The organism is Variovorax trehalosi (assembly GCF_051216415.1).
In the GTDB taxonomy this organism is placed as follows: Bacteria; Pseudomonadota; Gammaproteobacteria; order Burkholderiales; family Burkholderiaceae_C; genus Variovorax.
This window is the reverse complement of the sequence record NZ_JBPJZG010000004.1, coordinates 279467-336442: the sequence shown is the minus strand read 5'-3', so window position 1 is coordinate 336442 and position 56976 is coordinate 279467. Positions and strand designations below refer to the sequence as shown.

Below are 56976 nucleotides of genomic sequence, written 5' to 3'. Positions count from 1 at the left end.
CCACCGGCAAGCCCTTCAAGCTCGGCTACAACCAGGTGTTCGTCGACCCGGTCACGGCCGAGGTGCGCGGCCGCCGCGACTCGACCGCCGTCTCGCTCAAGCCCGAGACGCTGATGCCGTTCCTTCGCAAGCTCCACTACATGCTGCACGTGCCCGCGATGTGGGGCACCGACCGCATCGGCTGGTGGATCATGGGCACGGTGGCGCTGGTGTGGCTGCTCGACAGCTTCGTCGCGCTCTACCTCACGATGCCGCGGCGGCTGCGCAAGGCCGTGCACCCGGCGCACCGGCCGGCCACCGCCTGGTGGCAACGCTGGAAGCCGGCGTGGACCGTGCGCTGGGAGGCCGGCGGCTACAAGCTCAACTTCGACCTGCACCGCGCGGGCGGGCTGTGGATCTGGGGGCTGATCATCGTCGTCGCCTTCACCTCGTTCTCGCTGAACCTCTACAAGGAGGTGTTCCATCCGATGCTCTCGCTGGTCTCCAAGACCACGCCGGGCCCGTCGGCGCTGGTGCCGCTCGCGCCGCTGGGCACGCGCATCGAGCCCACCATCGGCTTCCGCGAGATCGTGGCCCAGGCCGAGGCCGAAGCCCGGCGCCGCGGCTGGACCACGCCGCTGGGCGGCGCGTTCTACAACGCGCGCGGCGGCTTCTACAACATCTCTTTCTTCGACCACGCCACGCACGACGACAGCGACGGCATGGGCTTGTCGAACCTCTACCTGGACGGGCGCGACGGCCACATCATCAGCAGCAACCGGCCGTGGCACGGCACGGCGGCCGATGTCTTCGCGCAGCTGCAACTGCCGCTGCACGGCGGGCGCATCCTGGGCATGCCGGGACGCATCATGATGTCGGCACTCGGGCTGGTGGTGGCGATGCTGTCGATTACCGGCATCGTCATCTGGGCGCGCAAGCTGCGCTCACGGCGCCTGCAGGCCCGGCGCGAGCGCGAAGCCCGCACCGCGGCTCCCGGGTTCACACAGGACGCAGGGTTTTCTCCAGCGCGTCGATGAACATCTTCGGCACGTCGAAGCCAGTCTGTTCCGTGATTTCCTGAAAGCAGGTCGGGCTCGTCACGTTGATCTCGGTGACCGAGTCGCCGATCACGTCGAGCCCGATCAGGAGCAGCCCGCGCGGCGCGAGCACCTTGCCGATGGCCTCGGCGATCTCCCGGTTGCGCGCGGTCAGCGGCTGCGCCACGCCCTTGCCGCCCGCGGCCAGGTTGCCGCGCACCTCGGTGCCCTGCGGAATGCGCGCCAGCACGAAGGGCGCCGGCTCGCCCGCGATGATCAGGATGCGCTTGTCGCCCTGCACGACCTCGGGCACGAAGCGCTGCACCATGATCGTCTCGGCGCCGTCCTTGTTGAGCGTCTCGACGATGGAGCCGAGATTCAGCGCGTCCTGCTTCACCCGGAAGATGCCCATACCGCCCATGCCGTCGAGCGGCTTCAGGATGATGTCGCCGTGCTCCGCATGGAAGTCGCGTACGGCCTGCGCACTGCGCGTGACCAGCGTCGGCGTCACGAACTGCGGAAACTCCATGATCGCGAGCTTCTCGGGATGGTCGCGCAGCGCGCGCGGCGAGTTGACCACCTGCGCGCCTTCGCGCTCGGCCTGCTGCAGCAGGTGCGTCGAATAGATGTATTCGGCGTCGAAGGGCGGGTCCTTGCGCATCAGCACCGCGTCGAAGTCCTTGAGCGCCTTCGACTCGGTGATGTCGACGGTGTACCAGTCCTTGGCGTCGCCGGTCAGCGTGATCTGCTGCACCGTGGCCGTGACCAGCCCGCCCGACTTCCACTGGATGTCCTGCGGCAGGCATGCCGCGATGCGGTGGCCGCGCCGCTGGGCCTCGCGCATCATCGAGAAGGTGGTGTCCTTGTAGATCTTGAAGTGATCGAGCGGGTCGGCGACGAAGAGGATGTTTTTCACGGGACGTTCTTTCCGGCGCCGGGTGCGGCGGCCACGTTGGTTTCGGGGGCGATGTTGCCGGAAGCGGCCATCTCCTTGCCGACAGGGGCTTTTTGCCTTCGCCCCACCTGCTGCACGGCCAGCGCCACCGCCCCGGCCACCACGCCCCAGAAGGCCGAGCCGATGCCCGCCAGCGTCACGCCCGAAAGCGTGACCAGGAAAGTGATCAACGCCGCCTCGCGGTGCGATTCGTCGCGCACCGCGGCCGCGAGCCCGCCGCCGATGGTGCCGAGCAGCGCGAGGCCCGCGATGGCCGCGACCAGCTCCTTCGGAAATGCGGTGAGCAGCCCCGTGACGGCAGCGCCGAAAAGCCCGATCACCACGTAGATCGCGCCGCAGCTCACGGTCGCGGTGTAGCGCCGCGCCGGGTCTTCGTGGGCTTCGCGGCCCATGCACATGGCGGCCGTGATCGCGCTCAGGTTCAGCGCGAAGGCGCCGAAGGGCGCGAGCACCAGCGTCGCGAGGCCGCTGATGGTGATGAGCTTGCTGACCGGCAGGTCGCTGTAGCCGCTCGCGCGGATCGCCGCCACGCCGGGCAGGTTCTGCGAGGCCATGGTCACGACGAAGAGCGGCAGCGCCAGGCTCACCACGGCCTGCCAGCTGAAGACCGGCATCGTGAACACGGGCCATGTGAGCGAGAAATGCACCGACGACCACGCGAGCTCGCCCCGCGCCGCGACGAAGACGATGGCCAAGAGCAGCGTGAGCGGCACCGCGTAGCGCGGCAGCATCCGTTTGGCGACGAGGTAGGTGACCAGCATCAGCAGCACCAGCGGCAAGGCGGTCTGCGCCGCGACGAAGGCCGAGATGCCGAAACGCGCCAGCACGCCCGCCAGGAGCGCCGAGGCGATGGCCATCGGAATTTTGTTCATCACGCGCTCGAACCAGCCGGTGGCGCCGGCCAGCACGATCAGCACCGCGCAGACGATGAACGCGCCCACCGCCTCGCCCATGCTGTGGCCGACGCCCGCGACCGCCAGCACCGCGGCGCCAGGCGTGCTCCAGGCAATCATCACGGGCTTCTTCCACCAGAGCGAAGGCAGCACCGAGGCCAGCCCCATGCCGATGCCCAGCGCCCACATCCACGAGGCCGCCATCTCCGGCGTGGCGCCGAAAGCCTGCGCGGCCTGGAACACGATGGCCACCGAACTCGTGAAACCCACGAGCACGGCAACGAAACCCGCGGTGAAAGCCGAAAGGCTCAGGTCCTTGAAAAATGACATCGCGCGATTGTGCCGGGAGCCCGAGCGCCCGGACGGGGCCCGATCGGCACAGGAATTGCGGAGGTTTAGGGCTACGCACCGCCGTGGCCCAACGATGGAGACCCCCATGAACACTTCAGCCCCCCTCGACCCCGCCGCGGTGGTCGACGAATTCCTCCGGCTCGTGATGATTCCCGACCCGCAATCGGCCTCGCGCTTCACCGCGCCCGACATCCGCATCCGCTTCACCGGCAACCGCGCGATGCATGCGCCCGGCGACACCTCGGCCTTCAATGCCAAGCGCTACGCGTGGGTGAAGAAGAAGATCGAGCGCACCGAAACGGTGGCCGGCGGCACGCCCGAAGCCACCGTGGTCTACAGCCTGGGCACGCTCTACGGCGCCTGGCCCGACGGCACCGCATTCGAAGGCAACCGGTACGTCGACCGCTACGTGGTGAGCCACGGGCTCATCGTGCAGATGGACGTGTGGAACGACAGCGCCGAGTGGCTGCTGGTGCGCGCCGGCCTCGCGGTGCTGTGAGACGACGCACATGACGACACGCTGGCCCGACCTGCTGCCCTCGCACGACCGCTTCGACTACCGGCCGATCACTAGGCGACCCGACTACGTCTGGCCGAACGGCGCGCGGCTGGCCGTGTATCTCGGCTTCAACATCGAGCACTTCGCCTTCGGCGACGGCCTGGGCGCCTGCATCGGCCCGGCCTCGCCGCAGCCCGATGTGCTGAACCACGGCTGGCGCGAGTACGGCAACCGCGTGGGCGCGTGGCGCTGCCTCGAACTGTTCGATGCGCTCGCGCTGCCGACCGGCGCGCTCATCAACACTGCGCTGTACGACCACTGTCCGGAGCTGGTTCGGGCCTGCGTGGCGCGCGGCGACGAACTCATCGGGCACGGCCACAGCAACGCGGAGCGCCAGGGCGCGCTGGACGAAGAACACGAACGCGCGCTGCTCCTGCGCTGCCGCGAACGCATGCTGCGCGAAAGCGGGCAAGCGCCCGCGGGCTGGCTGTCGCCGTGGATCTCGGAGAGCGCCGTCACGCCCGACCTGCTCGGCGAAACTGGCTACGGCTACACGCTCAACTGGTGCCACGACGACCAGCCGGTGCGCATGCGCACGCGCGGCGGCGGCTCGATCTGGGCGGTGCCGTATCCACAGGAGCTCAACGACATCCCGATGATCGTGGGCCGGCTGATGGATGCGAAGGATTTCAGTGCGATGGTGGTCGACAACTTCGACGAGATGCTGCTGCAGTCGCGCGCGCAGCCGCTGGTGATGGGGCTGGCGCTGCATCCGTACATCGTGGGCCAGCCGTACCGGCTGCGGCACCTGCGCACGGCGCTCGCGCACCTGGCGCGTGCGCGGGACCGCGGGGAGATCTGGTTCACGACGCCGGGGGCGATTGCGGCGCACATGACACAGCTTGCGGCGGAGCGGCCCGAAGACTTCGGCTGAAGAGGCCACGGCCTCTTCAACAGCCTCAGATCTCGATCTTCGACCCCAGCTCCACCACCGCATTGTTCGGCAGCCCCAGGAACGCCGCCGCCCCGCTCGCGTTGTGGTGCATCTGCGCGAACAGCTTCTCGCGCCACGGCGCCATGCCGCTGCCCAGCGTCGGGATCACGACGTCGCGCGAGAGGAAGTAGCTCGTCGCCATCGGCTCCAGCTGGCAGCCGCGCAAGCGCGCATGCTCCAGCGCACGCGGCAGGTCGATGTCGTTCTTGAAGCCGTAGTGCACGATCACCTGCCAGCAGTGATGGCCCAGCGCCTCGATCTCGATGCGCTTGTCCATCGGGATCCAGGGCACCTCGTGGTTGCGCACGGTGACGAACATGTTCTGCTCGTGCAGCACCTTGTTGTGCTTCAGGTTGTGCAGCAGCGCATTGGGCACGACGCCCGGCTCCGCGGTGAGGAACACGGCCGTGCCGTCGACGCGCGCCGGCGGGCTCACGAACACGGAATCGAGAAACGATTTGAGATCGATCGCGTCGGCATGCTGCGCCTCGCCCATGAGGCGCCGGCCTTCCTTCCAGGTGATCATCAGCGTGAACACGAAGCCACCGATCAACAGCGGGAACCAGCCGCCTTCGAACAGCTTGAGCAGGTTCGAGGCGAAGAACAGGAAGTCGACCACGAAGAAGACCGCGGTCGATGCGATGCACAGTGCCAGCGGCAGCTTCCACGCATAGCGGATCACGAAGAAGGTCAGGATCGTGGTGATCAGCATGTCGGTCGTCACCGCGATGCCGTAGGCCGCGGCCAGGCTGCTCGAGGTGCGGAACATCACCACCGCCAGCACGATGGCCACGAACAGGCCCCAGTTGACCAGCGGAATGTAGATCTGCCCCGCAGTGCGCACGCTGGTGTGCTCGATGTTCAGGCGCGGCAGGTAGCCCAGCTGGATGACCTGGCGCGTCACGCTGAACGCGCCGGTGATGAGCGCCTGCGAGGCGATCACCGTCGACAGCGTGGCCAGCAGCACCAGCGGAATCAGCGCCCACTCGGGCGCCATCATGAAGAACGGGTTCTTCACCGCCTCGGGGTTCTCCAGCAGCAGCGCGCCCTGGCCGAGGTAGTTGAGCGTGAGCGCCGGCATGACGACCGAGAACCACGCGATGCGGATCGGCTTCTTGCCGAAATGCCCCAGGTCGGCGTACAGCGCCTCGGCGCCGGTCACGCACAGCACCATCGCGCCCAGCAGGATGAAGCTGGTGCCCGGGTTGTCCCAGATGAACTTCAGCGCATACCAGGGGTTCAGCGCCTTGACGATTTCGGGGTGGTGCAGGATCTGCCACACGCCCAGCACCGCGATGGCCGCGAACCACGCCAGCGTGACCGGCCCGAAGAACTTGCCGATGCCCGCGGTGCCGCGCTTCTGCACGGCGAAGAGGCAGAACAGCACGACCAGGGTGATCGGGATCACGTAGTGCTTGAAGTGCGGCGACACCACCTCCAGGCCCTCGACCGCCGACAGCACCGAGATGGCCGGCGTGATGACGCCGTCGCCATAGAAAAGCGAGGTGCCGAAGATGCCGATCACCAGCAACACATGCCGAAGGCGCGGCCTGTCGGCCACCGCCCTTGAAGCCAGCGCGAGCATGGCAACGAGGCCGCCCTCGCCTTCGTTGTCGGCGCGCAGCACCAGCACCACGTATTTGATGGAGACGATGACGGTGAGCGTCCAGAAGAACATCGACAGGATGCCGTAGACGTTCTGGACGGTGAACGGCACGTGGCCGTGGCCGAACACTTCCTTGACGGCATACAGCACGCTGGTGCCGATGTCGCCATAGACGACGCCGATGGCGCCGACGATCAGGCCGGCAGAGATTGTTTTGGGGGCTGACACGAAGTCGATGGGAAAAAGGGCTGGCCGTTGTGGATCGACGCGTCAGACACGCGGAGGCGTCGTGGCGGCGGAACATTCATTCGTTCCACCACGCGTCACCCCTCCCGCCCTTTTGTTTCCGTTGCTGTGGGGCTGCTATTTTGCCGTTGCCCGGTGACCCCGCAACCCGACAACCCCAATCATTCGTAGATTTCGGCGTCCGGGTCGGTCGCTTCCATCTCGTAGCTGGCCGCGACCATCGCCAGGCGGCCGACCACGCCATACATATAGAAGCGGTTCGGCGCGCTCGCGCCGGGCTTGGCACCAGGCTGGGGCATGTGCGTGCTTTCCGAGAAGGCCAGCGGCACGTAGCTCGCGCCTGGAAGCTTCAGGTTCTCGTCGGCCGCCTGTTCGGCATGCACCCGGTAGAAGCCGCCGACCACGTAGCGGTCCATCATGTAGACGACCGGCTCGGCCACGCCGTTGTGAACGCGCTCGTTGGTCAGCACGCCCTCCTGGACGATCAGTTCGGTGGGTTCGCGCAGGTCGCGCCCGGCGGAAGTCTTGGCTGCCGACGAGGTGCTGGTGCGCGACTTGCCGATCAGCGCCTCGACTTCCTTGGCATCGCGCACCGTCACCACGCCCGGGCTGCCGCTGCCGCTGTGGCCGCCCTTGACGACCACGAACGGCTTTTCGTTGATGCCGTATTCCTTGTACTTGCGGCGCACCTTTGTGAGCACCGCATCGACGTGGCTGGTCAGCACGTCGATCCCGCGGCCCTCGGCGATGTCGACGCCTTCGGCGCGCGCGTAGATCGGGTTGATGAGCCACGGGTCGATGCCCAAGAGCTTGCCGAGGCGCTTGGACAGCTCTTCATAGCTGTGCAGATGGTTGCTCTTGCGGCGCACCGACCAGCCCGCGTGCAACGGCGGCAGCAAGTATTGCTCGTGAAGGTCCTCGAGGATGCCCGGCGTTCCAGCAGAAAGCTCGTTGTTGAGCAGAATTGTGCAGGGATCGAAGTTCTTCAGGCCCAGCCGGCGCTTGCCGCGCACCACCGGCTCCAGGGTCACGGTCTCGCCGTTGGGCAGTTCGATCTTCTTGGGCGACTTGATGGCCGGGTCGACGGAGCCGATCCGCACGTTGAGCCCCGCCATGTGGAAGATGCGCACAAGTTGCGCGATGTTGGCGAGATAAAAGGTGTTTTTGGAGTGGTTTTCCGGAATGACGAGCAGGTTGCGCGCCTCCGGACAGATCTTCTCGATGGCCGCCTGGGCCGCCTGCACCGCCAGCGGCAGCATCTCTTTGGTGAGGTTGTTCCAGCCACCCGGGAACAGGTTGGTATCGACCGGCGCAAGCTTGAAGCCCGCATTGCGGATGTCCACCGAGCTGTAGAACGGCGGCGTGTGCTCCATCCATTCGAGGCGGAACCAGCGCTCGATGGCGGGCATCGAGTCGAGCACCCGCTGTTCCAGTTCGTTGATCGGGCCGGTCAGGGCGGTGACGAGATGCGGAACCATGCGGCGGCCTTCTTCGATTTTTACTTAGAGGTGGAGCGGAATTGTAGGAATTGGGGGTACATGCCCCAATGACAAGACCGCGGGAGCAGCACGCATCAGCTTCGCACTTCGCCCTGGCCGAGCACCACGTACTTGAGCGAGGTCAGCCCTTCGATGCCGACCGGTCCGCGGGCGTGGAATTTGTCGGTGCTGATACCGATCTCGGCGCCAAGGCCGAACTCGAAACCATCGGCGAAGCGGGTGCTCGCATTGACCATGACGCTGGCGGAATCGACCTCGCGCAGGAATCGCTGCGCATGCACATGGTCGCGCGTGACGATGGCATCGGTGTGGTGGCTCGAGTAGCGATTGATGTGCGCAATGGCTTCGTCGACGCCCGCCACGACCTTGATGCTGATCACGGCAGCCAGGTATTCCTCGGACCAGTCGGACTCGACCGCGTCGATCACCTTGGCGGCCGGATCGGCGGCTTCGGCCGCCCTCAAGATCCGGGCGGCGGCCGGGTCGCAGCGCATTTCCACGCCCTTGGCGGCAAAGATGGCAGCAATCTGCGGCAGGAAATCTTCGGCCACCACTTCGGACACCAGCAGGCCTTCGGCGGCATTGCAGGGGCTGTATTTCTGGGTCTTGGCGTTGTCGACGATGCGCAACGCCATGCCGAACTCGGCCGTGTCGTCCACGTAGACGTGGCAGTTGCCATCCAGGTGCTTGATGACCGGCACCTTGGCATCGCGACTGATGCGCTCGATCAGACCCTTGCCGCCGCGCGGAATGATCACGTCGACGAATTCGGGCATGGCGATCAGCTGGCCCACGGCCTCGCGGTCGGTGGTCTGCACCAGCTGCACCGCCTCGACCGGCAGGCCCGCCTCGGCCAGCGCCTCGGACACCAGCAGCGCCAACGCCTTGTTCGATTCGATGGCTTCCGAGCCGCCGCGCAGGATGGCGGCGTTGCCGCTCTTGATGGCGAGGCTCGCAGCCTCGATGGTCACGTTGGGGCGGCTCTCGTAGATCATGCCGAACACGCCGATCGGCACCCGCATCTGGCCCACGCGGATGCCGCTGGGCTGCTGCTTCATGCCGATGATTTCGCCGATCACGTCGGCCATGCCGGCGAGCTGTTCGCAGCCCAGGGCCACGGTCTCGATGACCTTCGGGGTGAGCTTGAGGCGGTCGACCATCGGGGCCGAAAGGCCGGCGGCGGTGGCGCGTTCCAGGTCTTTCTGATTGGCGACCGCCAGCACCGGGCCGGCTTCGCGCAAGCGCCGTGCGAGCGCCTTCAATGCTATGTTTTTAGTAGCTGCATCCGCACGGGCCATGAGGAAAGCAGCGGTCTTTGCCTGCAGCCCGAGGGCCTGCATGTGCTCGCTGACGTTGAACGCATTCATGTCGGCATTTTCCCACGCGGACCTTCGGCCCGGCTGACGCGGGCCTTTTGATGCCTCAAGCCACCAAAGAAAGAAAAGAGATCAGGCGCGGCGCGTGGCAGCCGAGGCGCTGCTGCAGGCGCGGCACAGCATCAGCGCCAGCCGCTGCAGCGCCTGCCAGCCGCTGGCGGGCCAGTCGGGCTGCTTCAGGCCCTTGCAGATGCCGTCGACCAGGTGGGCCGCGCGCAGCAGGCGCGCCAGCATGCGGTCGTCCAGCCGCGGCAGCACGCGCTCGAAGGCGCGCTCGCGCGGGCCCCAGATGCGGTTCTCGCGCAGCGCCATCGGTAGCGGGCGGCCGGCCGCCATGGCGTCCTTCACGCGTTTCAACGCGCGGATGTCCTCGGCGATCGTGTAGTGCACCAGCACCTCGGCCTCGCCCTCGGCCTGCAGGCCGTCGAGCATGCGCGCCACGCGCTGCGGATTGCCGGCCAGCACGGCTTCGGAGAGCTTGAACACGTCGTAGCGCGCCACGTTGTTGACCGCGCCTTCGACCTGCTCCCAACTCAGTTCGCCCGCCGGGTGCAGCAGCGCGAGCTTCTGGATTTCCTGATGCGCGGCAAGCAGGTTGCCTTCGACACGATCGGCAAAGAACTGCAGCGTGCGCTGGCCTTCGTCGCCCGGCATCACGCGCTGGCCCTGCAGTCCGAGGCGCTGGGCGATCCACTGCGGCAGCGCAGCGCGCTCGATAGGGTCGACCTGCAGGCTCACGCCGTTGTTCTCCAGCGCCGAGAACCAGGCGCCGGTGCGCGTGGCCTTGTCCAGGCGCGGCAGCATCACCAGCGTGAGCGTGCTGTCGTTGCCCGGTGCGGCCTCGGCCAATTGCTGCAGGGCGGTGCTGCCGTCCTTGCCGGGCTTGCCCGAGGGGATGCGGATCTCGACGATCTGCTTGTCGGCGAAGAGCGAAAGCGAGCCGCCCGCCGCCAGCACCGCGCTCCAGTCGAAGTGCGCGCCGGCCACGGTGTACGAACTGCGCTCGGTGTAGCCCTGTTCGCGCGCGGCGGCGCGGATGGCATCGGCCGCTTCCTGCGCGAGCAGCGGCTCGTCGCCGTGGATCGTGTAGAGCGGCTTGAGCCCCTTCTGCAGATGGGGCCCGAGTTGGGCGCTGGCAAGTTGCATGGAATCGCTGCGGCGCGGGGCGCCTAGAGTTCCTTGACGGCTGCGAGGCGGCGCATCAGCTGCTGCGCGATGTCGGACTGCATGTCGCGGAACAGCAGCTCGGCCTCGCCTTCCTTGGCGAGCGCATTGGTCTCGTTGAAGCTCAGGTCGCGCGTCTGCGACACCTCGGAGGCCGAAAGCAGTTCCTTGCCGCCGGGCGTCTTCAGGCTGAAGCGCACGCGCAGGCGCAGTTGCAGTTCGCGCAGCGCGCCGGCCGAATTGGTCGAGATCACGAAGCGGTCGCGGTCTTCGCCAAGGACCACCAGCACCGCATCGGCGGTGCTGGCCTGGTCCTTGGGCACCAGCGTCACCGTGCCGGCCGCGCGCAGATCGCGCCGGATCTGGTTGATCAGCGCGGAATTGCCCTCGACCGACAGCGTCTTGAACGCGAAGACCGGCGCCTTGCGCAGCTCGAAGCCGCAGCCGGCCAGGCCCACGCTGGCGCCTACGGCCGTCAAACCGAGAAGAAAGCCGCGGCGCGGCAACGAGGCATTGCGTTTGTTCATGCTTCTGTCGTTCAAAGGACCACGTTGACCAGACGGCCGGGAACCACGATCACGCGCTTGGGCGGCGCGCCCTCGGCGAAGGCGACGAAGTCGTCGCAGGCGAGCGCGAGCTTCTCGATCTCGTCCTTGGAAGCGCCGGCCGGCACCAGCAGCTTGCCGCGCAGCTTGCCGTTGACCTGCAGCATGAGCTCGATCTCGTCCTGTACCAGCGCCTCGACGTCGACCGTCGGCCAGGCCGCGTCGAGCAGGCCGCCCAGGTCCTTGTCGTAGCCGAGCTCGCTCCAGAGCTGCTGGGCGATGTGCGGGGTGGCGGGGTACAGGCAGCGCAGCAGGATGCCGAAGCCCTCGCGCACCGCGGCTGCGTCGCCCGCGCTGCCGTCGGGCTTGAAGCCTTCGAGCGCGTTGAGCAGCTTCATCGCGCCCGACACCACCGTGTTGTATTGCATGCGCTGGTAGTCGTAGTCGACCTGGCGCAGCACCGTGTGCACCTCGCGGCGCAGCGCCTGGGCGGCCTTGCCGAACGTCTGTCCGCCGGCCTTGGCCGGTGCCACGTCCGCCTGCGCCACGCCGAAGTTCCACACCCGGCGCAGGAACCGGTAGCTGCCTTCGACGGCCGCGTCGTTCCACTCGAGCGTGGCTTCGGGCGGCGCGGTGAACATGGTGTACAGGCGCGCGGTGTCGGCGCCGTACTTCTCGATCAGGTCCTGCGGGTCGACGCCGTTGCGCTCGCTCTTGCCCATCTTGCCGACGCCGCCGTACTCGACCTTCGTGCCGTCGGCCATGGTGCCGCCGGTGATGCGGCCTTGCGCATCGAGCACCGGCGTGACTTCGGTCGGCGGGAAGTAGTCCTTGCCGCCCTTCTCGTTGCGCTTGTAGAAGATGTGGTTGAGCACCATCCCCTGCGTCAGCAGCTTGCCGAAGGGCTCGTCGGCCTTCACCAGGCCGAGGTCGCGCATCACCTTGGTCCAGAAGCGCGCGTACAGCAAATGCAGGATCGCGTGTTCGATGCCGCCGATGTACTGATCCATCGGCATCCAGTAGTCCGCGCCCTCGGCGACCATGGCCTGATCGTTCTTCGGGTCGCAGTAGCGCATGAAGTACCACGACGAATCCACGAAGGTGTCCATCGTGTCGGTCTCGCGCCGCGCGGCCTTGCCGCAGACCGGGCAGACCACGCCGGCATGGAAGCCTTCGTGCTTGTTCAGCGGGTTGCCCGAACCGTCGGGCACGCAGTCGGTCGGCAGCACCACGGGCAGGTCCTTCTCGGGGACCGGCACCGCGCCGTGCTCGTCGCAATGAATGATCGGGATCGGCGTGCCCCAGTAGCGCTGGCGGCTCACGCCCCAGTCGCGCAGGCGCCAGGTGGTCTGCAGTTCGCCCAGGCCCTTCTGGCCCAGCGCATGCGCGACGGCGGCCACGGCCTCCTTGTACGACATGCCGCTGAAGTTGTCGGAGTTGATGGTCACGCCGCGCTGCTTGTCGCCGTACCAGTCCTGCCACTTGTGATAGTCGAAGTGCGGCTCGTCGTCGACCAGCACCACCTGGATGATCTCGATGCCGTACTTGTTGGCGAAGGCGAAGTCGCGCTCGTCGTGGGCGGGCACGCCCATCACGGCGCCGTCGCCGTAGCCGATGAGCACGTAGTTGCCGACCCACACCGGCACCTGCTCCTCGGTGATCGGGTGCTTCACGGTCAGGCCCGTGGGCACGCCCTTCTTCTCCTGCGTGGCGAGCTCGGCCTCGGTGGTGCCGCCGTTCTTGCATTCTTCGATGAAGGCCGCGACCTTGGGGTCGAGCGTAGCGGCGTGCGCGGCCAGCGGATGCTCGGGCGCCACGGCGCAGAAGGTCACGCCCATGATGGTGTCGGCACGCGTGGTGAACACGTACATGCGGCCGTCCTGGATCAGCTTGCCGCTGGCGTCCTGGATGTCATGGGTGAAGGCGAAGCGCAGGCCCTCGCTCTTGCCGATCCAGTTCTCCTGCATCAGCTTCACGCGCTCGGGCCAGCCCGGCAGCTTGTGCTGGGTGTGCTCGAGCAGTTCCTCGGCGTAGTCGCTGATCTTCAGGTAGTAGCCCGGGATCTCGCGGCGCTCGACCGTCGCGCCGGTGCGCCAGCCCTTGCCGTCGATCACCTGCTCGTTGGCCAGCACGGTCTGGTCGACCGGGTCCCAGTTCACGACCTGGGTCTTGCGGTAGGCGATGCCCTTCTCGAGCATCTTCAGGAACAGCCACTGGTTCCACTTGTAGTAGCTCGGATCGCAGGTGGCGATCTCGCGGCTCCAGTCGATCGCCAGGCCCATGGCCTGGAGCTGGCCGCGCATGTAGTCGATGTTCTCGTAGGTCCACTTGGCCGGCGGAACCCCGTTTTTCAGCGCTGCGTTCTCGGCCGGCAGGCCGAAGGCGTCCCAGCCCATGGGCATCAGTACGTTGTAGCCGCTCATGCGCAGGTAGCGCGTGAGCATGTCGTTGATCGTGTAGTTGCGCACATGGCCCATGTGCAGCTTGCCGCTGGGGTACGGCAGCATGGAGCAGGCGTAGTACTTCTTGCGGCTCGCGTCCTCGGTGACGCGGTAGGCATCGGCGGCGGTCCATTGCGCCTGGGCAGCGGACTCGACGTCGCTGGGTTTGTAGCTGGGGTTCATAGCGTTTCGGCAAGGCCCGGCGCGGGCTGGCCGGGGAAGGCGGATTATCGCGCCCGGCCGATGCCCTCCGCGCGGCAGACCCTAGACTTGGGGCACGCAACCTGCATGTTGCCTGGGTAACGTCTGCTTTCGTACTGCCTGAACGCCATGAAACTGCTCTGGAAACCCCTGGCCCTGGGCCTCGCCGCCGCCCTTGTCACCGCCACGCCCCTGTGGGCACAGCAGAACGACAAGCCCCTGCGCATCGTCGTGCCCTTCGCCCCCGGCGGCGCGCAGGACGTCATTGCCCGCTACCTGAGCGCCAAGCTCACCGACAGGCTGGGCACCTCGGTGATCATCGACAACAAGGCAGGCGCCGGCGGCATCGTCGCCGCCGACGCGGTGGCCAAGGCGACCGACGGGGCCACCGTGCTGCTGGCCACGGGCGGCGCCGTCACCATCGCGCCCCACCTGCAGGCCAAGCTCCCCTACGACCCGGTGCACGAACTGGTGCCCGTCGCCCTGGTCGCCGACACGCCGATGACGCTGTCCGTGCGCACCGAAAGCCCCTACAAGACCATCGCCGACGTGCTGCGCGACGCCAAGGCCCGGCCGGGCCAGGTCACCTACGCCTCGACCGGCAACGGCACGGTGTCGCACCTCACCGGCGCGCTGCTGGCGCAGGCGAGCGGCGTGAACCTGCTGCACGTGCCCTACCGCGGCGCCGCGCCGGCGCTGACCGACCTCTTGGGCGGGCAGGTGGCGACGATCGTCACCAGCGTCGCCTCGATCGAGCCCATGGTCGCGAGCGGCAAGGCGCGGGTGCTCGGCACTTTCTCGCGCGCGGCCCTGCCCAGCATGGGCACGGCGCCCACCGTCGGCGAGGCCACGGGGCTGCCGGGCATGGAAGTGCCGGTGTGGGTGGGCGTGATGGCGCCGACGCGCATGCCGGCCGCGGGCATCGACAAGCTCGCCACCGCGCTGGTCGAGGTGTGCAACCTGCCGGAGACGAAGCAGCGCTTCGCCCAGCTGGGTGCGGTCAACACCTGCGGCAATGCGGCGGCGCTCGGCAAGGTGGTGACCGAAGACAGCCAGCGCTGGGCCAAGGTGATCAAGCAGGGCGGTATCAAGGTTGACTGACGCCTCGACGTACCGCGTCGGCATCGCGGGCACCGGCGCCATCGCGTTCGCCAGCGCCGCATGGCTGCGCCAGGCGGGCCACGGCGTCACGCTCTGGTCGCCGGGCGGCCAGGGCGCCGAGGCCTTGCGCACGCAGCCGCTGGAAGCGGGCGGCGTGCAACCCTGCACTGTGACGGTCGAGGTGGCTGACGATGCCGCGCAACTTTGCCATTCGGCGGACGTGCTGCTGCTCGCGCTCCCGGTCAACGGCCACAAACGCGTGATGGATGCGCTCCTGCCCTTCCTGCGAGACGGCCAGACCGTGATCGTCAGTTCGATGGCCTCGCTGTCGTCGCTCTATCTCCATGAAGCCGCCCGGCGCGCGGGCAAGCAGGTGACGGTCGCGAGCTTCGGCACGACCGTGCTGACCGCGCGCCGCGAATCGGGCACGCAGGTCCAGGTGATGACGCGGCGCAAGGCGGTCGGCGTCTCGGCGCTTCCGGGCGCGAACGTCGCACAGGCCGTGGCGCTCTGCACCGCGCTGTTCGGCGATGGCTTCTTCCCGCAGGACAGCGTGCTCGCCAGCGCGCTCGCCAACGTCAACCCGCAGTCCCACGGCCCGCTCGCGGTCTTCAACTGGACCCGCGTCGAGCGCGCGGAAAACTGGCCGCAGTACCACTGCATGACGCCCGGCGTGTCGCGCGCGATCGAGGCGCTGGACCTGGAACGCCGCGCCGTGGCGAAGGCCTTCGGCATCGACCTCGGCCCCATCGAGGAACACTTCGCGCGCTCCTTCGGCACCGCGTCGACGCGGCTCGAAGACATCGCGGCCGAGCTGCATGCCAAGCGCGGCGGCCCGCCCGGGCCGGTGCGGACCGACACCCGCTACGTGACCGAGGACATGCCCTACGGCCTGGCCTTCGTGGAGGCACTGGGGCAGATCGCCGGTGTGCCGACGCCTGCGACGCGCACCATCGTGGATGCCGCCTCGCTGGTCAACGGCGTCGACTTCCGCGCGCAGAACAACCTGCTGGCGCCGCTGGGCCTGGACCGCGAAACCGTCGCAGGCCTGCTCGCGCGCCTATGACCCGTCGGCGGGAAAGACCGGCTCGCCCAGGTTGAGCATCAGCCGGTTGGCCCAGGCGAACAGGGCCACCGAATGGACCAGGTCAAGGATTTCCAGCTCCGCCAGCCCGACTTCTTTCAGCGCCCGGATGTCCTCGGCCGACACCTTGTCCGGCTCGGCGCCGAGCTTGATCGAGAACGCGACGATGGCCTTCTCGCGCGGCGAGGTTCCCGCCGAAGCCGGCTCTTCGAACACCTGCGCGATCACGTCGCTCCGCTTGGCCAGTTGCTCGAAGCGCTGCGCATGCACCGACGCGCAGTACACGCAGCCGTTGACACGCGACTCCACCGTGGCGCCCAGTTCGCGCTCGGCGCGCGGCATGCCGCCCGGCGCGAACATGATCGCGTTGAAGGCGATGGAGCGCTGCAGCAGTATCTCGGGCTGGTGCGCGAGCACCAGGAAGTAGGGCGAGGTGCGCGCCTGCGGGCTCATCTCATCCAGCGCCGCGAGCTGGGCTGGCGTGGCGGCGTCGACATTCACCGTGTCCAGCCACGGCTTCCACTTGAGCACCTCGTTGGTGAAGCCCTGGATGCGGATCGGGGCCGTCATGCCGAAACCTCCGCGGCGGCCAGTGCCTTGAGGCCCGCGACGACACGGATCTGGTACGAGAGAAAGGCGATCAACTGGCTCAACGCCACGAGCGCGGGCGTGGACAGCCCGTGCGCCGCCAGCGCCTCGATGGCGGCGCGGTCGCCCTCGATCGGGCGTTCGATGAGCTTGCCGGCGAAGGCCAGCATCGCGCGCAACCGCGCGTCGGCGAGCGAGGCGATGTCGCCGCGCTCCACCGCATCGGCCACCGCAGCATCGGCGTTCTCGGCCGCCAGTTCCTCGCGGTAGTGCGCGGCAAGGCTCGGCGCGTTCGATACGCGGCAGGCGTGCAGCGCGACCAGCAGGCGCTCGGTGCGCGACAGGCCCTCGACCGCATGCGAGAACATCGCGTCGTGGCTGCTCTGGGTGGCGGCCACGACCTTGTCGCGTTGCCGGCGCAGCGCCCAGCTCGGCTGGTTCGGCGAGAGGGGCACGGCGTCATCGACCACGTCGATGGCCGGCAGCGCCACGGAAAGATTCGTCATGCAGGTCCTTGAAGGAAGAAGGTTCAGGTGCGGTCGCCGGGCGGCGGCGCAGGCACCCACTCGTCGCCGAACAGCTCGGGCTCGCTGTAGGCCTCGAGGTTGGCAAAGTGATGGTCGAAATCCTCGCGGTAGAACAGGCTCGCGATGCCGCTCGCCAGCCGCTTGGCGCCGTCGCTGATCGCGGGGATGTCGCCCGACACCGTGCCGTGCGAGAGCGCCGCCGGGTAGCAGAAGCAGTGGATGCGTTCGAGCCCTGGGCACTCGCCCGCCACGCGCTCCCGGAATTCGAAGACCGGTCCGAGGTCCGGCGAATCGGCCAGCTCCTGGTCTTCGTCGCCGGGTGCGGGCACGAAACGGTCTTTCCACGTGCGGATGTGGGGGGCGATGCCATCGAACTCGGGGCGGTTCGGCCAATCGACCTTGAAGCCGGTCGAGACGATCAGGAAGTCGAATTCGAAATCGCCCTTGGGCGTCGACACGCGCATCGAATCGCCCTGCGGCGTGACCGAGAGGATCGGGCAGCCGAAGTTGAAGAACGCATTCGGGAATGCCGACACCCGCAGCGTGCTGCCGTGCGGCGGCGGCACGTTCGCGATGTTGATGTAGTGGCGGATGCGCCACTTGCGCTCGTCGGACAGGTCGAAGTGCCCCTGCGTAAGGCCCGGCACGCCGGCGCCCTTTCCCTTGTTGACGCGCGGCAGGTCGGGCCGGCGGATCAGGAGCTCGACGCAGCGCGCGCCCGCCTCCAGCGCGGTGGCCGCGCTGTCCATCGCCGACGATCCCGCGCCGACCACGCCGACACGCAGGCCCGCGAGCCGGCCGTAGTCCATCTCGTCAGACGAGTGCGCCCATTGCGAACGCGGCAGCGCATCGACGAACGCCGGCACCGCCGGGCCACCGAGGCCGTCGCGGCCGGTGGCCAGCACGACGCGGCGCGCGAGCACACTGCTGGCGCCGACCGGCGTGCGCAGATCGAGCCGCACGGCCGTGTTATCGGGCAGCGGCTGGATGCGGGTGACCGCGGTGTCGTTGCGCACGTCGACGTTCATCACGCGGCGGTACCAGTTCAGGTAGTCCATCCACTGCAGGCGCGGGATCTTGTCCATCGCCGTCCACGCTTCCTGCCCGAACTGCGCCTCGAACCAGGCGCGGAAAGTGAGCGACGGCAGGCCCAGCGCGGGGCCGGTGAGTTCCTTGGGCGAGCGCAGCGTTTCCATGCGCGCGGTGGTGGCCCAGGGGCCTTCCTTGCCGGAGGGCGAGCGGTCGAACACCACCGCCCGGATGCCCTGCTGCGCCAACGCCACCGAAGCCGCTAGGCCGGCCTGCCCGCCGCCGATGACGGCCACGTCAAGCATCGCCTCGCCCGCCACCTGCCGCACGGGCATCCATTGGCGGCCGGGAAAGCCGAGGTATTCGAGGTCTTGGGCGAGCCGCGCCTCGAGCGCGGCGAGGGATGAAACGGAATCTGATGTCATTTGAGAGAGCCGGAAACAGCGCCCAGTGTAGAAAGCTTCGCGCCTTGTCGAATCGCGCCCGGTCGTCGGCAAACGCGTATGACTGGCCCGGATTTCGCATGCCACAATGAATTCAGACCACAGGGGCAGGCATGGGCAGCAGCAACAGCGAATGGTGGCGTGGCGCGGTGATCTACCAGATCTACCCGCGCAGCTTCATGGACAGCAACGGCGACGGCATCGGCGACCTGCCCGGCATCACGGCCCGGCTCGACCATGTGGCCAGCCTCGGGGCAGATGCGGTCTGGGTCTCGCCCTTCTTCCGCTCGCCGATGAAGGATTTCGGCTACGACGTGTCCGACTACCGCGCAGTCGATCCGCTCTTCGGCACGCTCGCCGACTTCGACGCGATGCTCGCGCGCATGCATGCGCTGGGGCTCAAGCTCATCATCGACCAGGTGCTCTCGCACACCTCCGACCAGCATGCCTGGTTCGTCGAAAGCCGCAGTTCGCGCGACAACCCCAAGGCCGACTGGTACGTCTGGGCCGACCCCAAGCCCGACGGCACGCCGCCCACCAACTGGCTCTCGGTGTTCGGCGGCTCGGCCTGGCAGTGGGATTCGCGCCGCCGGCAGTACTACCTGCACAGCTTTCTCACCGAGCAGCCCGACCTCAACTTCCATTGCGCGGCCGTACAGGACGCGCTGCTCGGCGAGGTCCGCTTCTGGTGCGAGCGCGGCGTGGACGGCTTTCGCTTCGACGCCTGCAACCACCAGTTCCACGACGCGCTGCTGCGCGACAACCCGCCGGCCTCGCTCGCGTCGATCGATGAAGTGAGCACGGTGCGCGCCGACAACCCTTATGCGATGCAGCAGCACCTGTACGACAAGAGCCAGCAGGAGAACCTGGTGTTCCTCGAGCGCCTGCGCGGGCTGCTCGACGGCTACGGCGCGGTCGCGCTCGGCGAGGTCGGCGACGAGAACGCGCCGCCCGTCATGGCGCAGTACACCGAGCTCGGCAAGCGCCTGCACCTGGCCTACAGCTTCAGCCTGCTGACGGCGGACCACAGCGCCAGGCACCTGCGCCACCAGGTCGAGGCGCTCGACCAGGCGCTGGCGCCCACGGGCGGCTGGGGCTGCTGGGCGGTGTCGAACCACGACGTGCCGCGCGTCGCCACGCGCTGGAGCGACGGCAAGGCGCCCGACACCCGTCGCGACCGCCTCTGGCTCGCCTTGCTGCTGGCGCTGCGCGGCAGCGCCAGCATCTACCAGGGCGAGGAGCTCGGCCTGCCCGAAGCCGAGGTGCCCTTCGAACTGCTGCAAGACCCCTACGGCCGCGCCTTCTGGCCCGAGTTCAAGGGCCGCGACGGCTGCCGCACACCGATGCCGTGGCAGGCCGATGCGCTCCATGGCGGCTTCACCACCGGCACGCCGTGGCTGCCGGTGTACGGCTCGCACCTGCCGTTGGCCATCGAGAACCAGGCCGACGATCCCGGTTCGATGCTGGCCTTCAGCCGCGCGCTGCTGCACTGGCGCCGCACGCAGCCGCTGCTGCGCACAGGGACCATTGCATTCATCGACACGCCCGATCCGGTGCTGTGGTTCGAGCGGCGCGACGGAAGCGCATCGCTGCAGGCGATCTTCAACCTGGGGGGCGAGCCCGTGACGATTGCGCTGAGCGAGGCGTTGGTGCCGCTGCAAGGCCACCCACTCGCCGCGACCGCCGCCGTGCAGGGCGATGGCGAAAAGCGCATGCTGACGCTGACGCCCTATGGCGTCTTTTTCGGAACACCCGCCAACGACGAAGGACACAGCTGACCGCCATGCCACCCAAGCCCCTGCCCGCCTCCGAAGTCCGCGCGCTGATGCGCGCCGAACACGGCGACCCGTTCGCCGTGCTCGGGCCGCACGAAACCCGCGAAGGGCTCGAGGTGCGCGCGCTGATGCCCGGCGCGCAGAGCGTGGCGGTGATGCATTCGCGCACCGGCTGGCCGCTCGCGATGCTCACGCGGCACGAGGGTTCCGACCTGTTCAGCGGCTTGGTGCCGGCGGCCGAAGCGCGCCTGGGCTATTCGTTCCAGGTCGATTGGGGCTCGCACACCTCGCGGCTCGAAGACCCCTACCGCTTTCCGTTCGTGCTCGGCGAAACCGACGTGTGGCTGCTGGCCGAGGGCACGCACCTGCGGCCCTGGGAGCGGCTGGGCGCGCACCTGCGCGAGATCGACGGCGTCAAGGGCGTGGCCTTCGCGGTCTGGGCACCGAACGCGCGCCGGGTCTCGGTGGTCGGCGACTTCAACAACTGGGACGGCCGGCGCCACATGATGCGGCTGCGCCGCGAATGCGGCGTGTGGGAGATCTTCGCGCCGCACGTGGCGACCGGCGACAGCTACGAGTTCGAGATTCTTTCGGCCAAGGGCGAGGTGCTGCGCAAGGCCGACCCGTTCGCGTTCTCCTCGCGCCTGCGTCCCGAGACCGCCTGCGTGGTGGCGCCGCTGCCGGCCGCAGTGAAGATGCCCGAAGGCCGCGCCGAGGCCAACGAGCGCCATGCGCCGATCAGCATCTACGAAGTGCACCTGGGCTCGTGGCGCCGCAAGAACAACGGCCACGAGTGGCTCGACTATCGCGAGCTGGCCGACACGCTCGTGCCCTATGCGCGCGACATGGGCTTCACGCACATCGAGCTGCTGCCGGTCAGCGAGCACCCGTTCGACGGCTCATGGGGCTACCAGCCGATCGGGCTCTACGCGCCGACCTCGCGCTTCGGCACGCCGGGCGACTTCCGCCATTTCGTGGAGGCCGCGCATGCGGCCGGGCTGGGCGTGATCCTCGACTGGGTGCCCGCGCATTTCCCGACCGATGCGCATGGGCTCGGCCGTTTCGACGGCACGGCGCTGTACGAGTACGCCGATCCGCGCGAGGGCTTTCACAACGACTGGCAGACGCTGATCTTCAACTACGCACGCACGGAGGTGCGCAACTACCTCGTGGGCAATGCGCTGTACTGGCTGGAGCGCTATGGCGTCGATGGCCTCCGGGTCGATGCGGTGGCGTCGATGCTGTACCGCGACTACAGCCGCAAGGCCGGCGAGTGGGTGCCGAATGCGCAGGGCGGACGCGAGAACCTGGAGGCCATCGATTTCCTTCGCCGCATGAACCGCGTGGTGGGCATCGAGCGGCCCGGCGCGGTGACGCTGGCCGAGGAATCGACGAGCTTTCCGGGCGTGACGCGGCCGCCGGAGAACGGAGGGCTGGGCTTTCACTACAAGTGGAACATGGGGTGGATGAACGACACGCTGGCCTACGCCGGCACCGACCCGGTCTACCGCAAGCACCATCACCAGCAGATCACCTTCGGGCTGATGTACGCGCACACCGAGAACTTCGTGCTGCCGCTTTCACACGACGAAGTGGTGCACGGCAAGGGTTCGATGATCGGGCGGATGCCGGGCGACGAATGGCAGAAGTTCGCGGGGCTGCGCAACCTGTACGGCTACCTCTGGGGGTATCCGGGGAAGAAGTTGCTGTTCATGGGGGGCGAGTTCGCGCAGGTTGCCGAGTGGAATGCGGACCGGAGTCTCGACTGGCATCTGCTGGAGCAGGCTGCGCACCAGGGAGTGCGGCGGTTGGTGCGCGATCTGAACAATGTGTACCGGCACTTTCCTGCGCTGCATGAGCTGGACAATGAGGGGGCCGGATTCGAGTGGATCGTGCATGACGATGCGGATCAGTCGGTGTTTGCGTTTGTTCGTCGTGCGCGCGACGGAGCGTTTGTGGTGGTGGTGTGCAACTTCACGCCGTTGCCTCGGCATTCGTATCGGCTTGGTGTTCCTGTTGCGGGGGCTTATCGGGAGATCGTCAATACGGATGGGGCTGTGTATGGGGGGAGTGGCGTGGGGAATGGGATCGTTGAAAGCTCGCCTGTGCCCTGGCATGGGAAGGCGGATTCGATTTCGGTCAGCGTGCCGCCGCTGGCTACTGTGATGTGGGTGTTGGTTTGATGGGTCTGGGATTGTTTTTTTTCCCGGAGCCGGGTCTCGGCCCGGCGGCCGACTCACTTTCTTTTGCTTCGCCAAAAGAAAGTAAGCAAAGAAAAGGCGACCCTGCTGTCTGCGTCCCTCCGCTTCGCTACGGGCAACCTGCGGTGCTCACGTTTCGCGGGGTCTCGCCCAAACTCGCTTCGCTCAAACAAGGGCGAGCCCTGATCCGCGAAACGCTCCGCTCCTCGGCGCATACAGAAGGGATTTGGGGACCAGCAGGCCATCGCTGCGCTCGGCCACGGTGCCCTCACCCCAGCCCTCTCCCAAAGGGAGAGGGAGCAAGTCCCCCCGCCGAGCGAAGCAAAGGCCCGATTGCAAGCCGAGCGAAGCGATGGCCCGTTCGTCTCCCCCTCCCCTCTGGCTGCGCCGAGGAGCGCAGCGTTTCGCGGATCAGGGCTCGCAGCTGTTTGAGCGAAGCGAGTTCTGCGAGACCCCGCGAAACGCGAGCACCGCAGGTTGCCCGTAGCGCAGCGGAGGGTCGCAGACAGTGGGGTCGCCTTTTCTTTGGCTACTTTCTTTTGGCGAAGCAAAAGAAAGTAGCTCGCCCGCCGGGGCGAGACCCGGCCTCGAAAAACAAACCATCCCAAGGGCAAAAAGAATGCTGAGCCCAGGCACCCCGTTCCCCCTGGGCGCAACCCCGTCAAATCAAGGCATCAACTTCGCCATAGCAGCCCCTACGGCAGAGGCAGTCGACCTCTGCCTCTTCGACAGCACAGGCCAGAACGAACAGCAACGCCTCCGCCTGCCCGCATGCACAGACGGCATCTGGCACGGCCAGCTCCCAGCCGGTCGCGAAGGCCTGGTCTACGGCTACCGCGTCCACGGCCCGTGGGCGCCACGCGACGGCCAACGCTTCAACCCCGCCAAGCTGCTGCTCGACCCGTATGCACGCGAGATCGTCGGCCGCTACGACGGCAGCGACCTGTTCCTCGGCCATGACCCTGCAGACCCCGACCAACGCGACGGACGCGACAACGGCTCCGTCGCACTCAAGGCGCGTGTGACGGCAAGCGCGAGTACCCCAACATCGCGTGGCCACGCCCGCATCGCACCCAGCGACCGCGTCCTCTACGAACTGCACGTCCGCGGCCAGACCCGCCTGCACCCCGGCGTACCCGCCGCATTGCGCGGCACCTACGCCGGCCTCGCCGAGCCCGCCGTGCTCGACCACCTGCAGCGCCTGGGCGTCACCACGCTGAGCCTCATGCCCGTGCAGCACCGCGCCGACGAACAACGCCTGCTCGCCATGGGCCTCTCCAACTACTGGGGCTACAACACCATCGGCTGGTTCGCGCCCGAAGCCCGCTACTGGAGCGGCCGCCCCGGCACCACGCTCGCGAGCGAATTCCGCGCGATGGCCGACGCGGTGCATGCGCGCGGCATGGAACTGGTGATCGACGTGGTCTACAACCACAGCGCCGAGAGCGACGAACTGGGCCCGACGCTCTCGATGCGCGGCATCGACAACGCCCTGTATTACCACCTGCGCGAAGACGACCGCGCGCTCTACGAAAACTGGACCGGCACCGGCAACTGCCTGAACCTCGGCGAGCCCCGCGTGCTGCAACTCGTGATGGACAGCCTGCGCTTCTGGGCTTGCGAGATGGGCGTCGACGGCTTTCGCTTCGACCTCGCACCGGTACTGGGGCGCGATGCGACCACAGGGTTCGACCCGCGCGCGCCCTTCTTCGCCGCCATCGCGCAAGACCCTGTGCTCTCGCGCACGCTGCTGATCGCCGAGCCGTGGGACGTCGGCCCCGGCGGTTACCGCCTTGGCGAATTCCCGCCCGGCTGGCTCGAATGGAACGATCGCTACCGCGACACGCAGCGCGGCTTCTGGCTGCGGCAAGGGCGGGAGGGCGCCGCGGGGCTCGGCGATTTCGCGCATCGCTTCACCGCCTCCAGCGCGCAGTTCGCCCATCACGGCCGCGCCCCGACGGCGAGCGTCAACTTCATCACCGCGCACGACGGCTTCACGCTGCGCGACCTGGTGAGCTACGAAGAGCGCCACAACCTCGCGAACGGCGAGAACAACCGCGACGGCCACGCGCACAACCTGAGCAACAACTGCGGCGTCGAGGGCCCGAGCGACGACGCCGGTGTGCGCGCGCAACGCAGCCGCCTGCAGCGCGCCCTGCTCGCCGTGCTGCTGCTCTCGCAGGGCACGCCGATGCTGCTGGCCGGCGACGAGCTGGGTCACAGCCAACAGGGCAACAACAACGCCTACTGCCAGGACAACGAGACCACCTGGCTCGCATGGATCGGTGTAACCGACCCCGCCGGCGACATGGCGCGCACGAGCGAGTTCGTCGCGCGCCTGGCGGCCTTGCGTCGCGAAGCGCCGGTGCTGCGCAGCACGCGCTGGTGGCCGGCCGATCCGCCCGAGGGCGCACCGGCCATTCGCTGGCTGCGTCCCGATGGCCAGCCGATGACGCCGGACGACTGGCATGCGGGCACAGCCCTTGCAATCCTCTTCGACAACAGCGCGGCGAGGGAGGACGCAGGCGCATGGCTGGTGCTGGTCAATGCCGGTGCAGAGACGGTGAATTTCACGCTGCCCCCGGGCAACTGGCGCAGTTGTCTCTCGACCGATCCCGCCCGTGACCACAGCACATCGCCAGAGGCGCTCGGCAATGCGGCAGAAGTATCTTTTTCGAGCATCCGGGTTGCAAGAACGTAGAAGCCATGCGCACGGCGCGGTGCTAGCCTCGCTACAGAAACTCTGACGACGCATTCCAACGAACGAACGAACGGAGACACAGGATGGACAACAAGCTCAGCACGCCTCCCTCGCAGGAACCCCTGCAGGCCCACCAACTGGTTCGTCGCACCATCGCCCTGGTGCTGGCCGGCGGCCGAGGCTCCCGCCTCAAGCAGCTGACCGACCGGCGGGCCAAGCCGGCCGTGTACTTCGGCGGCAAATTCCGCATCATCGATTTCGCCTTGTCGAACTGCCTCAACTCCGGCATCCGGCGCATGGCGGTAGTCACGCAGTACAAGTCGCATTCGCTCATGCGCCACCTGCAGCGCGGCTGGAGCTTCCTGCGGGCCGAACTCAACGAGATGGTCGACGTGCTGCCCGCGCAGCAGCGTGTGGGCGACGAGCATTGGTACCGCGGCACGGCCGATGCGGTGTTCCAGAACCTGGACATCATCCAGACCCGCTCGACCAAGCACGACTACGTGGTGGTGCTGGCCGGCGACCACATCTACAAGATGGACTACTCGATCATGGTGAAGGACCATGCCGAGCGCGGCCTGGGCTGCACGGTCGGCTGCATCGAGGTGCCGCGCATGGAGGCCACCGCCTTCGGCGTGATGGCCATCGACGACGGACGGCAGATCACGGCCTTTCTCGAGAAGCCGGCCGATCCGCCCGCCATGCCCGGCCACCCCGACGTGGCGCTGGCCAGCATGGGCATCTACGTGTTCGACTCCGCCTACCTCTACCAGCTGCTCGAGGAAGACGCCGCCAATCCCGATTCGAGCCATGATTTCGGCAAGGACATCATCCCGCGCGCCGTGGCGCAGGGCCGCGCGCTGGCGCATCCGTTCGGCATGTCCTGCGTCACGCGGGCTTCGCGCGGACCCGATGCCAAGGCCTACTGGCGCGACGTGGGCACGATTGATGCATTCTGGGCAGCCAACCTCGACCTGGCCTCGATCACCCCCGAACTCGACATCTATGACACCGACTGGCCCATCTGGACCTACCAGCGGCAACTGCCACCGGCCAAGTTCGTGCTCGACCGCCACGGCCACCACGGCATGACGGTCAACACCATCGTCTCGGGCGGCTGCATCGTCTCGGGCTCCAAGGTGAGCAGCTCGGTGCTGTTCTCTGGGGTGCGCATCCATTCGTTCTGCGAGATCAACGAAGCGGTGCTGCTGCCCGACGTCGAGGTGGGCCGCGGCGCCCGGCTCAGCAAAGTGGTGATCGACCGCGGCTGCGTGATTCCCGACGACATGGTGATCGGCGAAGATGCCGCCGCCGACGCCGCGCGCTTCGAGCGCACCGAGACCGGCGTGGTGCTGGTCACCCGCGAAATGCTCAAACGTTTGACGGCCTGACGCCGCAGCCACGAACGATGCGAATCCTCCAGGTCAGCGCCGAACTCTTCCCCCTCCTCAAGACTGGCGGCCTGGCGGACATCGCCGGTGCCCTGCCCCTCGCGCTCATGGCCGAAGGGCAGGACGCGCGCGTGCTGCTGCCGGGCTTCCCGGCCATCGTGGCCGGGGTGCGCGACCTGGTGCCGGTGGCGGATTTCAATGCGCCCTGGGGCGAGCGCTTCGGCCTGCGGGCCGGGCACATCGCCATCGACGGTGCGCCGCCGATTCCCGCCTACGTGATCGACGCACCGGCCCTGTACGACCGGCCCGGCAACCCCTACGAAGACACGGCGCGCCAGCCCTACGCCGACAACCACCGGCGCTTCGCGCTGCTCGGCTGGGCTGCGGCGCAACTCGCACAGGGACTCGACCCGGCGTGGCAGCCCGAGGTCGTGCATGCGCACGACTGGCATGCGGCGCTGGCGCCCGCCTACATCGCCTTTGCGCGGCGGGCCGGCCAACCGCGCGTGGGCACCGTGTTCACGGTGCACAACCTGGCCTACCAGGGCATCTTCGCGCCCTGGCATTTCACCGACCTGGGCTTGCCGGGCCCCGCCTTCCACATGAACGGGCTCGAATACCACGGCCAGGTCTCGTTCATGAAGGCCGGCCTGTACTTCGCCGACCGGCTCACCACGGTGAGCCCGACCTACGCGATCGAGATTCAGACGCCCGAGCAGGGCTGTGGCCTCGACGGCCTGCTGCGCCAGCGCAGCAGCGTGCTCAGCGGCATCTTGAACGCGGTGGACGACAAGGTCTGGAACCCGGCGGCCGACGCCGCCCTGGTGCAGGGCTATCACACGCCCGAAGGCCGCCACATGGCGGGCAAGGCGCGCTGCAAGGCGGTGCTGCAGCACCAGCTCGGCCTGGCCGAGCGGCCCGATGCGCCGCTCTTCATCCTGGTGAGCCGGCTCACCGAGCAGAAGGGCCTGCACCTCGTGCTCGGCGGCATCGATGCACTGCTCGCGCAGGGCGGCCAGCTCGCGCTGCTGGGCAGCGGCGAAGCGTGGCTCGAAGAGGCCTTTCGCCAGCGCGCGGCGGCGGCGCCGGAATCGGTCAGCGTCACCATCGGCTACAACGAAACGCTGGCGCACCAGCTCTTCGGCGGCGGCGACGTGACGCTGGTGCCATCGCTCTTCGAGCCCTGCGGCCTCACGCAGATGTACGGCCTGAAATACGGCAGCCTGCCGCTGGTGCGCCGCGTGGGCGGCCTCGCCGACACGGTGGTCGACAGCACGCTCGAAGACATGGCGAGCGGCGAGGCCACCGGTTTCGTTTTCGACCGCTTCGACCCAGCCGACTACGAACGCGCGCTGCGCCGTGCCTTCGCCCTCTACCAGCGCGCGCCCGACTGGCGCCGCGTGCGCGGCCATGCCATGCGGCGTCCGGCCGACTGGGGCACGGCCGCAGCCCAATACATCGACGTCTACCACCAGGCATCGGGCACCGCCTGATCCACGCACGGCAGACATGACACCACTTACCCCGGGAGCGCCCACCATGACGATCAAAGACTTCGCCTACGACCACCCCGACCGCGACGTCGCGGCCTTCAAGCGCGCCGTGGCCAACAAGCTGATCTACGCGGTCGGCAAGGACCCGGTCGCGGCCAGCCAGGACGACTGGCTCAACGCCACCTCGCAGGCCGTGCGCGACCAACTGGTCGAGCGCTGGATGATGACCACGCGCGCCAACTACGCGCAGGACCTGAAGCGCGTCTATTACCTCTCGATGGAGTTCCTCATCGGGCGCACCTTCACCAATGCGCTGCTCGCGGTCGACCTGTACGACACCGTGCGAGAAGCCCTGGCCGACTTCGGCGTCGACATGTCGGCGCTAGCCGAGCGCGAGCCCGACGCGGCGCTCGGCAACGGCGGCCTCGGACGGCTCGCGGCCTGCTTTCTCGATTCGATGGCCACGCTCGGCGTGCCCGGCATGGGCTATGGCATCCGCTACGAATACGGCATGTTCCGCCAGCGCATCGTCGACGGCCAGCAGGTGGAAACGCCCGACTATTGGCTCACGCGCGGCAACCCGTGGGAGTTCCAGCGGCCCGAGGTGAACTACCGCGTGCGCTTCGGCGGCCACGTGCAAAAGCGCGAAGGCAAGAACGCCCCCTACGGCGCGGCCGACTGGGTCGACACGCACGACGTGCTGGCCGTGGCCTACGACACCATCATTCCGGGCTACGGCACGCAGGCCACCAACACGCTGCGGCTGTGGTCGGCACGCGCCACCGAGGAGATCGACCTCTCGGCCTTCAACCGCGGCAACTACATGGGCGCGGTGGAAAGCAAGAACCAGTCGGAGAACGTCTCGCGCGTGCTCTACCCCGACGACTCCACGCCCTCGGGCCGCGAGTTGCGGCTGCACCAGGAGTATTTTTTCTGCAGCGCGAGCGTGCAGGACCTGCTGCGCCGGTACCTGCGCAGCCACAAGACCTTCGACCAGCTTTCCGAGAAGGTCAGCATCCACCTGAACGACACGCACCCGGTGCTCGCGGTGCCCGAGCTCATGCGCCTCCTGCTCGACGAGCACGGCCTCGCATGGGACGAGGCCTGGGCGCACACGCAGAAGGTGTTCAGCTACACCAACCACACGCTGATGCACGAGGCGCTGGAGACCTGGCCGGTGGAGATGCTGGGGCGCATATTGCCGCGGCACCTGCAGATCATCTACGACATGAACGCGAAGTTCCTCGCCACCGTGACGCAGAAGGTCGGCAACGACGTGGAGCTGATGCGCCGGCTTTCGCTGGTGGACGAATCGGGCGAGCGGCGTGTGCGCATGGCGTACGTGGCGGTGCTGGCGAGCCACTCGATCAACGGCGTGTCGGGGCTGCATTCGGAGCTGATGAAGCAGTCGATCTTTGCCGACTTCGACAAGATTTTTCCCGAGCGCTTCAACAACAAGACCAACGGCGTCACGCCGCGCCGCTGGCTGGCGCAGGCCAACCCGCCGCTGGCCGGGTTGCTCGACCAGCGCATCGGCAAGGGCTGGCGGCGCGACCTGTCGCAGCTCGAGGCGCTCAGGCCCATGGCCGCGCAACCCGCGTTCGTGCGCGCGTTCCGCCACGCCAAGCGCGAGAACAAGCTGCGGCTGGCCAACTGGGTCGGAGAACACCTGAAGATCGACCTGGACACCGATGCGATGTTCGACGTGCAGGTCAAGCGCATCCACGAATACAAGCGGCAGCTGCTCAATGTGCTGCACGTGGTGACGCGCTATCACCGCATCCTCGACGCACAGGCGACGGGCGCGCCCATCGACCTCGTGCCGCGCGTGGTGGTGTTCGCGGGCAAGGCGGCGTCGGCATACGCGATGGCCAAGCTGGTGATCCGGCTCATCAATGACGTGGCAAGCACCATCAACGCCGATGCGCGCGTGGGCAAGCTGCTGAAGGTGGTGTTCCTGCCGAACTACAGCGTGAGCCTGGCCGAGATCATCATGCCGGCGGCCGACCTGTCGGAGCAGATTTCCACCGCGGGCACCGAAGCCTCGGGCACCGGGAACATGAAGTTCGCGCTCAACGGCGCGCTCACCATCGGCACGCTCGACGGCGCCAACGTGGAGATGCGCGAGAACGTGGGGCCGGAGAACATCTTCATCTTCGGCAACACGACGCCGGAAGTGGCGGACATCCGGGCTCACGGCTACCAGCCGCGCGACATCTACGAAGAGAACGCGGAACTCAAGCGCGTGCTCGACGCGATCCGCGACGGCGCGTTCTCGCCGGGCGAGCCTTCGCGCTACCAGGGCATCTACGATGCGCTGGTGAACTGGGGCGACCATTACCTGCTGCTGGCCGACTACGCGAGCTATGTCGCCAAGCAGGCCGAGGTCGACGCGCTGTACCGCGACTCGGATGCCTGGACGCGGATGGCGATTCTCAATGTGGCGGGGATGGGGGCGTTTTCGTCTGACCGCACGATTGCGCAGTATGCGCACGAGATCTGGAACACCAAGCCGGTGGTGCTGGGCTGAGGAGGCCCGATCAGCGCGGCTTTTCGGTTGCCGCTTCGGCCTCGGTCACGAAGCCGATGCGGCTCAGCCCGGCCTTGTTCGCAATGCCCATGAGCGCCACCACCTTGCCGTAGGGCACGGTCTGGTCGGCGCGCAGTTGCACTTCGGTGTCCTTGCTGTCCGCGGCGGCCTTCTCGAGCTGGGCCGCCAGCTCTTCATCGGTCACGGGCTTGTCGTTCAGGAAGACCTTGCCCGATGCATCGACCGAGAGGCTCACGAACTTGGGCGTGTCGTTGGGCTGGCCGGCATCGGTCTGCGGCAGGTCGAGCTTGATCGAACTGGCCATCAGCGGCGCCGTGATGATGAAGATCACCAGCAGCACCAGCATCACGTCGACCAGCGGCGTGACGTTGATGTCCGAGAGTGGCCGCTGTCCGCCAGCCCCGGTGGCGCGTCCGCCGCCTGCGGCGCTGCTGCCGAGCGATGTGCGTCCGAAGGCCATGTTGCGGTGCTCCCTGCCTAGACGGGCATCGGCCGTGCCGGCGGCGGCGCGGCAGGTGCCGCTGCGTCGCCGAAGCTGCCGAGCAGGTCGTGCGCGAAGCCTTCGAGCTCGGCTTCGACGCGGCCGATGACGCGGCCGAAGACGTTGTAGGCCAGCACGGCAGGAATGGCGACCGCGAGGCCGAAAGCGGTCATGACGAGCGCTTCGCCGACGGGCCCGGCCACCTTGTCGATGGTGAAGCCGCCGGCCTGGCCCGCGATGCCCGTCAGCGCGCCGTAGATGCCCCAGACCGTGCCCAGCAGGCCGACGAAGGGGGCCGTGGCGCCGACGGTGGCGAGAAGGATCTGGCCTGCCTGCAGGCGCCGCAATGCACCGTGCAGCGCGTCGCGCAGGGCGCGCGTGAGACGCTGGTTGCGGTCGCCCGCCGCGCCGAGCGTGCCATTGACGTTGACGGCCGCCACGTTCTTGATGGCGACGACCGCAGGCAGCACCAGCGTGGCCCGGTCGAATGCCTTGAGCTTCTGCTCGGCATCGGCCAGCGTGGCCGACTGCCAGAACGCCGCGATGCCGCGCAGCACATCGCGCGTGCCGCCGCGCAGCAGCCACGCCTTCCAGAGGATCACGACCCAGCTCGCGATCGACATCGCCAGCAGCAGCGCCGCCACCGAACGGCTGACGCCGTCGCCATGGGTCAGCAGTTCGAGGACGCTCATCGGGTGCCGCGACCGCCGCCGGGCCGCCCCAAGGCGAGTCGCGCCTCACCCATGGGGGGTGGCGAAGCACACGAAGTGGCAAGCCGGGGGGCTGTCATTTCAGCGCAGACCGAGCACGTCGTACATGTCGAAGAGGCCAGCTTTCTGCTCGGCCAGGAAGCGCACCGCACGCAGGGCGCCTTGCGCATACGTGACGCGGCTGGACGACTTGTGCGTGATCTCGATGCGCTCGCCGATACCGGCGAACAGCACGGTGTGGTCGCCCACGATGTCGCCGCCGCGGATGGCCGAGAAGCCGATGGTCGACGGGTCGCGCTCGCCGGTGATGCCTTCGCGGGCGTAGACGGCGCAGTCCTTCAGGTCGCGGCCCAGCGCGTCGGCGATGACTTCGCCCATCTTGAGCGCGGTGCCCGAGGGCGCGTCGACCTTGTGGCGGTGGTGGGCTTCGATGATCTCGATGTCGTAGCCGGTTGACATCGCCTTGGCGGCCATTTCGAGCAGCTTGAAGGTGACGTTGACGCCCACGCTCATGTTGGGCGCCAGCATGATGGCCACGTCTTTCGCGATCTCGGCGATCTCGGCCTTCTGCGCGTCGCTGAAGCCGGTGGTGCCGATGACGGCCTGCACGCCGAGTTCGCGGCAGACCGCCAGGTGCGCGAGCGTGCCTTCGGGGCGGGTGAAGTCGATGAGCACCTGCGCGTCTTTCAGGCCCGTGCGCAGGTCCGCCACGATGGGCACGCCGCTCGTGAAGCCCAGGAAGGCGGCCGCGTCGGCGCCGATGGCTTCGCTGCTGGCGATGTCCAGGGCGCCGGCCAGACGGCAGTCGGGCGCGTTGCGCACGGCCTCGATCAGCATGTGACCCATGCGGCCCGAGGCACCGGCGATGGCGATGCGGCGTGGCGCGGAGGTGGCGGAAAGGAAGGAAGAGGTAGGTTGAGTCACGCGGATTCAGTCATCGAGATGGCCCGCAGGCCACTGGGAACCATGAGGGGACCGGACGGACGCCGCCTGACTCGGCGGGCGCCGCCCGCTCCTGCTGCGCTCAGCGCGCGGCTTCGAGCGGGGGGTAGGCCGCCGGCAGCGGAGGCACGGTCGTCGCCGAAGCGGCGGCATCGGCTTTCTCGTCCTTGGCCGGCGCGAATTTCTTGAGCTCGTCTTCCGTCGCCTCGAGCTGGGGCACCTTGCCGGTTTTCTTGCGGGTGTCGAGCGTGGCGACGAATTCTTCTTCGCTGGGCATCTCGTCGCCTACGAAGCGGTCCATCAACTCGCCGTTGAAGAACACGGTCAGGTGGCGCTCCTGGGGTTCGACGCCCTGGCGGCGAATGGTGAACACGTAGTCCCAGCGATTGGCGTGGAACACGTCGTTCAGCAGCGAAGTACCGAGGATTTCACGCACCTGCTGGCGGGACATGCCGGGCTTGAGTGCCGCGACCTGCTCCTTCGACACGAAATTGCCCTGGACCACTTCGACCTTGTAGGGCGTGACCGCGGCCAGCGCGCCACGCGTGCGATCGCTGAAGCCGCTGCAGGCACCGAGGCAGAGCGTCGCGGCGACGGCAGCAGCCAGCAGCCAGGAACGGCGTTGGAAAATGGCAGGCATGGGAGGAAAAGGGGGTAGCGATATGATCGGCCATTGTAGCGGCTGACCTTTTCAGGACCTGACCGCAGCACAGGGCGCAGGAACCATCATGGCCAATATCGACGAACTCAAGAACACCGGCCTCAAGGCCACCTTGCCACGCTTGAAGATTCTGGAAATCTTCCAGACCGGCAGCCAGCGGCACATGACAGCGGAAGACGTGTTTCGCGTCCTGCTCAACGAACACTCCGACATCGGCCTGGCCACGGTGTACCGCGTGCTCACGCAGTTCGAGCAGGCCGGCATCCTGGAGCGCAGCCACTTCGAAAGCGGCAAGGCGGTCTACGAGCTGAACGAAGGCACGCACCACGACCACCTGATCTGCACCTCATGCGGCAAGGTCGAGGAGTTCTACGACGCCGAGATCGAGCGCCGACAGCAGATGATTTCCAAGGACAAGGGCTGGATCCTGCAGGACCACGCAATGTCGCTATATGGCCTCTGCGGCGACTGTGTAAAGAAGCGCTAGAACAGGGCTTACCCCCAGTCTTCGCGCACTTCGTGTCGCTTCGCCAACCCCCTTTCAGGGGGCGACACCGGCGGCCCGGCAAAGCCGGTTCCGCGGTGTCCCTGGCAAAACAAAACGGGGTCAGTCTTGGCCGGTTTCCATCGCCTTGTGGTGGCGCGCCACGAAATCCGCATAGGTGTCGATCCCACGCAGCTGCAGGATCGAATTGCGCACGGCCGCCTCGACCAGCACGGCGATGTTGCGCCCCGCCACCACCTGGATGATGACCTTGCGCACCGGGATGCCCAGCACGTCCTGCGTGAGCGGCGCGGAGGGCATGCGTTCGTAGTCGCGCTCGAAGCTGTCGCGGCGCACCAGATGCACGATGAGCTTCAGGCGCATCTTCCGGCGCACTGCCGTCTCGCCGAAGATCGCGCGGATGTCGAGCAGGCCGATGCCGCGCACCTCCAGCAGGTTCAGCAGCAGGTCGGGGCAGCGGCCCTCGATGGTGTTCTGGTTGATGCGGTAGAGGTCGACCGCATCGTCGGCCACCAGGCCGTTGCCGCGTGAAATCAGCTCGAGGCCCAGTTCGCTTTTGCCGAGGCCCGATTCGCCCGTGATCATCACGCCCATGCCCAGGATGTCCATGAACACGCCGTGCATCGAGGTGCGCTCGGCGAAGTGCTTGGACAGGTAGGCGCGCAGCAGGTCGATCACGAAGGCCGACGATTCGCGCGTGGCGAAGAGCGGCAATTGGGCGCGCTCGCAGATCGACAGCAGCTCGTCGGGCGGCGCCTGGCCGTCGGCCAGCACCAGCATCGGCGGCTCCAGCGTGACGATGCGGGCGATGCGGCGTGCGCAGTCGTCCGGGCTGCCGCGCGTCAGGTAGGCCACCTCGCGGGCGCCCAGGATCTGCACGCGGTACGGGTGGATGTAGTTGAGATAGCCGACCAGGTCGGCGGCCGACTGGGCGCGGCTGATGACCTCGGGATCGAACTGGCGCTCTGAAGCACCGAGCCCCGCGAGCCATTCCCAGCGGAGCGACCCGCGGAACTCCTCGAACATGGCATCGGCGCTGATGACGGTCGGCTTCATGCGTTCAGGAGGCGGCGCTCGGCGCCGTCATTGGAGTGAAGAGTGGCAGGAGGTATCGCGCAGCTTAGCAGCAGCCGCGCACGCCGACGCACGCGCTCAGGCGACTTGCGTGGATTGCCAGCCGGCGATCAGGCCATGCAAGGCGGCTGCATCGGTGCTGGACTTGATCTGCTCGCGCAGGCTGGCGTCGCTCAGCAGCTCGGCGATTTCAGAGAGGATTTCGAGGTGCTTCTGCGTGGCCGCTTCGGGCACCAGCAAGAAGATCAGGAGGGCGACGGGCTGCTCGTCGGGGGCATCGAAGCCGATGGGATTCGCCAGCTGAAACACCGCGGCCATCGGTGCCTTGAGGCCCTTGATGCGGCCATGCGGAATGGCAACACCGTGACCAAGGCCGGTGGAGCCGAGGCGCTCACGCGCAAACAGACTGTCGGTGATCAGGGCGCGCCCCAGCCCATGAAGGCTTTCGAACAGAAGGCCAGCTTCTTCGAAAGCACGTTTCTTGCTGGTAGCGTCAACGCTCACAAGCACTTGGGCGGGCGGCAGGATGGACGCGAGGCGATTCATGGTGGGAGCAGAGCGGGGGCGATTATGCACCCGGTTGGTAAAAACCCCCAGTCCCCCTATCTACTTTCTGTTTACATGTTGCCCAGAGGCATCGCTGCCCCGGGGAGACTCCCCAAAGTCCCACGGCAACAGTCGGAAAAGCAAAAGGCCGCCCGAAGGCGGCCTGTGGTGCGAGCGGGCCTCAAGGGCCTCGCCCGGTGCTCACATCACGCGCTTGGGCGCCACGTGATGGTGGTCTTGCAGGCGGTCCTTGTGGCGGACCACCTGGCGGTCGAGCTTGTCGACCAGTTCATCGACCGCAGCGTAGAGATCAGCGTGGCTCGACTCCGCGAACATGTCATTGCCCTTGACGTGAATGTTGCACTCCGCCCTTTGGCGGCGTTCCTTTTCCTTCTGCTTTTCCACCGTGAGGATCACCTTCACATCGACCACCTGGTCGAAATGCCGTGTGATCCGGTCCAGCTTGCTCGTGACGTAGGTGCGCAAGGCAGGGGTGACGTCGAGGTGATGACCGCTGATCGTCAAATTCATGAATGACCTCCTGAGAATTGACGGTTGGGGAAATGACCCCGCTCCGGGATGGAGCGTGGCCGGCGAAACAGGTTGGGTTCGGGGGAGAGGAAAGAAGAAGGGGGAGAAAGAGGGGTCGGTCGATTCACTATGCCCAAGCTGTCACGGTATTGCAATACCTGGGTTCTCCGGGTGGCGGGGGCGCCCGGAGCCTGCTTCAATCCGCTATTGAATCCATAGCTGCCCGCGCATGTTGGCCCGCCTTCGCGGCGCTTTGCGAGCAAGTGTTAACGCGCTTTTCGCCCGGTGACCCTGCCGGGTGAAGGGCCAGCGGGTTCAGCGCCAGGCCGCGCGCATGCGGTTGCGCAGGTCGATGACAGCGCTGGGCGGCGGCACCGCGGGCGCGCGCACCGGCGGTGGCGGCCAGGTCTGCTGCTCGAAGCCCGCGAGATCCGATTCCGTGATGAAGCGCGTGCGGTTCGCATAGAGATGCCGGTCGCCCCGCACCGCCTGCTGCGTGATGTAGAAGCGCTGCGGCACCAGGAGGTGCAGATGGTCGCGGGCCCGTGTCATCGCGACGTAGAGCAGGCGCCGCTCTTCCTCGAGTTCGTGCGCGCTCTGCGCCACGTCGGCCGGCAGGCAACCGTCGACCACATTGAGCACATGCACCGAGTTCCACTCCTGCCCCTTGGCCGAATGAATGGTGGAGAGGATCAGGTAGTCCTCGTCCAGCAGCGGCGGACTGGGACGATCGCTCGTGGCCTCGGGCGGATCGAGCGTGAGCTCGGTCAGGAAGCGCTCGCGCGAGCCATAGCCCGCGGCAAGGCGCACCAGTTGCTCCACGTCCTGGCGGCGCACGCCGGAGGTGTCGTCGTAGAGGCGCTCCAGGTGCGGCAGGTACCAGTCCATCGCCAGCTCCACATCGGCCGGCCAGGTCAGCGACGGTGCGCGCAAGGCGGCGTAGGTTTCGGCAAAGCCTGCCCACTGCTCGCGCGCTGCGGACGGCGGCACGAAGTCGCGCACGGCCACGGCCGGATCGGCCGCCTGGTCCATCGCATCGAGCAGTCGCGTGCCCGTGACGGGTCCGATGCCGGGGATGAGTTGCGTGACGCGAAACCCTGCCATGCGCCCGCGCGGGTTCTCGGCGAAGCGCAGCACCGCGAGCAGGTCCTTCACATGCGAGGCCTCGAGAAACTTGAGACCACCGAACTTCACGAACGGGATGTTGCGGCGCGCCAGCTCGAGTTCGAGCGCAGCGCTGTGCGACGAGGTGCGAAACAGCACCGCCTGCGACTTGAGCGCGAGGCCGCCTTCGCGGTGCGCGAGCACCTTGTCGGCCACCCAGCGCGCCTGCCCTGCTTCGTCGGGCACCAGCACCAGTTGCGGCTTGCCGGCGGAGGGCTTGTCGGTCCAGAGGGTCTTGGCATGCCGCTCGGCCGCCTGCGCGATCACGCGGTTCGACACGTCCAGGATCGGCTGCGTCGAGCGGTAGTTGCGCTCCAGCGTGACGACCCGCGCGGCCTGGCTGAACTGCGAAGGAAAGTCGAGGATGTTGCGCACCGTCGCGCCGCGAAAAGAGTAGATCGATTGCGCGTCGTCCCCCACCACCGTGACGCCGCGCCCGTCGGGCTTCATCGCCAGCAGGATCGAGGCCTGCAGCAGGTTGGTGTCCTGGTATTCGTCGACCAGCACATGGTCGAAGCGCGCGCCCACGGCCTCGGCCAATGCGGGCTCGGCCACCATCTCGGCCCAGTAGAGCAGCAGGTCGTCGTAGTCGAGCACGTTCTGCTGCTGCTTGGCTTCGACATAGGCGCCGAACAGCCTCTTGAGTTCGGCCTCCCATTCATCGCACCAGGGAAAGGCGTCCTTCAGCACCTCGGCCACCGAAGCGCGCGTGTTCACGCAGCGTGAATAGATCGACAGGCACGTGCCCTTGCGCGGGAAGCGGTTCACCGTGGAAGACAGGCCCAGTTCATGCCGGACCAGCCCCATCAGGTCTTCGGCATCGCCGCGGTCGTGGATCGTGAAGTTCTCGTCGAGCCCGATCTGCCCGGCATATTCGCGCAGCAAACGCGCCCCGATGCCGTGGAAGGTGCCGGCCCACGGCAGCGCGGGCGGGCGTTCCGACTTCAGCCCGAGCACACGCGCCAGCACCTGGCCCGCGCGTCGCTCCATTTCCTGCGCGGCACGGCGCGAGAAGGTCAGCAGCAGCAGGCGCTGCGGATCGACCCCGTCCGCGATCAGGTGCGCCACCCGATGCGCCAGCGTGCTGGTCTTGCCGGAACCGGCACCGGCGATCACCAGCAGCGGGCGGTGATCGTCGGCCACCGCAGCGCCGACGCCGTGCTCGACGGCAGCGCGCTGGTCGTCGTTGAGCGTGGCCAACGCCGCGGCCAGGCGCTCGGCCTGGGTCTTTGGCGCAGTGGAAAAAACGGGGGACGCAGCAGTCTGCATGGGGCACGACTTTACTGTATGCCCGTCCAGTTCAGTCAGGTTGCCGCCATGTGGCCGGTGACATAATCGCGCCTCGCTGCAACCGGAGACTCCCCCATGGAAACCGCCCCGTCTCGGCAGCTTTCAACTCCCTTCTGACGCCTCGCGCCGGGCCCGGGAATTGAAAGCGCCCCTCCCTCGCCCACCGTTCAGTCACCCCCGGGAGTGAGCCCATGCTCAATATCTTTACGCTCGCCAACGGCCGCCTCGTCCAGGAAGAGATCGAGTCGCTGGAAGAGCTCTCCAAGTTCCAGCCGATCTGGGTCGACCTCGAATCGCCTACGCTCGAAGAGAAGCGCTGGATCAAGCAGTACTACGGCCTCTCGATTCCTGAAGACGCGATGGACGAGGACATCGAGGAATCCGCCCGCTTCTACGAGGAAGACAACGGCGAGCTGCACATCCGCTCGGACTTTTTGATCGACGACGACGAAGACCCGCGCACGGTGCGCGTGGCCTTCATCCTCAACCAGCACAACACGGACCTGCGCAGCCGCGGCGTGCTGTTCTCGATCCACGACGAGGACGTGCCTGTCTTCCGCCTCCTTCGCATGCGCGCGCGCCGCGCGCCGGGGCTCATCGAAGACGCCAAAGAGGTGATGCTCAAGCTCTTCGACGCCGATGCCGAATACTCGGCCGACACGCTGGAGAACATCTACGACGAGCTCGAAGTGGCGGGCAAGAAAGTGCTCTCGGGCAACGTCACCGACGAGCTGGCCGGCGAAGTGCTCGGCCTCATCGCGCGGCAGGAAGACTTGAACGGCCGCATCCGCCGCAACGTGATGGACACGCGCCGCGCGGTCAGCTTCATGATGCGCAGCAAGATGCTCAACGCCGAGCAGTTCGAGGAGGCGCGGCAGATCCTGCGCGACATCGAATCGCTGGACAACCACACGGCCTTCCTCTTCGACAAGATCAACTTCCTGATGGATGCGACCGTCGGTTTCATCAACATCAACCAGAACAAGACCATCAAGATCTTCTCGGTGGCGAGCGTGGCGCTCTTGCCGCCCACGCTGATCGCGAGCATCTACGGCATGAACTTCAAGTTCATGCCCGAGCTCGACTGGGCCATGGGCTACCCATACGCCATCGTGCTGATGGCGGCGAGCGCGCTGGTGCCGATGTGGTATTTCCGCCGGCGCGGCTGGCTCAAATAGCCGGTTGCCGCGCGAGCCACGCGCCGACCAGCGCGAGGCTGTAGCGGCTCGCGACCTCGGCGACGAAGCGCGCGAAGTCGCCGTGGGCCTCGTCGTCGGCGCGGTCTGAAATCGTGCGCATCGCCGCGAAGGGCACGCCGTAGTCATGGCACACCTGCGCCACTGCGGCGCCTTCCATTTCCACGGCGAGCGCGTCAGGCAGTTGGCGGCGCAGCGTTTCGCTCTCGGCGGCGGTCGAGACGAAACGATCGCCGCTGATCAGCAAGCCGCGATGCACCTTCGGTGAGCGAAGGCCGAACTCGTCGACAGCGCCCTGCCCCACCAACGCCACCGGATCACGCAGCGCCTCTTCGGCCACAGCGGCCAGCGAATCGCCGATCGCCGCGTCGGCCGCGAAACGAGAAAGGCCCATCAAGGGCACTTCGTATTTCGGAAAGAGCGGCGATGCGTCCATGTCGTGCTGAAGCAGTTCGGTCGCCACGACCACATCGCCCACATTCACGCCCGGCGCGAGCCCGCCCGCAACACCGCTGAACACGATAGCTCGCACGGCGAACCGTTCGAGCAGCACCGTGGCCGTCACCGCCGCCGCGACCTTGCCGATGCGCGACAGCACCGCGACCACGGGCTTGCCATGCAAATGGCCCACCCAGAAGTCGCGCCCGGCAACGCGCACGCGCTGCTCGTCGGGCATCTGCGCGAGGAGCGCTTTCAGCTCCTCGTGCATCGCCGCGACGATGGCGATGGGCGCAGCCACCGCTTACTTGATGTCCACGCCGTAGAAGGTGTGGCGACCGAAGGGGCTCAGCTTGAAGTCGATGACTTCCTTGCGCACAGGCTTCAGTTGCACCGCATGTGCGATCGTGAACCACGGCGCCTGCTCCTTGAAGATGACTTGCGCCTTCTTGTAGAGCGCATCGCGGTCGGCCTGCTTGACCGTGCTCTTGGCCTTCACCACGAGGTCTTCGTACGGCTGGTAGCAGAACTTCGAGATGTTGCTGCCGCTCGCCGACTTGGCCGAAGCACAGCCCAGCAGCGTGTACATGAAGTTGTCCGGGTCGCCGTTGTCGCCGGTCCAGCCCAGCATGCCCATCTGGTGCTCGCCGGCCTGCAGGCGCTTGCGGTACTCGCCCCATTCGAAGCTCTTGATCTCGGCCTTGACGTTGATCTTGGCGAGGTCCGCCTGCATCAGCTCGGCGATGCGCTTGGCGTTCGGGTTGTAGGGCCGCTGCACCGGCATGGCCCACAGGTCGGTCGAGAAACCGTCGGGGAAGCCGGCCTGCGCCAGCAGCTTCTTGGCGGCTTCGGGATCGTACGGATCGTCCTTGATCGCGTCGTTGTAGGACCACATGGTCGGCGGGATCGGGTTCTTCGCGGCAACGCCGGTCGTGAGGTACACGCCGTCGATGGTCGCCTTCTTGTTGATCGCCATGTTGATAGCCTTGCGCACGCGCACGTCGTCGAACGGTTTCTTCGTCGTGTTGTACGAGAGGTAGCCCACGTTCAGGCCCGGCTGCTCCAGCACCTGCACATTCGGGTCCTTGCGGATCGCATCCAGGTCGGCCGGGTTCGGGTACGGCATCACGTGGCATTCGCCCTTCTGCAGCTTGGCCCAGCGCACCGACGCATCAGGCGTGATCGCGAACACGAGGTCGTCGATCTTCGCCTTGCCGCCCCAGTACTGCGGGAAGGCCTTGAAGCGGATGATCGCGTCCTTCTGGTACTGCACCAGGTAGAACGGGCCTGTGCCGATCGGATCCTGGTCCACCTTCTCGGGCGTGCCGGCCTTCAGCATGGCAATGGCGTATTCCTTCGACTGGATGCCCGCGTACTGCATCGCCAGGTTGGCGAGGAACGGCGCCTCGGCCTGGTTGAGCGTGATCTTCACCGTGTAGTCGTCGATGCGGTCCACCGACTTCAGGAGCTTGGGCATGCCCATGTCGTTGAAGTACGAGTGGTTCTGGCTCGTGACCTTGAAGAAGGGGTCACTCTCCTTCCACTGCCGCTCGATCATGAAGATGAAGTCGTCGGCGTTGAAGTCGCGCGTGGGCTTGAAGCTCTTGCTCGTGGTGTGCCACTTCACGCCCTTGCGGAGGTGAAAGGTGTAGACCGTGCCGTCGGCCGAGATGTCCCATTTTTCGGCGAGGCCCGGCGTGACCTTGGTGCCGCCGCGCTCGAACTCGACGATGGTGTTGTAGACCTGCGTGGTCACGTCGAACGACGTGCCGGTGGTGTTCATGCCCGGATAGAAATTCTCCGGGCTTCCTTCGGAGCAATACACCAGCGTCTTGGCTGACACGGCACCCGAGGCCAGGGTAAGGGCCGCAAGCGCTGTCGGTGCCAGGAGCGCCAGCATTCGTGAGCGGCGCGAAACGGAGGATTGGGTCTTCATGAGGACTCCTTCAGACACGGTTGAGAAAAAAGCGAGACTTGCTCAGGGATTCGTCGCCATCGGAACGGCGAGCACGGGAACGTCGGCGCGCACGGGCGGCGCGCCATCGAGGAACTTCTCTGCGTAGTGGCAGGCCACCAGCCGCTCGTCGAGCGCGCGCAACAGCGGCCGCTCCTGGCTGCAGCGCGGCTGCACATGCGGGCAGCGCGTGTTGAAGACGCAGCCGGAGGGCGGATTCAGCGGCGACGGCAGCTCGCCCTTGAGCACGATGCGCTGGCTGCTGAGCCCCGGCGTCGAGGCCAGCAGCGCCTGCGTGTACGGATGCAGCGGCCGCGCGAAGATGCGCCCCTTGGGGCCCTGCTCCACCGCGTGGCCGAGGTACATCACGAGCACGTCGTGCGCGATGTGGCGCACCACGCCCAGGTCGTGCGAGATGAAGAGATACGCGAGCCCCAGTTCGGCCTGCAGGTCAGCCAGCAGGTTCAGCACCTGCGCCTGGATCGACACGTCGAGCGCCGACACCGGCTCGTCGGCCACCAGGAGGCGCGGCGACAGCATGAGCGCGCGCGCGATCGCGATGCGCTGGCGCTGGCCGCCCGAGAACATGTGCGGATAGCGGTTCGCGTATTCGGGGCGCAGGCCCACGCGGGCGAGCATTTCGCGCGCCTTGGCGGCGCGCTCCGACTTGCCCATCGTGGTGTTGATCGCGAGCGGGTCTTCGAGCACGGCCGAGATCTTCTTGCGCGGATTGAGCGAGCCGTAGGGGTTCTGGAATACCAGCTGCACGGCCTGGCGCAACTCGCGCTTGCGCTCGGCCGGCGGGTTCACCGCATCGGCACCGATGAGCGTGAGCTGCCCCGCCGTCGGCTTCTCGATCAGCGCGACCATGCGCGCGAGCGTGGACTTGCCGCAGCCCGATTCGCCGACCACCGCCAGCGTGCGGCCGCGCTCGAGCCGGAACGAGATGTCGCCCACCGCGCGCAGATGCGCCGGCGCGCGAAAGAGCCCGCGCCGCACGTCGTAGGTGCGCTGCAGATTGGTGGCCTCGACCACGACGTCGCCTGGCGCGCCTTGGTCGTTGTTCATGGCAGCGCCTCCGCCACGGGCAACTGCTGCGGCCGGTCCTGCTCGATCGCCACGATGCGGCCCGGCTCGCCGAGCGGATAGTGGCAGCGCACCTCGGCGCCCTGCCACTCGCGCAATGCAGGGCGCACATTGCAGGCGCGCGTGGTGACGTAGCTGCAGCGCGGCGCGAACAGGCAGCCCGAAGGCCGGTCGTGCACGCCGGGCACCACGCCGCTGATGGTGGCAAGCCGCCCTTCGGGCGCGGCGCGCTCGGGCAATGCCGCGAGCAAGGCCTCGGTGTACGGATGCTGCGGCGATGCGAAGAGCCGGTCGACGCGCTGGTGCTCCATCACCTGGCCTGCGTACATCACGGCGATGCGCTGCGCCATCTCGCTCACCACGCCCATGTTGTGCGTGATCAGCACCAGCGCCATGCCGCGCTCCTTCTGCAGGTCGCGCAGCAGGTCGAGGATCTGCGCCTGGATGGTCACGTCGAGCGCGGTGGTCGGCTCGTCGGCAATCAACAGGCGCGGGTTGCAGGCGATCGCCATTGCGATCATCACGCGCTGGTTCATGCCGCCGGAGAGCTGATGCGGGTAGCTGCCCAGGCGCGACGACGCGGCGGGAATGCCAACCTGCTCCAGCAGTTCGGTCGCGCGCTTCTTCGCCGTGCGCTTGTCGAGGTTCAGGTGCAGCCGCAGCGTCTCCATCAACTGGAAGCCGATGGTGAAGCAGGGGTTGAGGCTGGTGGTCGGCTCCTGGAAGATCATCGCGACCTCCTTGCCGACCAGCGAGCGGCGCGCCTTGTCGGAGATGCCGAGCAGGTCCTTTCCCGCGAAGCGCATGTGGTCCGCGCGCACGCGGCCCGGGAAGCCGACGAGGCCCATGAGCGCCATCATCGTGACGCTCTTGCCCGAGCCCGATTCGCCGACGATGCCGAGCACCTCGCCCTCTTCGAGCGTGAGGCTCACGCCGTCGACCGCATGCAGCACGCCGCCTTGCGTGGGAAATTCCACGTGCAGGTCTTTGATGTCCAGCAAAGGCATCGTTTCTCTCCTTTGCGTTGATTCAGCGCTTGAGCTTCGGGTCGAGCGCATCGCGCAAGCCGTCGCCCAGCAGATTGAAAGCCAGCACCGCCGCGAGGATCGCGAGACCCGGGAAGGTCACAACCCACCACGCGCGCAGCACGAACTCGCGCGCATCGGCCAGCATCGTTCCCCACTCGGGCGATGGCGGTTGCGCGCCGAGGCCCAGGAAGCCGAGCGCCGCCGCATCGAGGATGGCGGTGGAGATGCCGAGCGAGGCCTGCACGATCAGCGGTGCCGCGCAGTTGGGCAGCACCTCGCGGAACATCAGGCGCAGCGTGCCGGCGCCGCTCACGCGGGCCGCGGTCACGTAGTCGCGCGAGACTTCGGCGATGACGGCCGCGCGCGTGATGCGCACGTAATGCGGCAGCACCACGATGGCCACTGCAAGCATTGCGTTGACGAGCCCCGGGCCGAGGATTGCGACGATCACGATGGCGAGCAGCAAGCTCGGCAGCGTGAGCACGATGTCCATGAGCCGCATGATCGCGATCTCGAGCACGCCGCGGAAAAAGCCCGCGATGAGCCCGAGCACCACGCCCGCCACCACCGACAGCGCCACCACGGCGACACCGATCGACAGCGAAAGCCGCGCGCCGTACATGAGCCGCGAAAGAATGTCGCGGCCGATGGCATCGGTGCCCAGGAGGTAGCTCCACGTTCCGCCCTGCTGCCATGCAGGCGGCAGCAGGAAGACGGCGCTGTTGGTTTCGTTGGGCGCGTGCGGCGCGATCCACGGCGCGAACAGTGCGACGAGCAAGAGCACGACGATGGTCACGAGCCCGATGACCGCGCCGCGGTTCGCCGAGAACGCGGTCCAGAACTCGCGCCAGGGGCCGGGCGGCGCGGCATTGGCGCCGGTCGTCGGAATGGTGGGGTTCGAAGTCGTGGTCATCAGCGTCGAATGCGGGGGTTGATGACGCCGTAGGCCACGTCGACCAGAAGATTGACCAGCATCACAATGCCGCCGAGCAGCAGCATGCCGCCCTGCAGCACCGGATAGTCGCGCCGGCCGATGGCCTCGATGAGCCACTTGCCGACACCGGGCCAGGAAAAAATTGTCTCGGTGAGGATCGCGCCGGTGAAGAGCACGCCCACCTGCAGCCCGATGACCGTGACGACCGGGATCAGCGCATTGCGCAGCGCATGCAGGCCCACCACGCGAAAGCGCGAGAGCCCCTTGGCGCGCGCGGTGCGGATGTAGTCCTCGCCGAGCACTTCGAGCATGGCCGAGCGCGTCATGCGCGCGATCACCGCGAGCGGCACGGTGCCCAGCACGATGGCCGGAAGAATCAGGTGGTGCAGCGCCGACCAGAAGGCGTCGGTGTCGCCGGCGCGCAGCGAGTCGATCAACAGGAAGCCGGTTTCGGGCTCGATGAAGTACTGCACCGCGATGCGCCCCGAAACGGGCGTCCACCCGAGCTGCACCGAGAAGAACAGGATCAGCAGCAAGCCCCACCAGAAGATCGGCATCGAGTAGCCGGTGAGCGAGGTGGCCATCACGCCGTGGTCGAAGATGGAGTTGCGCCGCACGGCCGCGAGGATGCCCGCGGGCAGGCCCAGCAGCAGCGCGAAAAGAATCGCGCAGACGCCGAGCTCCACGGTGGCCGGAAAGAGCGCGAGGAACTCGCTCATCACCTTGTCCTGCGTGATGATCGACTTGCCGAGATCGCCATGCAGCACGCGGCCGATGTAGATGCCGTACTGCACGAGGATCGGCTTGTCGAAACCGTAGGCGGTGCGCAGTTCGGCATGGCGCGCGGGATCGATCCCGCGTTCGCCGGCCATGGTTTCAATGGGGTCGCCCGGCACGAGCCGGATGAGGAAGAAGGCCAGCAGCGTCATGCCGATGAAGGTCGGCACCAGCAGGCTCACGCGGGTCAATATGAATCTGAACATCGACCCGCGAATATGCAAGATCGATGCCGTGGCCCTACCCGGGCCGAACCCTTACTTCCTGGCGTCGCGCAGTTCGCGGCGGAGGATTTTTCCGACCGGCGTTTTCGGGAGGTCCGTACGAAACTCTACGATTCGCGGCTGCTTGTAACCCGTAAGGTTTGCTCTGCAGTATTCGCGCACCTGCGCCTCGGTGAGCGACTCGTCCTTCTTCACGATCACCAGCTTCACCGCTTCGCCGGTCTTGTCGTCGGCCACACCCACCGCCGCGCATTCGAGCACGCCCGGAATCTGTGCAACGACGTCCTCGATCTCGTTCGGGTACACGTTGAAGCCCGACACCAGGATCATGTCCTTCTTGCGGTCGACCACCTTGAAGTAGCCGCGCTCGTCGACCACGCCGATGTCGCCGCTCTTGAAGTAGCCGTCGGACGTCATGACCTTGGCGGTTTCGTCGGGACGCTGCCAGTAGCCGGCCATCACCTGCGGGCCCTTGATGGCGATCTCGCCCGGCTGGCCCATCGGCACTTCGTTGCCGTCGTCGTCCAGGAGCTTGAGCCAGGTGCCCGGCAGCGGCAGGCCGATGGTGCCGGTATAGGCCTTGCTGTTCGTGGGGTTGCAGGTGGTCGACGGCGAGGTCTCGGACAGACCGTAGCCTTCGCAGATCGGGCAACCCGTTTTCTCGAGCCAGAGCTTCGCGACCGCGGCCTGCACCGCCATGCCGCCGCCCACCGAAACCTTGAGGTTCTTCCAGTTGACGGTGTTGAAATCGGGATGGTTCGCGAGGCCGTTGAACAGCGTGTTGACCGCGGGGAAGCTGTGGATCGTGTGCTTCGAGAGCTCCTTCAGCACGCCCGCGAGGTCGCGCGGATTCGGAATCAGGATCAGCTTGCCGCCCGTGCGCATGTTCAGCATCATGCCGACCGTGAACGCGAAGATGTGATACAGCGGCAACGCGCACACGCTGGTGGGCTGTTCACCGGCCGGCACCTGCACCATGACGGGTTCGTTCCAGGCCTCGGACTGCAGCACGTTGGCGATCACGTTGCGATGCAGCAGCACCGCACCTTTCGAGACGCCGGTGGTGCCGCCGGTGTACTGCAGCACGGCCACGTCGTCGGGGCCGATGCTCGGAGCCTGCAGCGTGCGGCTCGCACCTTTGTCGAGCGCCTCATTGAAGCGCACCGCGCCCGGCAGGCTGAAGTGCGGCACCATCTTCTTGACGTTGCGCACCACGTAGTTGACCAGCGCGCCCTTCAGCAAACCGAGGCGGTCGCCCATCGAGGTGAGCACGATGTGCTTGATCGGCGTGGCCGCAATGCATTGCTGCAGCGTGGTGCCGAAGTTCTCCATGATGACGATGGCCTTGGCGCCCGAGTCCTTGAGCTGGTGCTCCAGTTCGCGCGGCGTGTAGAGCGGGTTCACGTTCACCAGGATCAGCCCCGCGCGAAGGATGGCCGCCACCGCGATCGGGTACTGCGGGCAGTTGGGCATCATCGCGGCCACGCGATCACCCTTGACCAGGCCCAGGCCCTGCAGGTACGCGGCGAAGGCCTTGCTCTGCCTGTCGGTCTCCGCGTAGCTCACGTCCTTGCCCATGAAGCTGTAGGCGGTGCGGTCGGCGAACTTGGTGAAGCTCTCCTCCATGAGCCCGACCAGCGAGGAATAGTGCGAAGCGTCGATGTCGGCAGGCACGCCTTGCGGGTAGCTGCTGAGCCAGGGGCGGTCGGTCATGGATGTGTCTCCTCCAGGTCTTGGAACTTGCGGGTAACTGAAACGAAAACGGCGCTCGAATGGCGCCGCGATGATCTGGCCCACCTTGCGGCGGGCCCGGATCGCCGGCCTATTCGATGGCCTTGCCCATATCTTCCACTACTTTCTTCGCATCCCCAAAAACCATCATGGTCTTGTCCATGTAGAACAGCTCGTTGTCCAGGCCGGCATAGCCCGCCGCCATGGAGCGCTTGTTCACGATCACGGTCTTGGCCTTGTAGGCTTCCAGGATGGGCATGCCATAGATCGGACTGCCCTTGGTGTGCGCCGCGGGGTTCACCACGTCGTTGGCGCCCAGGATGATCGCCACGTCGGCTTGGCCGAACTCGCCGTTGATGTCTTCCATCTCGAACACCTGGTCGTAGGGCACCTCGGCCTCGGCCAGCAGCACGTTCATGTGGCCGGGCATGCGGCCGGCCACCGGGTGAATGGCGTACTTGACGGTGATGCCCTTCTCGGTGAGCTTGGCTGCAAGCTCCTTCACCGCGTGCTGCGCACGTGCGACGGCCAGGCCGTAGCCCGGCACGATCACCACGGTCTCGGCATTGCCGAGCACGAAGGCCGCGTCGTCGGCGCTGCCGGTCTTCACCGGGCGCTGCTCCTTGGCCGCGCCGCTGTCCGTGGAGGCCTCGCCGCCGAAGCCGCCCAGGATCACGTTGAAGAACGAGCGGTTCATGGCCTTGCACATGATGTAGCTCAGGATCGCGCCCGAGGAGCCCACCAGCGAACCGGCCACGATCAGCATCGCGTTGTTCAGGCTGAAGCCGATGCCCGCGGCCGCCCAGCCTGAGTAGCTGTTGAGCATCGACACCACCACCGGCATGTCGGCGCCGCCGATCGGGATGATGATGAGCACGCCCATCACGAAGGCCAGCGCCAGCATCGCGAAGAAGGCCGGCCAGCTTTCGGTGAAAACGAACACCAGGCCCAGGCCGACCGTGGCCAGACCCAGCACCAGGTTGAGCATGTGCTGGCCCGAGAACTGCACCGGCGCGCCCTGGAACAGGCGGAACTTGTACTTGCCCGAGAGCTTGCCGAAGGCGATGACCGAGCCGCTGAAGGTGATCGCGCCGATGGCCGCACCCAGGAACAGTTCGAGCCGGTTGCCGGCGGGAATGGCATAGCGCACGAAGCCGTCGAGGATGACGGCGCCGTCCGGCGTCTGCGCGCCGATGAGCGCGGCCACGGGCGCGGCCGTGATGCCGAAGGCCCAGGGCTCGGCCACGGCGGCCACGCCGATGAAGACCGCGGCCAGGCCGATCATGCTGTGCATGAAGGCGACCAGCTCGGGCATCTTGGTCATCTCGACCTTGTTGGCCATGAAGGCGCCCAGGCCGCCGCCGACCACCACGGCCGCCAGCACCCATGCGAGGCCCGTGCCGAAGTCGACGTTGAGCGAGCGCGCCTGTCCGTGGATCAGCGCGATGGTGGTCAGCACGGCGATCGCCATGCCGGTCATGCCGAAGATGTTGCCGCGGATCGAGGTGGTGGGATGCGACAGGCCCTTGAGGGCCTGGATGAAGCAGACGCTGGCAACCAGGTACAGCAGCGTGACGAGGTTCATGCTCACTTGGTGGCTCCCTCTTCAGCCTTCGGTGCGGCCTTCTTTTCTTTCTTCTTGAACATCTCCAGCATCCGCCGCGTGACGAGGAAGCCGCCGAAGACGTTCACCGCGGCCAGGGCCACGGCCAGCACGCCCATGGTCTTGCCCAGCGGCGTGGTGGTGAGCGCGGCCGCCAGCATGGCGCCCACGATCACGATCGCCGAGATCGCGTTGGTCACGGCCATCAGCGGCGTGTGCAGCGCGGGCGTGACGGTCCAGACCACGTGGTAGCCGACATAGATGGCCAGCACGAAGATGATCAGGTTGATGACTGTGTGGGAAACGGGATCCATGGCGCTTGTTCTCCTCGGCGTGTTCGCTGTTCGCTTTATTTCTTCGTGACCTGGCCGTCCTGCGTGACGCGGCAGGCGGCGACGATGTCGTCCTCGAGGTCGATCTTGAGCGCACCTTCCTTCGTGACGATGAGCTTGAGGAAGTCGAGCACGTTGCGCGCATAGAGCGCCGATGCGTCGGCCGCCACGAGCGCCGCGAGGTTGGTCTCGCCGACGATGGTCACGCCGTGCTTCACCACCGTCTTGTCGGCTTCCGACAGCGGGCAGTTGCCGCCCACGCCGTCAGGCCCCTTGCCGGCGGCGATGTCCACGATCACCGAGCCGGGCTTCATGGCCTTGACCATGTCCTCGGTGATGAGCGTCGGCGCGGCGCGGCCGGGAATGAGCGCGGTGCTGATGACGATGTCGGCCAGCGCCACGCGCTTGGCGACCTCGACCTGCTGGCGTGCAAGCCAGCTCGGGGGCATCGGCTTGGCGTAGCCGCCGACGCCGACAGCGGCTTCCTTTTCTTCATCGGTGTCGTAGGAGACCTCGATGAACTTGCCGCCCAGCGATTCGATCTGCTCCTTGACGCTCGGGCGAACGTCCGACGCCTCGATGACGGCGCCCAGGCGCTTGGCCGTGGCGATCGCTTGCAGGCCGGCCACGCCGACGCCCAGGATGACGACGCGCGCGGCCTTCACTGTGCCGGCCGCGGTCATGAGCATCGGGAAGAAGCGCTGGTAGCGGTCGGCCGCGATCATCACGGCCTTGTAGCCGGCGATGTTGGCTTGTGAAGAGAGCACGTCCATGCTCTGGGCACGGGTGGTGCGGGGGGCGGCTTCCAAGGCAAAGCCAATGACCCCAGCCGACGCCAGGCGCTGCAGGCCCGCGGCATCGAACGGATTGAGCATGCCGATGACGACGGCGCCCGACTTCATCAACCCGGCCTCGGCGTCACTGGGCGTGCGCACCTTGAGCACCATGTCGGCGGACAACGCGCCCGCCTGGTCCGTGATTTCCGCGCCGGCGGTCTGGTAAGCCGCATCGGTGACGCTGGCTGCAACGCCGGCTCCCGACTGAACACGAACGATGTGACCGGAAGCGACCAGTTTCTTCACCGTTTCAGGTGTCACGGCCACTCGGGTTTCGCCAGCCGCGGTTTCGGCAGGCACGCCTATCAGCATAGAGATCTCCTCAGGGGAAGGGGCAGCACGGAATGCGGGCAGAGCTTACAGCAAGATTACAGTTGCTCGTGTCGCAAGAATGCCGCAGCGAGTTTGCCTGCCAAGGCCCATGCATGCTATCGATATAGCTATCTAATTTATAGCGACTTCGGGTATTTGCCGGTCGGAGCCGGCAGTCTCGCCCGAAGCCCGGATCGGCGTCTTGACCCCGATCAAGAACCCATGGATCAGGGCCAATATGTAAACGACGGTGCTTCGAATAGCAGCATTTGTATTCAACTGTAGTTAACTCTATTTAGCTTCCGCTCGAAAAACGCAATTAGCGTGCATTAGTTGGAATCTCTATTTCTTACGTCAGACGCAGATAGATACACTTCTGAGCAATCGCCCGCTCACTGAGGCTGGCGAAGGGAGGAAAAGGGGATGGAATGCGTATTGCCGTACTGGACAACGGGGCGGAACAGCTCAAGTTGATCAACCACACCATGGCGGGACTCGGGCACGAGTCTCACATGTACACCGAAGGAAAAACACTGCTGCAGTCCTTGCGCAGGCAGACCTTCGACCTGCTGATCCTCGATTGGAGCCTTCCTGATATCAAGGGGCTCGACGTGGTCAAGGCCATCCGGCACGAACTCAAGAGCCGATTGCCCATCCTCTTCGTGACCGACAGGCGCGACGAAGCCGACATGGTCGAAGCTCTCAACAGCGGAGCCGACGACTTCATGGCCAAGCCCATTCGGGCCGGTGAGCTGGAGGCCCGCGTCAACGCGCTGTTGCGCCGCTCCTATCCCGCGAAGCACGAGTCCGAACTGGTTTTCGGCCCCTACCACTTCTACCCGCCTTCGCGCCTGCTGAAGGTCCGGGGCAAGCCGGTCGAACTGAAGAACCGCGAGTACGAACTGGCGCTGTTCCTGTTCCAGAACCTGGGGCGCCTGCTCTCCCGCGAACACCTGCACGAGGCGGTGTGGGGGCTGGGCGTCGAGGCGCTCTCGCGCTCGCTCGACACCCACGTGTCGCGCCTGCGGACCAAGCTCGACCTTCGCCCCGCGAACGGCTTCCTGCTGCTGGCCATCTACGGCCTGGGCTACCGGCTCGAAACGATCGAGGCGAACACCCTGCCCGCAACCGCCTCGCGATAGCACCGGCGCACGCGGCGCACCATGGCGCCCACGCTACAGGCCGGGAATCTCCGCGGCGCTAAAGTCTCCAACCGCGTCCCGCAACAAGGAATGAGACGATGAATCGCATGACCCGGCGGCTGCTCGCCATCACGCTGCTCTGGAGCAGCTTCATCGGCCTGGCCGCCGCACAGGACATCGTCGAGGCCAGCGACATGGTGCGCGGCGGCATGCAGGCGATCCAGATGATCGACCAGGGCAAGGCCGGCGAACTCTGGGACGGCGCCACGCCAGCCACCCGCAAGCGCGTGACCCGCGTCGATTTCACGGGCAAGGTCGCCGGCAGCCGTGCATCGCTCGGCGCGCCCCAGCAGCGCACCTGGGTGGCGGTCAACCGCCAGGTCGTGGCCGACGCCGATGCGGACACGGCCGGCCAGTACGTCAGCGTCGAGTACGAGACCCGCTTCGCCAACAAGCCCGACGGCACCCTGCGCGAACTCGTGAGCTTCCACCTCGACCGCGACCGCACCTGGCGCTTCAGCGGCTACGTGCTGCGCTAGCCAGCCATGGCTGCGCGCTGGAAGCCCAACGTCACCGTGGCCGCGGTGATCGAGCAGGACGGCCGCTTCCTGCTGGTCGAGGAGCACGCCGCCGACGGCCTCATGCTCAACACGCCCGCGGGCCACCTCGATCCCGGCGAATCGCCGGCCGAAGGGTGCATCCGCGAGACGCTCGAGGAAACCGCCCACCATTTCACGCCCACCGCGCTCGTCGGCATCTACATGGCACGTTCGCGGCCACAGGCCGAGCAGGGAGAAGACGTGACCTACATGCGCTTCGCCTTCGCCGGCGTGCTCGGCGCCAAGGAAGAAGGCCGCGCGCTCGACGAAGGCATCGTGCGCACGCTGTGGATGACGCCCGATGAAATCCGCGCCAGCGTGGCGCGGCATCGCAGCCCGTTGCTGCTGCAGTGCATCGAAGACTACCTGGCCGGCCAGCGCCATCCGCTCGACCTGGTCCACATCGACGGATCGGTGCGGACCTCGCCGGTCAGAGGCTGAGGCAATTCGGCGTGACCGCTCAGCCTCTCAGACGATGACGCCGCCCCCGAGGCAGCGCTCGCCGTCGTACAGCACGGCCGACTGCCCCGGCGTCACGGCCCACTGCAATTCGCCGAAGCGCAGGCTGAAAGCGCCGTTGGCACCGTCGGAAAGTTCGCAGCCCGCATCGGCCTGCCGGTAGCGCGCCTTCGAGCCGTAGCTGCCCGCGGCGGGCGCCTCGCCGGACACCCAGCTCGCATCGTCCGCGTTCAAGGCCGACGACAGCAGCCACGGATGGTCGTGACCCTGCACCACCCAGAGCGTGTTCTTCTCCACGTCCTTGCGCGCCACGAACCACGGCGAATGGTCGCCCGATCCGCGCTGCGCGCCCTTTTCCTTGACGCCGCCGATGCCCAGCCCCTGCCGCTGCCCCAGCGTGTAGAAGCTCAGCCCCTGGTGCTCGCCGAGCTTGCGGCCGCGGTCGTCCTTGATCGGGCCCGGCTCCTTGGAGATGTAGCGGTTCAAAAAATCGCGGAACGGCCGTTCGCCAATGAAGCAGATGCCGGTCGAGTCCTTCTTCTTCGCGTTGGGCAGGCCGATTTCTTCGGCGATGCGGCGCACCTCGGTCTTGTGCAGTTCGCCGACCGGGAACAGCGTCTTCGAGAGCTGCGCCTGGTTCAGGCGATGCAGGAAATAGCTCTGGTCCTTGGCCGGGTCGAGCCCCTTGAGCAGCTCGTGCCGGCCGGCGGCCTCGTTCAGGCGCACGCGCGCGTAGTGGCCCGTGGCGATCTTCTCGGCGCCCAGGCGCATCGCGTGGTCGAGGAATGCCTTGAACTTGATCTCGGCGTTGCACAGCACATCGGGGTTGGGCGTGCGGCCGGCCTTGTATTCGCGCAGGAACTCGGCGAACACGCGGTCCTTGTAGTCGGCGGCGAAGTTGACATGCTCGATCTCGATGCCCAGCACGTCGGCCACGCTGGCGGCGTCGATGAAGTCGATGTTCGACGAGCAGTATTCGCTGTCGTCGTCGTCTTCCCAGTTCTTCATGAAGATGCCGACCACCTCGTGCCCCTGCTGCTTGAGCAGGTGCGCGGTGACGGCGGAGTCCACCCCGCCGCTCAGTCCGACCACGATCCGTTGCTTTGCCATAAGCCCGCCATTGTCCCAGCCCTGGGGTAGCGGCTTGCGGCGTGGGGGAAATCCGCCCCGGATGCGGCGAAGTGCGCCCTAGCGGATGCCGGCCAGCAGCTCGTAGGAGCGCAGCCGCGCCGCGTGGTCGAACACCTGCGAGGTGATCATCAGCTCGTCGGCCCCGGTGCGCGCGACGAAGGCCTCCACGCCCTGGCGCACCGTCTCGACCGAGCCGACCGCCGAGCACGAGAGCACCGAGTCGAGCAGCGCGTTCTCGGCCGGGCCCACCTTCTGGCGGTAGTTCTCCACCGGCGGCGGCAGGCGGCCGGGCCGGCCGCTGCGCAGGTTCACGAAGGCCTGCTGCCACGAGGTGGCGCGAAATTCGGCCTCCTCGTCGGTGTCGGCCGCGAACACGTTGAAGCCCAGCATCACGTACGGCTTCTTCAGCTGCGCCGAGGGCTTGAAGGTCTCGCGGTAGATCTGGATGGCCTGCATGATCTGCTGCGGCGCGAAGTGCGAGGCAAACGCATAGGGCAGGCCCAGGTGCGCCGCCAGCTGCGCGCCGAAGGTGCTGGAGCCGAGGATCCACACCGGCACCTCGAGCCCCTCGCCGGGCACGGCCCGCACGGGCTGCTGCGGCGTCTTCGACATGAAATCCATCAGCTCGACCACGTCCTGCGGGAACTGGTCGGCGTCCGATTCGAGGTTGCGGCGCAGGGCGCGCGCGGTGCGCTGGTCGGAGCCCGGCGCCCGTCCGAGCCCCAGGTCGATGCGCCCCGGGTACAGCGAGGCCAGCGTGCCGAACTGTTCGGCGATCACCAGCGGCGAATGGTTCGGCAGCATCACGCCGCCGGCGCCGATGCGGATCGACGAGGTGCCCGCCCCGATGTACGACAGCAGCACCGCCGTCGCCGCACTCGCGATGCCCGGCATGCCGTGGTGCTCGGCGAGCCAGTAGCGCGTGTAGCCTAGCTTTTCGCCGTGCTGCGCCAGCGAGAGCGAGTTGCGGAACGACTGCGCGGCGTCGCTGCCCTCGGTGATGGGGGAGAGGTCGAGGATCGAGAACGGAATCATGGGCGCCATCATGGCGCGAAGCGCCCGCCGCCGCCGCCGCAGGGGCTATTCGGTTTGGTATAGCGTCGTCACGCTCGCGAAGTCCCGGCCGTTCTGCGTGATGTCCACCTGGAACGGCACGCTTTCGCCCGGCGCGATGGCCGGCAGGTTCTCCACCATCTTGAAGCCGGTGAGCTGCCCGTTGCGGTCGCGCAGGCTCACCCACAGCCGCACCTTGCCGATGATGGCGTTGCCCGGGTTCTTCACGCTGCCCGTGACCTCCACGCTCTTGTAGGTGAAGCGCTGGCTGAAGTTCAGCAGCACGCTGCCGAGCTCCGCCTTGGTGCCGGTCACCTTCACTTCGAGCGGCTTGCGCGGCCCCGGCAACGCGGCGCGGCGCATCGGCTTCCATTCGATGCGGGTCGAGGTGAAGCGCTCCATGTCCTCGGGCTCCAGGAAGATCGGGAAGCGCTCGCCCGGATAGAGGTAAGCGAGCCCCGTGATGTTCGTCGTGCCATGCGCCTTGCTGCCGCTGAAGCGCGAGATCACGCCGCCCGGCGCGAGCACGATCGCATCGGTGCTGCGGTTGACCAGCTCGCCGAGAAAGAGCCGCTGCTGGATGTTGTTGCGCCCGTCGACCAGCGGCAGCAGTTCGAGATCCTTCGGATCGAAGCGCTCGCTGTCATCGGCCAGCAGGTCTTCGGTGCCCAGGCGCAGGTCGGGGTTGAAGCTTTCCGGCCCGGCCGCGGTGCGGATCACCCGGTCGGCGTTGAGCACCGGCGTGCGCGAACCGGACGCCTCGACGAGGTTGTAGCCGATGCGGTAGTCCCAGGCCGCGATCGCCGCCGCACGGCCAAAGCGGGCGACGCTCACGTCCACCGACGTCTGCGCGCCGGGCTTGAGCTCGCTCGCCTGCGCATAGCCATGGCCGAAGCCGATCACCTGTCCGGCGTCGTCGTACAGCGTGGCGAGCACGTCGATGCCGCCGACGATGGCCGCGTCCTTGCGCGTGTTGTCGATGCGGCCCACCAACCGCACGCGGTCGCCTTGCTGCACCAGGCGCACGCGCGAGAAGGTCATGCGCGGCCCCTCCACCGCGTTGTAGGGCTCGGCGAGTTTCTGCACCTGCAGCGTCTGCCGCGTCACGTTCTTCCCGTTCGGCATGTCGATCAGCGTGGGCGCGCTCTCGCCCGGCTCCAGCACGAAGGTCGGCAGCGTCTCGGTGCGCTCGTCGACCTTGCTGTCGCCGTCGTAGTAGGTCGCCCGGATGCCCGCACGCGACAGCGGCTTGCCGGTCTCATTGCGCGCCACCACCAGCAGCTTGGGCTGTGCCGAACTGCCGCTGCCCACCAGCACCTGCCGCGGCTCACCCAGCTTCAGGCCGTCCTCCGGGATCGTGCGGTCGACGATGGCGGCCACCACGGGCCGCGCATCGGCGGGGCTGCGCGACGCGATCAGCAGCTCGGCGATGCGCGCCACCAGCACCACGGCCAGCACGACGGCAATACCGATGCCGACCTTGCGCAGCATCAGCTTCTGCCGCAGTGCCTCTTCGGCCGCAAGCCGCCGGCCCGCTTCGTTCTTGACCTGGTTCAGCACCCGTTCG

At 67.1% G+C, this 56976-nt stretch carries 48 protein-coding genes (2 of these 48 only partly in view); 16 read left to right on the top strand and 32 right to left on the bottom strand.

The genetic code is table 11. The features are described 5' to 3' along the window. Positions 1-1016: the 3' portion of a PepSY-associated TM helix domain-containing protein gene (locus tag ACSFA7_RS17195; RefSeq protein WP_435500494.1), read on the top strand. Its footprint begins 286 nt before the window's first position; the window shows 1016 of its 1302 coding nt (coding positions 287-1302); its start codon lies off the left edge, out of view; the stop codon is at positions 1014-1016. Here ACSFA7_RS17195 and gshB read toward each other — a convergent pair. Together gshB and ACSFA7_RS17185 are read right to left on the bottom strand one after the other, a co-directional pair. Then, the gene (gene gshB / locus ACSFA7_RS17190) at positions 979-1932 is read right to left on the bottom strand and encodes a glutathione synthase (RefSeq protein ID WP_435500493.1); all 954 of its coding nucleotides are present in this window, start codon (positions 1930-1932) and stop codon (positions 979-981) included. The two genes, ACSFA7_RS17195 and gshB, sit on opposite strands and share 38 nt — an antisense overlap. Next, on the bottom strand, positions 1929-3194 hold the full coding sequence (locus tag ACSFA7_RS17185) for a benzoate/H(+) symporter BenE family transporter (RefSeq protein ID WP_435500492.1): 1266 nt from the start codon (positions 3192-3194) through the stop codon (positions 1929-1931). The genes gshB and ACSFA7_RS17185 overlap by 4 nt, the downstream gene beginning before the upstream one ends. A 106-nt stretch (positions 3195-3300) precedes the next feature. Between ACSFA7_RS17185 and ACSFA7_RS17180 the strand changes: the two genes are divergently transcribed. Both ACSFA7_RS17180 and ACSFA7_RS17175 read left to right on the top strand, forming a co-directional pair. Then, entirely contained in the window at positions 3301-3714 is a 414-nt protein-coding gene (locus tag ACSFA7_RS17180) for a nuclear transport factor 2 family protein (RefSeq protein WP_241027139.1), read from the top strand. 10 nt (positions 3715-3724) lie between these two features. After that, the gene (locus ACSFA7_RS17175; RefSeq protein ID WP_435500491.1) at positions 3725-4648 is read left to right on the top strand and encodes a polysaccharide deacetylase family protein; all 924 of its coding nucleotides are present in this window, start codon (positions 3725-3727) and stop codon (positions 4646-4648) included. A 25-nt stretch (positions 4649-4673) separates the two neighbouring features. On the opposite strand, the gene ACSFA7_RS17170 is transcribed toward ACSFA7_RS17175, so the two are convergent. From ACSFA7_RS17170 to leuS, 6 genes are all read right to left on the bottom strand, one after another. Then, on the bottom strand, positions 4674-6542 hold the full coding sequence (locus ACSFA7_RS17170; RefSeq protein WP_435500490.1) for a potassium transporter Kup: 1869 nt from the start codon (positions 6540-6542) through the stop codon (positions 4674-4676). A 179-nt stretch (positions 6543-6721) separates the two neighbouring features. Beyond that, positions 6722-8038: a glutamate--cysteine ligase gene (gene gshA, locus ACSFA7_RS17165; RefSeq protein WP_013538918.1), complete on the bottom strand. Its 1317-nt coding sequence runs from the start codon at positions 8036-8038 to the stop codon at positions 6722-6724. A gap of 95 nt (positions 8039-8133) precedes the next feature. Continuing rightward, positions 8134-9426: a glutamate-5-semialdehyde dehydrogenase gene (locus ACSFA7_RS17160; protein WP_435500489.1), complete on the bottom strand. Its 1293-nt coding sequence runs from the start codon at positions 9424-9426 to the stop codon at positions 8134-8136. 81 nt (positions 9427-9507) lie between these two features. Further along, positions 9508-10581, bottom strand: coding sequence for a DNA polymerase III subunit delta (gene holA / locus ACSFA7_RS17155; protein ID WP_435500488.1), 1074 nt, complete (start codon positions 10579-10581; stop codon positions 9508-9510). A gap of 23 nt (positions 10582-10604) precedes the next feature. Beyond that, positions 10605-11126 carry an LPS-assembly lipoprotein LptE gene (locus ACSFA7_RS17150; RefSeq protein ID WP_435500487.1) on the bottom strand — a complete coding sequence of 174 codons (522 nt, stop codon included), beginning with the start codon at positions 11124-11126 and terminating at the stop codon, positions 10605-10607. A gap of 11 nt (positions 11127-11137) precedes the next feature. Continuing rightward, positions 11138-13768, bottom strand: a complete 2631-nt coding sequence (gene leuS / locus ACSFA7_RS17145) for a leucine--tRNA ligase (RefSeq protein WP_435500486.1) — start codon at positions 13766-13768, stop codon at positions 11138-11140. Positions 13769-13915: 147 nt separating this feature from the next. Between leuS and ACSFA7_RS17140 the strand changes: the two genes are divergently transcribed. Together ACSFA7_RS17140 and ACSFA7_RS17135 are read left to right on the top strand one after the other, a co-directional pair. Then, positions 13916-14887: a Bug family tripartite tricarboxylate transporter substrate binding protein gene (locus ACSFA7_RS17140; protein ID WP_435500485.1), complete on the top strand. Its 972-nt coding sequence runs from the start codon at positions 13916-13918 to the stop codon at positions 14885-14887. Further along, positions 14880-15953, top strand: coding sequence for an NAD/NADP octopine/nopaline dehydrogenase family protein (locus ACSFA7_RS17135; RefSeq protein ID WP_435500484.1), 1074 nt, complete (start codon positions 14880-14882; stop codon positions 15951-15953). The genes ACSFA7_RS17140 and ACSFA7_RS17135 overlap by 8 nt, the downstream gene beginning before the upstream one ends. On the opposite strand, the gene ACSFA7_RS17130 is transcribed toward ACSFA7_RS17135, so the two are convergent. The 3 genes from ACSFA7_RS17130 to ACSFA7_RS17120 are packed head-to-tail and all read right to left on the bottom strand — an operon-like array spanning position 15948 to position 18540. Then, positions 15948-16541, bottom strand: coding sequence for a peroxidase-related enzyme (locus tag ACSFA7_RS17130; RefSeq protein ID WP_435500483.1), 594 nt, complete (start codon positions 16539-16541; stop codon positions 15948-15950). The genes ACSFA7_RS17135 and ACSFA7_RS17130 overlap by 6 nt on opposite strands. Beyond that, positions 16538-17065, bottom strand: coding sequence for a CMD domain-containing protein (locus tag ACSFA7_RS17125; protein ID WP_435500482.1), 528 nt, complete (start codon positions 17063-17065; stop codon positions 16538-16540). The genes ACSFA7_RS17130 and ACSFA7_RS17125 overlap by 4 nt, the downstream gene beginning before the upstream one ends. Positions 17066-17088: 23 nt before the next feature. Beyond that, positions 17089-18540, bottom strand: a complete 1452-nt coding sequence (locus ACSFA7_RS17120) for an NAD(P)-binding domain-containing protein (protein ID WP_435500481.1) — start codon at positions 18538-18540, stop codon at positions 17089-17091. Positions 18541-18671: 131 nt separating this feature from the next. Here ACSFA7_RS17120 and ACSFA7_RS17115 point away from each other — a divergent pair, with 131 nt between their 5' ends. The 6 genes from ACSFA7_RS17115 to ACSFA7_RS17090 all read left to right on the top strand — a co-directional run bounded on the left by ACSFA7_RS17115 (position 18672) and on the right by ACSFA7_RS17090 (position 30649). Next, the gene (locus tag ACSFA7_RS17115) at positions 18672-20336 is read left to right on the top strand and encodes an alpha-amylase family glycosyl hydrolase (protein WP_435500480.1); all 1665 of its coding nucleotides are present in this window, start codon (positions 18672-18674) and stop codon (positions 20334-20336) included. 5 nt (positions 20337-20341) lie between these two features. After that, the gene (gene glgB / locus ACSFA7_RS17110) at positions 20342-22516 is read left to right on the top strand and encodes a 1,4-alpha-glucan branching protein GlgB (protein ID WP_435500479.1); all 2175 of its coding nucleotides are present in this window, start codon (positions 20342-20344) and stop codon (positions 22514-22516) included. A gap of 637 nt (positions 22517-23153) precedes the next feature. Next, entirely contained in the window at positions 23154-25235 is a 2082-nt protein-coding gene (glgX, locus tag ACSFA7_RS17105) for a glycogen debranching protein GlgX (protein ID WP_435500478.1), read from the top strand. 83 nt (positions 25236-25318) lie between these two features. After that, positions 25319-26626 (top strand): glucose-1-phosphate adenylyltransferase, encoded by a 1308-nt coding sequence (glgC, locus tag ACSFA7_RS17100; RefSeq protein ID WP_206176854.1) that lies wholly within the window; start codon positions 25319-25321, stop codon positions 26624-26626. Between the two features lie 17 nt (positions 26627-26643). Further along, entirely contained in the window at positions 26644-28119 is a 1476-nt protein-coding gene (gene glgA, locus ACSFA7_RS17095; protein ID WP_435500477.1) for a glycogen synthase GlgA, read from the top strand. 46 nt (positions 28120-28165) lie between these two features. Further along, positions 28166-30649, top strand: coding sequence for a glycogen/starch/alpha-glucan phosphorylase (locus tag ACSFA7_RS17090; protein ID WP_435500476.1), 2484 nt, complete (start codon positions 28166-28168; stop codon positions 30647-30649). Between the two features lie 10 nt (positions 30650-30659). Here the strand turns inward: ACSFA7_RS17090 and ACSFA7_RS17085 are convergent, their stop codons facing one another. The 4 genes from ACSFA7_RS17085 to ACSFA7_RS17070 form a co-directional block, all read right to left on the bottom strand. Beyond that, entirely contained in the window at positions 30660-31130 is a 471-nt protein-coding gene (locus ACSFA7_RS17085; protein WP_198787111.1) for an ExbD/TolR family protein, read from the bottom strand. 17 nt (positions 31131-31147) lie between these two features. After that, positions 31148-31843 carry a MotA/TolQ/ExbB proton channel family protein gene (locus tag ACSFA7_RS17080; protein ID WP_435500475.1) on the bottom strand — a complete coding sequence of 232 codons (696 nt, stop codon included), beginning with the start codon at positions 31841-31843 and terminating at the stop codon, positions 31148-31150. A 99-nt stretch (positions 31844-31942) separates the two neighbouring features. Next, positions 31943-32785 carry a 4-hydroxy-tetrahydrodipicolinate reductase gene (gene dapB / locus ACSFA7_RS17075; protein WP_435500474.1) on the bottom strand — a complete coding sequence of 281 codons (843 nt, stop codon included), beginning with the start codon at positions 32783-32785 and terminating at the stop codon, positions 31943-31945. Between the two features lie 100 nt (positions 32786-32885). Continuing rightward, on the bottom strand, positions 32886-33443 hold the full coding sequence (locus ACSFA7_RS17070; RefSeq protein WP_435500473.1) for an outer membrane protein assembly factor BamE: 558 nt from the start codon (positions 33441-33443) through the stop codon (positions 32886-32888). An 88-nt stretch (positions 33444-33531) separates the two neighbouring features. On the opposite strand from ACSFA7_RS17070, the gene fur reads away from it, so the two are divergent. Continuing rightward, on the top strand, positions 33532-33951 hold the full coding sequence (gene fur / locus ACSFA7_RS17065; protein ID WP_013538901.1) for a ferric iron uptake transcriptional regulator: 420 nt from the start codon (positions 33532-33534) through the stop codon (positions 33949-33951). 120 nt (positions 33952-34071) lie between these two features. Here the strand turns inward: fur and hprK are convergent, their stop codons facing one another. The 4 genes from hprK to ACSFA7_RS17045 form a co-directional block, all read right to left on the bottom strand. Then, on the bottom strand, positions 34072-35025 hold the full coding sequence (hprK, locus tag ACSFA7_RS17060) for an HPr(Ser) kinase/phosphatase (protein WP_013538900.1): 954 nt from the start codon (positions 35023-35025) through the stop codon (positions 34072-34074). 96 nt (positions 35026-35121) lie between these two features. Further along, positions 35122-35589, bottom strand: coding sequence for a PTS sugar transporter subunit IIA (locus ACSFA7_RS17055; RefSeq protein WP_093127334.1), 468 nt, complete (start codon positions 35587-35589; stop codon positions 35122-35124). 201 nt (positions 35590-35790) lie between these two features. Next, positions 35791-36120, bottom strand: coding sequence for a ribosome hibernation-promoting factor, HPF/YfiA family (gene hpf, locus ACSFA7_RS17050; protein WP_013538898.1), 330 nt, complete (start codon positions 36118-36120; stop codon positions 35791-35793). A 315-nt stretch (positions 36121-36435) separates the two neighbouring features. Next, complete coding sequence (locus tag ACSFA7_RS17045; protein WP_435500472.1) at positions 36436-38553, bottom strand: ATP-dependent helicase; 2118 nt, start codon at positions 38551-38553, stop codon at positions 36436-36438. 212 nt (positions 38554-38765) lie between these two features. Between ACSFA7_RS17045 and corA the strand changes: the two genes are divergently transcribed. Next, positions 38766-39752 carry a magnesium/cobalt transporter CorA gene (corA, locus tag ACSFA7_RS17040; RefSeq protein WP_013538896.1) on the top strand — a complete coding sequence of 329 codons (987 nt, stop codon included), beginning with the start codon at positions 38766-38768 and terminating at the stop codon, positions 39750-39752. Here the strand turns inward: corA and ACSFA7_RS17035 are convergent. From ACSFA7_RS17035 to ACSFA7_RS16990, 10 genes are all read right to left on the bottom strand, one after another. Then, positions 39745-40509, bottom strand: coding sequence for a 5'-methylthioadenosine/adenosylhomocysteine nucleosidase (locus ACSFA7_RS17035; RefSeq protein WP_435500471.1), 765 nt, complete (start codon positions 40507-40509; stop codon positions 39745-39747). The genes corA and ACSFA7_RS17035 overlap by 8 nt on opposite strands. Before the next feature lie 3 nt (positions 40510-40512). Continuing rightward, positions 40513-42144, bottom strand: a complete 1632-nt coding sequence (locus ACSFA7_RS17030) for an ABC transporter substrate-binding protein (RefSeq protein WP_435500470.1) — start codon at positions 42142-42144, stop codon at positions 40513-40515. Positions 42145-42186: 42 nt separating this feature from the next. Then, positions 42187-43230: a peptide ABC transporter ATP-binding protein gene (locus tag ACSFA7_RS17025; RefSeq protein ID WP_435500469.1), complete on the bottom strand. Its 1044-nt coding sequence runs from the start codon at positions 43228-43230 to the stop codon at positions 42187-42189. Then, the gene (locus tag ACSFA7_RS17020) at positions 43227-44255 is read right to left on the bottom strand and encodes an ABC transporter ATP-binding protein (protein WP_435500468.1); all 1029 of its coding nucleotides are present in this window, start codon (positions 44253-44255) and stop codon (positions 43227-43229) included. Before ACSFA7_RS17020 ends, ACSFA7_RS17025 begins: the two co-directional genes overlap by 4 nt. A gap of 22 nt (positions 44256-44277) precedes the next feature. Beyond that, the gene (locus tag ACSFA7_RS17015) at positions 44278-45189 is read right to left on the bottom strand and encodes an ABC transporter permease subunit (RefSeq protein ID WP_435500467.1); all 912 of its coding nucleotides are present in this window, start codon (positions 45187-45189) and stop codon (positions 44278-44280) included. After that, on the bottom strand, positions 45189-46193 hold the full coding sequence (locus ACSFA7_RS17010; protein ID WP_176660758.1) for an ABC transporter permease subunit: 1005 nt from the start codon (positions 46191-46193) through the stop codon (positions 45189-45191). Before ACSFA7_RS17010 ends, ACSFA7_RS17015 begins: the two co-directional genes overlap by 1 nt. A 51-nt stretch (positions 46194-46244) precedes the next feature. Continuing rightward, positions 46245-47924, bottom strand: coding sequence for a long-chain-fatty-acid--CoA ligase (locus tag ACSFA7_RS17005; protein WP_435500466.1), 1680 nt, complete (start codon positions 47922-47924; stop codon positions 46245-46247). A gap of 109 nt (positions 47925-48033) precedes the next feature. Beyond that, positions 48034-49533: an NAD(P)(+) transhydrogenase (Re/Si-specific) subunit beta gene (locus tag ACSFA7_RS17000; RefSeq protein ID WP_435500465.1), complete on the bottom strand. Its 1500-nt coding sequence runs from the start codon at positions 49531-49533 to the stop codon at positions 48034-48036. Then, a complete protein-coding gene (locus ACSFA7_RS16995) occupies positions 49530-49859 on the bottom strand; it encodes an NAD(P) transhydrogenase subunit alpha part 2 (RefSeq protein ID WP_435500464.1) in 330 nt (109 codons plus the stop codon). Before ACSFA7_RS16995 ends, ACSFA7_RS17000 begins: the two co-directional genes overlap by 4 nt. A gap of 35 nt (positions 49860-49894) precedes the next feature. Beyond that, positions 49895-51025: a Re/Si-specific NAD(P)(+) transhydrogenase subunit alpha gene (locus tag ACSFA7_RS16990; RefSeq protein ID WP_435500463.1), complete on the bottom strand. Its 1131-nt coding sequence runs from the start codon at positions 51023-51025 to the stop codon at positions 49895-49897. A gap of 428 nt (positions 51026-51453) precedes the next feature. On the opposite strand from ACSFA7_RS16990, the gene ACSFA7_RS16985 reads away from it, so the two are divergent. The 3 genes from ACSFA7_RS16985 to ACSFA7_RS16975 all read left to right on the top strand — a co-directional run bounded on the left by ACSFA7_RS16985 (position 51454) and on the right by ACSFA7_RS16975 (position 53207). Further along, on the top strand, positions 51454-52167 hold the full coding sequence (locus tag ACSFA7_RS16985; protein ID WP_435500462.1) for a response regulator transcription factor: 714 nt from the start codon (positions 51454-51456) through the stop codon (positions 52165-52167). A gap of 98 nt (positions 52168-52265) precedes the next feature. Further along, complete coding sequence (locus ACSFA7_RS16980; RefSeq protein WP_435500461.1) at positions 52266-52706, top strand: DUF4019 domain-containing protein; 441 nt, start codon at positions 52266-52268, stop codon at positions 52704-52706. 6 nt (positions 52707-52712) lie between these two features. After that, positions 52713-53207 carry an NUDIX hydrolase gene (locus ACSFA7_RS16975; RefSeq protein ID WP_435500460.1) on the top strand — a complete coding sequence of 165 codons (495 nt, stop codon included), beginning with the start codon at positions 52713-52715 and terminating at the stop codon, positions 53205-53207. 27 nt (positions 53208-53234) lie between these two features. Here ACSFA7_RS16975 and mnmA read toward each other — a convergent pair whose 3' ends face one another. The 3 genes from mnmA to ACSFA7_RS16960 all read right to left on the bottom strand — a co-directional run. After that, positions 53235-54335, bottom strand: coding sequence for a tRNA 2-thiouridine(34) synthase MnmA (gene mnmA, locus ACSFA7_RS16970; RefSeq protein WP_435500459.1), 1101 nt, complete (start codon positions 54333-54335; stop codon positions 53235-53237). Positions 54336-54413: 78 nt separating this feature from the next. After that, positions 54414-55391 (bottom strand): LLM class flavin-dependent oxidoreductase, encoded by a 978-nt coding sequence (locus tag ACSFA7_RS16965; protein ID WP_280810541.1) that lies wholly within the window; start codon positions 55389-55391, stop codon positions 54414-54416. Positions 55392-55436: 45 nt separating this feature from the next. After that, positions 55437-56976: the 3' portion of an FxLYD domain-containing protein gene (locus ACSFA7_RS16960; protein WP_435500458.1), read on the bottom strand. It continues 134 nt past the right edge of the window; only the last 1540 of its 1674 coding nucleotides appear in the window; its start codon lies off the right edge, out of view — the gene reads right to left on this strand; its stop codon occupies positions 55437-55439.

What these genes read in the sequence shown, in the direction of transcription:
- ACSFA7_RS17185 (WP_435500492.1), bottom strand. Translation starts at nt 3,194, where the DNA reads ATGTCATTTTTCAAGGACCTGAGCCTTTCGGCTTTCACCGCGGGTTTC.
- ACSFA7_RS17180 (WP_241027139.1), top strand. Translation starts at nt 3,301, where the DNA reads ATGAACACTTCAGCCCCCCTCGACCCCGCCGCGGTGGTCGACGAATTC.
- ACSFA7_RS17175 (WP_435500491.1), top strand. Translation starts at nt 3,725, where the DNA reads ATGACGACACGCTGGCCCGACCTGCTGCCCTCGCACGACCGCTTCGAC.
- gshA (WP_013538918.1), bottom strand. Translation starts at nt 8,038, where the DNA reads ATGGTTCCGCATCTCGTCACCGCCCTGACCGGCCCGATCAACGAACTG.
- ACSFA7_RS17160 (WP_435500489.1), bottom strand. Translation starts at nt 9,426, where the DNA reads ATGAATGCGTTCAACGTCAGCGAGCACATGCAGGCCCTCGGGCTGCAG.
- holA (WP_435500488.1), bottom strand. Translation starts at nt 10,581, where the DNA reads ATGCAACTTGCCAGCGCCCAACTCGGGCCCCATCTGCAGAAGGGGCTC.
- ACSFA7_RS17150 (WP_435500487.1), bottom strand. Translation starts at nt 11,126, where the DNA reads ATGAACAAACGCAATGCCTCGTTGCCGCGCCGCGGCTTTCTTCTCGGT.
- leuS (WP_435500486.1), bottom strand. Translation starts at nt 13,768, where the DNA reads ATGAACCCCAGCTACAAACCCAGCGACGTCGAGTCCGCTGCCCAGGCG.
- ACSFA7_RS17140 (WP_435500485.1), top strand. Translation starts at nt 13,916, where the DNA reads ATGAAACTGCTCTGGAAACCCCTGGCCCTGGGCCTCGCCGCCGCCCTT.
- ACSFA7_RS17130 (WP_435500483.1), bottom strand. Translation starts at nt 16,541, where the DNA reads ATGACGGCCCCGATCCGCATCCAGGGCTTCACCAACGAGGTGCTCAAG.
- ACSFA7_RS17125 (WP_435500482.1), bottom strand. Translation starts at nt 17,065, where the DNA reads ATGACGAATCTTTCCGTGGCGCTGCCGGCCATCGACGTGGTCGATGAC.
- ACSFA7_RS17120 (WP_435500481.1), bottom strand. Translation starts at nt 18,540, where the DNA reads ATGACATCAGATTCCGTTTCATCCCTCGCCGCGCTCGAGGCGCGGCTC.
- ACSFA7_RS17115 (WP_435500480.1), top strand. Translation starts at nt 18,672, where the DNA reads ATGGGCAGCAGCAACAGCGAATGGTGGCGTGGCGCGGTGATCTACCAG.
- glgB (WP_435500479.1), top strand. Translation starts at nt 20,342, where the DNA reads ATGCCACCCAAGCCCCTGCCCGCCTCCGAAGTCCGCGCGCTGATGCGC.
- glgX (WP_435500478.1), top strand. Translation starts at nt 23,154, where the DNA reads ATGCTGAGCCCAGGCACCCCGTTCCCCCTGGGCGCAACCCCGTCAAAT.
- glgC (WP_206176854.1), top strand. Translation starts at nt 25,319, where the DNA reads ATGGACAACAAGCTCAGCACGCCTCCCTCGCAGGAACCCCTGCAGGCC.
- glgA (WP_435500477.1), top strand. Translation starts at nt 26,644, where the DNA reads ATGCGAATCCTCCAGGTCAGCGCCGAACTCTTCCCCCTCCTCAAGACT.
- ACSFA7_RS17090 (WP_435500476.1), top strand. Translation starts at nt 28,166, where the DNA reads ATGACGATCAAAGACTTCGCCTACGACCACCCCGACCGCGACGTCGCG.
- ACSFA7_RS17085 (WP_198787111.1), bottom strand. Translation starts at nt 31,130, where the DNA reads ATGGCCTTCGGACGCACATCGCTCGGCAGCAGCGCCGCAGGCGGCGGA.
- ACSFA7_RS17080 (WP_435500475.1), bottom strand. Translation starts at nt 31,843, where the DNA reads ATGAGCGTCCTCGAACTGCTGACCCATGGCGACGGCGTCAGCCGTTCG.
- ACSFA7_RS17070 (WP_435500473.1), bottom strand. Translation starts at nt 33,443, where the DNA reads ATGCCTGCCATTTTCCAACGCCGTTCCTGGCTGCTGGCTGCTGCCGTC.
- fur (WP_013538901.1), top strand. Translation starts at nt 33,532, where the DNA reads ATGGCCAATATCGACGAACTCAAGAACACCGGCCTCAAGGCCACCTTG.
- hprK (WP_013538900.1), bottom strand. Translation starts at nt 35,025, where the DNA reads ATGAAGCCGACCGTCATCAGCGCCGATGCCATGTTCGAGGAGTTCCGC.
- ACSFA7_RS17055 (WP_093127334.1), bottom strand. Translation starts at nt 35,589, where the DNA reads ATGAATCGCCTCGCGTCCATCCTGCCGCCCGCCCAAGTGCTTGTGAGC.
- hpf (WP_013538898.1), bottom strand. Translation starts at nt 36,120, where the DNA reads ATGAATTTGACGATCAGCGGTCATCACCTCGACGTCACCCCTGCCTTG.
- ACSFA7_RS17045 (WP_435500472.1), bottom strand. Translation starts at nt 38,553, where the DNA reads ATGCAGACTGCTGCGTCCCCCGTTTTTTCCACTGCGCCAAAGACCCAG.
- corA (WP_013538896.1), top strand. Translation starts at nt 38,766, where the DNA reads ATGCTCAATATCTTTACGCTCGCCAACGGCCGCCTCGTCCAGGAAGAG.
- ACSFA7_RS17030 (WP_435500470.1), bottom strand. Translation starts at nt 42,144, where the DNA reads ATGAAGACCCAATCCTCCGTTTCGCGCCGCTCACGAATGCTGGCGCTC.
- ACSFA7_RS17025 (WP_435500469.1), bottom strand. Translation starts at nt 43,230, where the DNA reads ATGAACAACGACCAAGGCGCGCCAGGCGACGTCGTGGTCGAGGCCACC.
- ACSFA7_RS17020 (WP_435500468.1), bottom strand. Translation starts at nt 44,255, where the DNA reads ATGCCTTTGCTGGACATCAAAGACCTGCACGTGGAATTTCCCACGCAA.
- ACSFA7_RS17015 (WP_435500467.1), bottom strand. Translation starts at nt 45,189, where the DNA reads ATGACCACGACTTCGAACCCCACCATTCCGACGACCGGCGCCAATGCC.
- ACSFA7_RS17010 (WP_176660758.1), bottom strand. Translation starts at nt 46,193, where the DNA reads ATGTTCAGATTCATATTGACCCGCGTGAGCCTGCTGGTGCCGACCTTC.
- ACSFA7_RS17005 (WP_435500466.1), bottom strand. Translation starts at nt 47,924, where the DNA reads ATGACCGACCGCCCCTGGCTCAGCAGCTACCCGCAAGGCGTGCCTGCC.
- ACSFA7_RS16995 (WP_435500464.1), bottom strand. Translation starts at nt 49,859, where the DNA reads ATGGATCCCGTTTCCCACACAGTCATCAACCTGATCATCTTCGTGCTG.
- ACSFA7_RS16990 (WP_435500463.1), bottom strand. Translation starts at nt 51,025, where the DNA reads ATGCTGATAGGCGTGCCTGCCGAAACCGCGGCTGGCGAAACCCGAGTG.
- ACSFA7_RS16985 (WP_435500462.1), top strand. Translation starts at nt 51,454, where the DNA reads ATGCGTATTGCCGTACTGGACAACGGGGCGGAACAGCTCAAGTTGATC.
- ACSFA7_RS16980 (WP_435500461.1), top strand. Translation starts at nt 52,266, where the DNA reads ATGAATCGCATGACCCGGCGGCTGCTCGCCATCACGCTGCTCTGGAGC.
- ACSFA7_RS16975 (WP_435500460.1), top strand. Translation starts at nt 52,713, where the DNA reads ATGGCTGCGCGCTGGAAGCCCAACGTCACCGTGGCCGCGGTGATCGAG.
- mnmA (WP_435500459.1), bottom strand. Translation starts at nt 54,335, where the DNA reads ATGGCAAAGCAACGGATCGTGGTCGGACTGAGCGGCGGGGTGGACTCC.
- ACSFA7_RS16965 (WP_280810541.1), bottom strand. Translation starts at nt 55,391, where the DNA reads ATGATTCCGTTCTCGATCCTCGACCTCTCCCCCATCACCGAGGGCAGC.